Raw genomic sequence first — 56,100 nt, 5'->3', positions numbered from 1 at the left:
TGGGCGAAGGTTTTGGTCGCGGCATCACCGCGATCGAGTGCCAACCTGCTGGATTCGATCTCGAACATGTCGCTGGTGGCGGCCTCCTGTACGAAGTCCTCTGTCTTCGGCGCAACGCCAATCAGCGAGTTGACGCCGGACTTTTCCGCGGCGGATTGGGCCAGGACAGGTCCAGCAAGCGAAATGGCAAGAGAGGCGATAATGATCTTCTTCATGGTTTGGTCTCCTGGTTGGTGGCTCGATTCGGCCGCTAAACAAGCCCAAGGCGGATTTGTTCCCTGCAAATGGATCCCTCCCGCTTTCCGATGGAACAACTCCTTCCGATCACGGTTTGGCTGTCTTGAGCTTGAAGACCAGAGACGGAAAAATCGTTTCCAAAAACCGAAAGGGTTGCAGGGCGGCGCGTCCGCTCTGCGCTCGGGATCGAAAGGCGGACGACGACATGAAAGCACTTACTTGGCATGGCAAACACGACATTCGATGCGAGAGCGTTCCAGATCCTCAAGTCGAGGAAGGGCGCGATGCCATCATCAAGGTGACGGCCTGCGCGATCTGCGGGTCTGATCTTCACCTCTTCAACGGTGTGATGCCGGACATGCATAACGGCGACATCATGGGCCACGAGACGATGGGCGAGGTCGTCGAAGTCGGCAAGGACAACAAAAAGCTCAAGGTCGGCGACCGTGTCGTGGTGCCGTTCACCATCTCCTGCGGCGAATGCTTCTTCTGCCAGCGCGGCTTTTATTCCGGATGCGAACGCAGCAACCCCGACCCGGCGAAGGTCAAGAAGATGTGGGGGAATTCACCCGCGGGCCTGTTCGGCTACACACATCTTCTTGGCGGCTACAGTGGAGGTCAGGCTGAGTACCTGCGCGTGCCTTACGCGGACGTCGGCCCGATCAAGGTGCCGGACGGACTGACGGATGAGCAGGTGCTGTTTCTCTCCGACATCTTTCCGACGGGGTACATGGCCGCGGACTTCTGCGATATCCAGCCCGGCGACACGATCGCGATCTGGGGCTGCGGCCCCGTCGGACAGATGGCGATCAAGTCGGCCTTCATCCTCGGCGCCGAGCGCGTCATCGCGATCGATACCGTGCCGGAGCGGCTTGCTCTTGCCGAAGCGTCGGGAGCCACCACCCTCGATTTCATGGACGAAGACATCTACGACAAGCTCATGGAGCTGACCAACGGGCGCGGCGCCGACGCGTGCATCGATGCGGTCGGCACCGAAGCCGATCCGTCGGCGAGCTGGGACTCGCGCCTTGACCGCATCAAGGTCGCCACGTTCATGGGAACCGATCGCCCCCACGTACTTCGCCAGGCAATCCATTGCTGCCGCAACTTCGGTACGGTGTCGATCGTCGGCGTCTATGGTGGTTTCCTCGACAAGATCCCTATGGGTTCGGCTATCAATCGCGGCCTGACGTTCCGAATGGCGCAGACCCCGGTGCAGCACTACCTGCCGCTGCTCATGGAACGCATTCAAAACGGCGAAATCGATCCGTCGTTCATTATCACGCATCGTGCGACCCTCGACGAAGGTCCCGAGCTCTACAAGACATTCCGCGACAAGAAGGATGGCTGCATAAAGGTTGTTCTTAAGCCGTAACGAACGTCGCGGACGCCCTGGATCCTAGCCGGCATCGAAGAAAGGTCCGATCATGCAGAAGAAATCAAACGACCCTATCGAAGACCGGAATAAGCTTCGCCCACCGGAGATGGAGCTCGAGCCGATCCGGTCCGAACGTGAAGACCCTGGCGCAGCTGTCGGCAAGCGCGGTATAGCTCGAACCGGCCGTCATGCGGAAAGATCGCCCGCGCCGCGCCGCGCCCAGGTGGACAATGAAAGGGTAGAAGGATTGCCCGAAACAGACGCGGCAGAAAACTTGGCGACGGCGCCACCTCAGATGAAGCGTGACTGAGCGTGGTCCTCCCCTGCCGGATGGAGACACAGGAGACCACGGTCGCTCCAACTTGCGAGGGATTGGCCGATAACCATGGGGCTCGCCCGCATGACACGGAACCTATTCGTTTTTGGAACTTTGAAGAAAGGCTTTCCTCTCCATGAGCAAGGACTTTCCCGCGCCAGCTTTCTCGGAATTTTCCAGACCCGACAATGTTATCCGATGCTGATTGCCGGCCCTTGGTTCGCGCCGATGATGTTCAATGAACCGGGCATTGGCCATCGGGTCATCGGTGAACTTTACCAGCCTGACGATGATACGATAGCAAGCTTGGATCGGCTGGAATCGATAGGCATGCCCGGCAACCTGCGAGTGGTGCTAGACGTGGAACCGGTCGCCGGCGGGCCAATATGTTCAGCACTGGCATACATGAAATCGCGTCGGCTCGCCCACCCTGTTCATTCGACTTATATGCGAGTCTACGAAGACAGGCGGTTTATTCCCTTCGATCGGCGAGGTTTAGACGTCCCCGGCCTGGCATCAAATACCCGTCGCCAAAAGTGTGGCGGCGAGGCAGACGGCTAGGGGTGCGGACAGCCGTTCGGCAGATTGCGGAACCTAGTCCGCCTCCGAAGTGCGCATCTATCGTACGGCTGAGAACGACCGACGACCCTTGGTTCATCAGGCAGTCCACACCGACGTCGCATGATAGCGGACCAGCTTGATTCTTGAAAATCAAGCCGGAGGAATGGATATGCTGGCGCTAGAGGAAATGAAGCCAGCACGTGTCAGGATCGCCGCACCGGTTTTTGCGATTGCTGTCTGGATTTGTTATCGCGATGGCTGCGGTGTTGCCGACATGGAAACGCCCGCGTCACTTCGAGCGCCCTACAAATAGCCCGGCCGCCTGAAGATCCTGTTTGTGGAATTCATGATCCTTCCCGGCCCGGAGGTTTCCTGGATCGCGCATGGGAGGGCTTCTTGCGCAACGCGCGCGGGGATAGCCGTTTACGATACCGGCAAGCAATGTTGGTCCATGCGCCTCTCGCGCTTCCAAGGCCAATCGAACCAGCCGCATGCGGGCGACGTCTCTGGGTTTCCCCAATGCGGGCTTAGCGTTTCAACTACGCCTCGGCGTCGGAATAGTTCTTGTATTGCAGCTTCTGGAGCGATGAATCGAGCTTCAGGACAAACCCTGTCGGCGCATAGTCAAGTGCGATCTCTCCGAAGGCGGACAGGCTGGAACTGACGAGGCGTGTGCCGAACCCCTTCTTGCTCGGAGCTGCAACCGCCGGGCCTCCAACCTCCTGCCAAGTGAAGGTCAGGCGTTGGTCGCCCGCCTCATCGCGTACCGACCATTCGATTTCGACCGTCCCTGTATCCACCGACAGCGCACCATACTTGCTGGCGTTGGTGACGAGTTCGTGCAGCACCAGGGAGAAGCAAAGGGCCGCCTGTGGACCCAATTCAACCGCGGGACCGCTTGCCTTGAAACGTCCTGACGTCTCAAGTCCGAGATTAATCGCGGTCGCCTCGACGATTGTCGCGATACTCGTACCCAGCCAGTTCTGCTGAAGCAAAATGTCGTGCGCCTTTGAATAAGCATTGATGCGTGCCGTGATCGAATGCTCCGCATCCTCGAGAGAACTGGCGTTTCGGAAGGATTGGCTGGTGATGGCCTGAACGACGGCCAGCGTGTTTTTCATGCGGTGAGAGAGTTCGTGCATCAGGATGCGCTGTCGTTCCTCATTCTCTCTCTGCTCGGTGCGATCCCTCAGAATTTTCACGTATCCCTCGACTTTGCCATCGTCCGACGACAACGCCATCATCTGACCGGACGCCCAGAACAACGAGCCGTCCTTGCGAACGTGCCAGCGCTCATCATTGCCATGACCTTCGGTCAAAGCGGCAGTCATTTCCAGCTGGAGAATCCCGGCCTGCCTGTCTTCCTCGGTGAAGATGACCGCCGCAGGCTGGCCGACAATCTCATCCGCATCCCATCCGAGAATCCGGCGCGCGCCCTCATTCCACGTGGTCACCAGGCCATCGAGATCCGTGGAGATGATCGCATACTCGATCGCACTCTGCAGGATGGCTTCGAGAAAGCGCTCTCGAGAACGGCTGGAATTGGAAAAGAGTTTCATGATCATGTGGTGCGCGCGATCCTTGCGGGGCCTGCGGGCTGAAAGGCCCCATCCCGATTTTATACCGGATGCCGTCGCTTTGGCAAAGGCCGCAGCCATCCTGCAAGTCCCGGAGGAGCGATCGCTAAAGGCACGCAACCTTCGTGGAAACAAAGATACGCGAGCGACGTTATCAAGCGACGTCTTAGTGAGCGTGGAAGCATGACTGGCCATTCGAGAGAAAAACTGCACGGGGATTTACCTTCCGCATCTTCAAAAGCAGCTTCCGCCGATCGGAAAGAGCTGGCAGCGATCGCATTTGAACGGACCAGAATGCCAATGGTCGTCACCGACGCGCGTAAGTCCGATCAGCCGATCGTGCTTGCAAACAAGGCATTCCTCGAGCTGACAGGTTACGAGGCCGAAGAAGTGTTAGGACACAACTGTCGTTTCCTGCAGGGCCCCGCGACGTCTCCGATCGCCGCCGCTGAAATTCGTGCCGCAATCGCCGGGGAGCGTGAGATCAGCATCGAGATCCTCAATTATAAGAAGAGCGGAGAGCAGTTCTGGAACCGCTTGCATCTCAGTCCCGTCCATGGGGATGACGGAAGGATCCTGTATTTCTTTGGATCTCAAATCGACATGACGGAATACCGGCGGATCGAGGCACTGGAGGCCTCCGAACATCGCCTGCTGATGGAAGTCGACCACCGATCCAAGAATGTCCTGGCGATCGTCGACAGCATCGTTCGCCTGAGCAACGCCGATGACCCCGCCCTTTACGCCGCCGCCATTCAACACCGCGTGCAGGCGCTCGCCCGTGCCCATACCTTGCTTGCCGCACGAAGATGGACAAGCATTTCTCTTGAAGAACTCATTCGCCAACAGGTATCGCCGTTCGCGGCCACCCGCACCTTTTTTAGCGGACCGGATATCGACATGCCTGCGCCGGTCGTCCAGCCCCTTGCGCTCGTGCTCCACGAGCTCGCTGTCAACGCAGCCCATCACGGTGCGCTTGCCGCTGCGCAAGGTAGGCTTTCGATCAGTTGGAAGCCAGGACCGTCCGGAGCCGGCTTCAGGATCCGGTGGCAGGAGGTGGGCGTCGACACTCCGCCTAGATCAGCAAAGCGGGGTTTTGGCACGGTGATTGTCGGCGCAATGGTTGAAAAACAGCTTAACGGACGTCTTGAGAAAACCTGGTCGGACGAAGGGCTGCTTATCGACATTGAGGTCCCGTCCGCGGGTTCGTGATTTCAGGGACGGCCATTGAAATTAGGGAATGCCCGGTGATTAGGAACCAATGATTGGTCACCCTTGAACAGCCGGGGTCCTGCCCCAATATAATTTTCATTAGGACCATTGGTGGCATGAAAGGAGGAAAAGATGCCGCTTAACGATGTTCCGTGGACCCTGCCGGTGAGGATCCGGTTGCAGTGCGGTTTGGAGCGCACCTTCACAGGCGCATACGACGCCTTGGATTTTCTCGAGAACGAATGGCCGCTGCGTCATGGGGAGCGCCATGAACGCGCAGTGAAGACGTGTCGTGGCGTCCTCAACGGGATCGTTCCTGGCACCGTCGCGCGCGAAGCCTTCGTTGCGGCCTGCCTCGAAGCGGGCATGCCGTCCGTGCTTGCCCCGTGGAAGGGAAAGCCGACGACGCATCCGGCTCGGCCAGCACGCCTCGTCGCCCATTAATGCAGAATGCCAGACCTCGCCTCGGACGAGGCGAGGTCTGGCATCAGCGCACTTTTCCCCCGACAGAGTTCGTCTCCGAATTGGTTCCGCGCAGCGAACGAGGTCGACAAGCGGACGTCGATCTTCTAGCCGGCATCACCGCGAAACACACCGGGAAAAGGCAGTGCAAAGGGCTTGCCGGATCAGTCATGGTGCGACGTTCGCACGCCACCCAGGCTCGGTCGCGGAAAAAGACGATCTGGACTGCAACAAACCTAATGCAGCACAGCAAGCTTCGCCTGCCTCTCCAAAAGACCTTCGACGGTACCAACAAGCCTCGCGGCCCGCCGCAAGAGGTCCGCGCCGGTTTCGCTCATCGCGATGTCGTTGGACATCCTTTCCATACAGCCCGCTACCTCCATCATTGCGGTGCCGAGCTCGCTGCGGCCGAGACGGTCCGCCAGCCGTGCAAGGCGGCGGATGTTCTCCACATAGCGGGAAATCACCAACAGCCGCTCTAGCATCGGATCATGGGTAGTGGTGACATTCCCAGGTTGGGTTTGCCGGACTTTCATGTCGGCCTCCGCTTACTAAAGCAAAACCAGACGGCGCGTGGGCTGCGTTTGCGAGCCCTCGCCTCGCCACTCCTCGAGCTTCTTCAGTGCGTCGAGTATGTCCCTGTATCGAACTGGATGGTGGACGCCCGGCGGATGGCGCAGTTCCGGCAAGGATTCGACCGCGTGAAGGTCAGAAGCCCACCAAGCGAGAATTTCTCGTTTCTCGTCTGTCGAAAGCCGCGCTGAGACGACCTCCTCCGGGTGGTCAAAGTGTCGGTGCGTGTGAAGAATGTGCGACGCGGATATCGCGTCGACGGCGTTGTGCGGATTAGTGTGGTCAGAGCCTTTCGTTATCATCTTGCGTCTCCTAAAAACTTCCAGCTAACGGAGCGAAAATCTCCAGGTGAAAAAGAGATTGTTTCAACGAAAACAGCATTCAAGTGGTTTGAAGCGCGACGCTCAAATTTTTTTGATGCGCCTCTTGAATCAAAAAACGCTCGAGACCAGATCATTTTTCGTCGGTCGCCGGATGGGGCCGACAGCAACCAGGAGACGCCAGATTTCGCGTCTCCATTCCATCTCGCTTTACGGAGGATTTGGTATGAGAAACGACTTCGACTTCGCGCCGCTTTATCGGTCCAGCATCGGTTTCGACCGTGTCTTCAATCTCTTGAACAACGCGCAGCAGCGCCTACAGGCCATCGACACCTGGCCGCCCTATGACATCGTCAAGACGGGCGAGGACGGCTATCGCATTCAGATGGCGCTCGCCGGCTTCGCAGACGCCGATCTCGAGATCACGCAAGAGCGCAATGTGCTGGTGGTGAAGGGTCAGAAGGCCGACGAGAAGGATGGTGAATATTTACACCGGGGTATCGCCGGCCGCGCCTTCGAGCGCCGCTTCGAGCTCGCCGACCACGTCAAGGTGGAAAACGCCTCCTTGACGAACGGCCTTCTCAGCATCGAGCTCAAGCGGGAGATCCCGGAAGCGATGAAGCCCCGTAGGATTGCGATCGGCGGCAACGCCGAAACACAAGCCCCTCTGCAGATCGAGGGCGAAAAGCACGAAGCCGCCTAATTTGAAGGAGGAGTGGGGGCGCTGTATTTGACGGCGCCCCCGTCCGTATTTGACCCCCACCCCGTCGATGTAAGGGAGCCGGCGGCCTTTTGACGGGCGTGGTTGCTGCGGTTGGCGCCGATCGCTGCCACAACACAATGCATCACAAGCAGGCGCCGCCACGACGCCTGGTCGCCGATCGAAGCGTCCGTCCGCGCTGCCGCGAGCTCGTACTACAAACGACGTTGTGCCCCATCGGTCGTAAAACTATATTTTGTGTCCAGGTTCCTTAGGCGGCGGTCATGGTGGCAACCGTCATTGCCTTTCCGGCAGACCGATCCGGCCCCATGATTCAGAGGCGCCTGCGTGAAAACCCAGGCAGATGGGAGAGAGCGATGCGGAACTGTTTAGGCCTGTTAACGGCGGGAGTTTTTCTCCTCCAGCCATGCTCCTTCGCCAAAGCACAGGCGCCGAACGCGTTGGAGAGAGCCATTGGAGATGTGCAGCCATGCAGGTCGTTGAAGACCAAGGTATCGAGCTTCGGCATCAGTGTCGAGGTAGGCGTCGACAAGCTCGATTCCGTCAAGATCGAAAACCTGCAATTGTCGGTGAATGGCGACACGGCGGAGGCGAGCGCCCGCGGCACGCTTGCTTGCAAAACCTCGGACGAAGCGCTGGTCGAAGGAGGGTTTTCAGCTACCGCTGAAGTTCGGCTGAAGATCGACCTGTCGACCTGCAAGACGACCGATACCTCCATCGAGATCGTCAAGACTGGTGGCCGGTTCGGCGATGTCGTCAAGGGACTGGAGACCCAGATCTCCAGCGCCCTCCGGCAAAGCCTTGAGAAGAATTTAGCCAAGCTTTGCCAGAAGTGATCAGCGGATCGACGTCGCTGCCAAAAGTCCCATGACCCGTGAGCGATCGCCGAACCTTGGAAATAGAAATGCCTCAGCTTATCCAGGTCGTCATCGGGTGGATAGTGATCACCCGTCGATCTACCCCGCTTCCAATTCGCGTTTTCGCCCGACGACGTTCCGGCGTGGAGACGTGGCACGGCTCCGAAGCCGCTGTTCGTCGTCGGGCAGAACCTTCATATGGGCGGTTGGCTCGGGCTGCGCACACGAAAGCTTGCCTCGCGCTAGTGGGCCGCGTTCGCCTTGAAGCGAACGTAGACACGAGGCAAGCGCGTGCTACCATCTCGGATCATGTAGCTGCCTTGGCCATCTCTCCGACATCAAGACGCCCATCAGGCCCTATATCGTGGATGCCGTTGCGAACTGCTGGCGATCCGGCAAAGACACGGCAATTCAAGGTTCGGTATCCTGCTCGGGTCGTGCATGGGGTCACCGGGCCTTGCTCGACTCAGCTCCCTTCGTCGACGCCGCTGGCCGGGATCAGGCAGCGTTTGATCTTGAACGTGTCCCAGGCATTTCGAGCTCGCCGTGGAACATATGCGCCGCCCGACCGTTGCTCCGCTCAGTTTGAAAGGTTGTCTGAAATGCCAAATCAGCGTGCCAACGATGATGAGCTTCGCGACATTATCGATCAGAAACTGACTGCACTCATCCAGGAAATGGAGGATGCGGATTGGAGCGCCAAGGACGTCGCTTTTGCGATTAACGATGTCCTCAAAAGCAAGTGGCTTGATCGGATGATGGCGCTACAAGACGCACGCGACGCGGTTCCAAAAGGATTCCTGTCAGACGGGAACGAAGGCTAGCGGTCGGTTATCCACGGCGTGAAAAAGGAAAAACTTTCATGACTGCGACATTCCTGGTCATCGCCATCAGTTCGCTCGATCCGGATGGTAGCGACACCCGTAACGAGCCGATGCTCGTTTACCCCGATGCGCTAAAGACTGCACGGCAACTAAAATCTGAAGGCAAAGCGTTCAGGGTGATCGCTGACGGCGACCAGACGGAGGAACAGCTGCAGTCGTTCCTGGCGCTCGGTGCGCTCGTATAGTCGGATGATGGCGGTCGAGTTTGTGGCAGGCTGAGTTCGAAGCCGTCGAGGCAGGAAACGCCGATCAGGTAGCGGCTGCCGAGAGGGATCGGGCTGAGGACCTGACGCTCTATCTCGACATTCAGGCGCATGGTGCGCGTGTCGTTCGAGACCTATGCCGGCTCGGTCGAAGATCAGTCTTTTGTTGGCTTGCGGGAAACGTGTCCGCGCATCGAGACTCATCTTGGCCATTTCAAGATGCTGACCGTCAGACGGTAAACCGGCAACGGGTGCTGACGTTGCAAATGAAGTCGAGGCCGGGACGAGGAGGATCGATTGGTGCAGCGCACTGCTGAAGATAACGCGGCCCGCCGCGCGCGCCGCGCTGAGCGCCGGCAAAAGCAGCGCGACGCCAATGTCGATCGGGCGGCCAAAATGCGTCAGGTACGCCTTGCCGATCCGCAGGCCAACAACCCGACCGAGGATCGACAGGCCGGTCGCACCCATATCGGATGTTCGGGGTGGTACTACTGGCATTGGAAGGGGGCGTTCTATCCCGCGGATGTTCCGTCGAGTCAATATTTCGCAATTTATCAGGGATCCTTCAAGACGGTCGAGCTCAACGCCCCGTTTTATTCGTGGCCGACAATCGGAGCCGTGAAGGCCTGGATCCGCCAGGCCGCGCCCGGTTTCGTCTACACCATCAAGGTCTGCGAGCTGATCACCCATATCAAGCGGTTCGAGCACGCGGAAAGTCTGATCCAGGATTTCGGCTATATCGCCGACCTTCTCGGCCCGCATATGGGCTGCTTTCTCTTCCAGCTGCCGCCGAGCGTTCGCTACACTCCGGAAATGCTTCAATCCATTTTATCGCAGCTCGACTGCCGCCGCAGGAACGTCGTCGAGTTTCGCCATAAGAGCTGGTGGAATGATGAGGTATTCGAAGCCTTCAACGCTGCCGGGGTGATTTTCTGCTCCTGCAGCGGCCCCCGGTTACCGGATGAACTGGTGCGGACCGCCGATGACATCTACGTTCGGTTTCACGGGATCAGGCAATGGTATCGCCACGATTACAGTGACGCGGAATTGCTCGTGTGGGTCGAGCGCATTAGGCAAAGCCGGGCGAAGACCGTATGGGCCTACTTCAACAACGATCGCGACGGACATTCGATCAAGAATGCCAATCGGCTGTCGGAGTTAATGAATGTTTCGGCCACGTAGGACAGCTGCGCGGGACGAGGCTGCGATGGGGCACAGAAATCGCTTCGCGGGATCTTCGCGGTCTCCCGATACTGAACGCGGGGACGGTCGGGTCTGCGTCCTGAAGTGCGGCGCATTTGTATCTGTTGCAACAAAATAGCGGTGAACCCCACTGTTCAAGCGGGCGAATGAGGCACATCCCAGCTAGGTGATAGAAGGTCACAACTAGACTTGGTCGCGGTTGCGACCGAACAGCTCGCTCAAAAGCTCGTGTTCCAAGCGTTCTAGCCAATCTCGACGCGCCTCTACAGCCAAATCCCTTTGAAAAGCAACGCCGCTGGCTGACGTGATCGTTTTTGCTCATCATGGTTCGAATTACGCCTTGGGCTTATATCTCAACCGTTGAAAATCCCTGCAGCCCAGTGGTTGTCAAATCGCTGTCACGGCGGTGAGTGGCCTGTCATCCTGATCGCGAAGGCTATGAGCAGTGCTGACTGCGGCGATAACCGGAAACTTCGCCTCAACCTTTTTCGGGCAGACGAGACCGAATTCGGACGTTCCTTGTTCGATACTCGGAATTAACGCGGGGCTGGAAAAGCAAGAGACGACAAGCTTGGCTCTTCGGTGGGCTACAAGCCTTTCGCACTGTCCTCCATTGAACCGGATGAGGCTGGACTTTGCCGCTTTAGGACGCGCCGATCCCAAGTTTTGTGCCGAAGCCTGGAGCCTTTCCAGCAATCATCGCGCGATTGTGGCCGCCATCCCACGCCCCGCCATTCGCAATTCGACCTGCTGGCGGGCCGCACGAATGCCGCGTTCGCATCTCGCACGATGAAGCAGCGCGGCCGGCTCGGAAACAATTCGTAAAACACGGAAATGTTCAGAGCATGATCGTGCCACGAACCGGTGAGTTACTAGCGGGACGTCCTTCGAAGATTCACCGCCGATTGAAAAAGAGCAAAGGCGCTAACTCGTGGCTGACATCAATATACCGTCTTCTCCGATCCGAAAAAGTGACAGTGCCTATCAAATCGAATGCAAATTCGCGCTGGAGCCCTCACTTACCAGGCTTTTCGAAAAGGCACGCTCCGCCGGCTGGGACCCACAGCACATAGCCCTCGCAGTCGCCGCGCTCAGTTGGGAGCTGCTGGTTGATCAGCGCGATAGTATGCAACGCGATGGATGCGGCATTGAACATTAGGGTTCATCCGCTCCGCAAGACGGATTTAGGGAAGTCCTCGGTCCATGCCGGCTGGATTGCGCATACAGTTCTCCTGCTCACGCTGCTGTCGTCGGCCACATATTGCCGTGCCGAGAATGTCATCAGCGTTACAGAGACCGGTGTGAATGTCACGCGGCATGTCAGCATCGGTCTAAATAAGACGCTCATCGTTGAACTTCCTCAGGACGCTCATGACATTGTTGTTTCAGATCCAGGCGTGTCTGACGCGATAGTGCGAGCGACACGCACCATCTTTCTCTTTGGCAAAAAGGTCGGGCAAACGAATATCTTCATCCTCGATGCGAACAAGCGACCAATCGTCAATATCGATATCGCGGTTGAGAGAGACATTGCCGGGCTGGAGACGGATTTGCGTCGTTTGATACCAGATGCGGCCATCAAGGTTGAGATTATTTCCGATAATATTGTCCTCACCGGCACCGTAAGGTCGGCACAGGACTCGGCACAAGCCGCCGATCTTGCATCCGCTTTCGTCAAAGGCGGGGAGGCGACGACCCGCACCCAAAGTGCGTCGAGCGGGGGTAGTCAAGGATCCGTGGCCCTTGTTGCGGAAGATCGGCAGGAATCCAAAATCATCAACCTTCTTCGCATCGCAGCCGACGATCAGGTGATGCTCAAAATGACGATAGCGGAGGTAAAGCGAGAGATCCTGAAGCAACTGGGCTTTGACAATGAGCTAAAAAACGCTGGTGGCTCAACAATTGCCCAGCTGGGAACGGCATCGACGGATGCGACGACCGCGACCTCCGGCGGCGGCCTATCAGCCCTATTCAGCGGATCCTTCGGCAAGTATGGCCTCTCAACGACATTGAATGCGCTTGAACAAGCGAAAGTGGTTCGAACCTTGGCCGAGCCGACATTGACGGCCGTCTCGGGTCAATCGGCATCGTTTCAAGCAGGTGGCGAGGTCCTCTATTCAAACACCGACAGCGATGGCAATACGACCCAAACCCCGTACAGCTACGGCATCAGCCTCTCATTCAAGCCCATCGTCCTAACGTCCGGTCGGATCAGCCTGCAGATCTCAACCGAGGTGTCCGAACCGGTTACCTCTATATCCGGTTCATCCCCGACCTACGGCAAGCGTTCGACCAGCACCACCGTTGAACTGCCATCGGGTGGTTCGATCGCTCTGGCGGGGCTAATCCGAGATAACTTCAACAGGACCTCCAATGGGACGCCGGTCTTGAACAAGATTCCAGGGTTTGGCGCTTTGTTTCGCCAGACAAGCTTCGAGAGAAACGAGACTGAACTCGTAATTATCGCCACACCCTATTTGGTTCGCCCTGTCGCGGCAAAAGATCTGAATCGGCCTGATGACAATCTTAGCCCAGCTGATGATGCCTCTCAGGGGTTACTCGACCGGATCAACAAGCTCTACGGCAACGGCAAAACCTTGGAGCCGACAGCGCAATATCACGGCACCGTCGGCTTCATATACAAGTGATCGTTGCTGATAGTCTGACGTCCGGAGAGGCCCGGCCTGTCATTCAACCGACCTGCCTCTTCGGTCAGTGCCTTGGCGTGCCAGCAGGTGAGCCCGACAAGAACACGGCTAACAAATATCGCCATTGAAGGGGTTTCCCAACGTTAAAAGCTCAGCTCCGAGGTTGGCATGACTTGGACAAGCGGGACGCTCACCATCCTTTCCAAACCATCGATCTTGCTCGCGCGCCGGGCGTCCGGGGTCGCACCAGCGGGCACCATCCGTGGTCGGACGTGGCACCCCGGAGCGGTCGCACTCGTCTGCTTTTACTCAATTTTACGCAGCCTTTACGCTGCTTAACGTTGAACCCGCTACCAAGGATGGCGACGTAGTCAGGAACCCGTCCATGGACATCGAAATGAACGACGGTAAATCGCGACAGTCCCTCCTGCCGTGGCGCGGCGTAGACCATCCGCTCAGGACACGGTTGCTTTGCCTGATCGCGGGCCTGGTCGCCTCCGGCTTGTCGACGTCCACATTTGCCGAAGACAGCGCAACCGGCAGTACGTCGCTGTTTCAGGTCGGGTCCAGCATCGCCGACACAGGAACCGGATACTCGCTGTTTCGCGGACCGCAGCACGGCTCCAACGACTATTGGATTGAATGCTCTTGTTCGAACGGCGCATTGGCGGTCAGATCGTGTCCTTCCTTGAGATACAAATGCTATTGCGCAGATAAGCCCTCGATATCTTGCAGCCAATGATCTGTGCGCCCCGCAACCCAGCCGTGCTCGGTTCTGAGCGCTTCGGCTCAACGGTGTCCGCCAGGATGCCGGCGCCTTGCGACCTAAATCGCGTCGCTCCTTTCCCCGATGCCGGCAACGACTGCCTTCCCGCGACGTCTGTCCCCACCGGTTCCTTTCATTCGGCGTCTGGACGATTTTCGTTCGCGTATATCCACCATGCCGATCCTGTCGGCAGCCTGTTTGGCGGGCAGAGGTCTCGGGTCGTGGACGGCGACGCCCTTTGCTTCTCCCTCCGCCCCGCCCGAGATCAAGCCGGCCTTTGGCCGATCTATTCATGCGGTGTTTCCGGCCCTGCTGCACTGCGAGGACGGAGGCGAAATCACCCACGATGGGCTCTGCGTTTGGGGATGGGGTTGCTGCAGGTCGCGAGCGAGCGCCGTCGGGAGGTTTGGGTTTGGGGCTGAGACTGGCGAGCGTTTTGGCACTGCTCCTGTCGGGTTTGGTTGGGCCAGAAGCGGCCCAACGAAAAAATTCCGATAAGGCCTCATGGAGAATGGAAAGTGGATTCAACCGCGCCGGATCGTTGGCCCTGGGCGCCGCTGCGCCGAGCGAACAGCTCCTCGTCGCCGCCGACGGCATAAAGGAGAAATACGATGACTGGGGCGTTGAATGCGCGGTCGTCGACGTCGGAAAGCAATGTGCCGCGGGTCAGTTTCATGAAGATCCAAAGAGCGGTTTGGTTGCGTTCGCAATTCAGGTCTACCCTTCTGAAGAGCTGGGCACGAGGGTCCTGATCAGGATGCCGCTCGGCTTGAAGTTGTCGGACGGCGTGCGCCTCGAGCTTGATACGCAACCCTCAAAACAACATGCGGATGTTGCGACGTGCCTGCCCGATGGTTGCGTCGTTCTTCTCATCATGTCCGACGCCACCATAGACATTTTGAAGGCCGCGCAGGTGCTCACGGTGAGCGCCACTTCGTTTGCTTCAGGTGGTAAGTTGACCTTTCGCGTCTCTCTGAAGGGGTTTCCTCGTTCGCTCGAACGGCTGGATGAACTGCGATGATCGCGACGCTCCCATGGCGGATGCCGTTCCTTACTCCCAACGGCTGACGGACTTGGGCGCATCGAACCATGGCAAATGATAGCGCCGATCTCATGAGATATAGGGCCGCGGCGACAGCACACCATTATTCGGCAATCAAACGCTGCTTGTGACGTTTTCGAATGCAGCGGTTCCAGCAGCTTAACGTTTCTCGGCGATCTCGGGATGTTTCTGGAGGTTTCCCGCAGACGACAACGAGAATTGAAAGCCGGCAGTGGAAGAAGAAATCAATCATCGAGGTGGGCGATATGGACCATATATTAGTCGTTGATGGCGATCTGGAAATCCGCCGGCTACTGACACGTTATCTTGTCGATCAAGGTTTTCGTGTCACCGCTGTTGCATGTCGGCAGGACTGTGAGAGGTGGATCGATACCAGCACGCCTGACCTGATCGTGCTCGACGTCCTGCTTCCGGATGGTTCGGGCCTTGATATCTGCAGGAACCTGCGCGCTAGCCAGTCTCGAATCCCTGTTATTCTGCTGACCGCATTGAAGGAGGAGGTGGACCGTATCATTGGCCTGGAATTCGGAGCGGACGATTATCTTGGCAAGCCGTTCAATCCGCGAGAACTCGTGGCAAGGATCAGGGCAGTCTTGCGACGAGCCGGCGACGCTGAGGACAGTGACACCGACGTCAAGGTCTTCACTTTCGCAGAATTCATCGCTGACACAAGCACCCGGCGGGTATGCAAGTTGCGTGGCCCAGAAATTGAGTTGACCGGAGCGGAATTCGACCTGTTGGTGGTCTTTCTTGAACGACCGGGCCGACTCTTGTCACGAGACCGGCTGCTTGATCTGACACAAGGGCGCAAGAGCGAGCCTATGGACCGATCAATAGACGTCTTGATGAGCAGGCTGCGACGTAAGCTTGGTCAAACCCAAAGCGGCCCCCTTTTCCGGACGATCCGAAATGGCGGTTACCAGTTCACGCTTCCAGTCAAGGCAGGCGTGCCTGACGTGGCAGCTAGCATTGCGGTTCTCACCGGGAACGACAACGTTCGCTCCCTATGAGCGCGCTGGAGTCTTTTTTCGTCTCAGCTTGCCAACGAACTGGCCGGTGGCGACCGCATCTGTCAACGGTCGAGATCGCAGGCGCTAACCGCCGGGATGACCGATTTGATGAGCGGTCCAAAAGGAGAGAAGCGGCGAGCGTTAAACGCAGTTGAGGACATTCTCACTGTTATGATGTCACGTTTCGCTGCGCTGCATCGTCATCACTTACGAGAGCCTTGATTGTTGGAGAAGCGGCAATGGCTGACAGCGATGCCTCGAGCTAGCCGAGGCATTCTTGACCGCCTCGCGCGACGGCGACCTGGCGAAATTGCGGCGATACTCGCGGCCGACGTGGCGGTGTACGCCGATGGCGGGGGCGAAGCCGCGACAGTCACGAACGAAGTTGTTGGAATAAGGCGGTTATGCGCCTGCATGCCGGGCTCGCGCGGCTGTTCGATCGCAGCCGTTCGCGCCTGCTGCCATGAGTTTTATGACGCCAGTCTGCGCTCCCGCGCCAATAGCCGCAAGTTCCAGTAGAAGGTCGCGCCATACACCGTGCCCCGGGGAGATCGACAAGGCTAAGGCAGCCGGGGAGGTTTTGCGCTCACGGACAATAGGCGGCGGAGCGCGGTTTGACCAGCGCTGAACGCGCGCGTGGCCGTGGTATCAGCCAGGGTATGGACCGCCGGCGCAATAGTCGCTATTTGCAGGACATGCTGCGATGTTGAAAACGTCGCTGAAACATCACCGCAGATACCCAAGGCTTTCTTAAATTGAAAAAAGTGCAGCGCAGCTTTGCCGTCGAGTACAAATCAGGTCGGCGAAAACTCAACTCCAAACCGAGTTCGATCTGGGCAGACACGGATCTCAAGTCCGTTGCGCAAGATATGCAGGACGAGGCAATGCCATTTATGTCATTGGCTCCTCAGGCAAGAAGCACCGGAATGCTTGTATCCGAAGAAGAACAGGCCGGGCCGTTATTGACACTGCCGATCGAGCAAGAGACAAATGCATCGGCTTTACAGGAGACCATAATGGCCGACGAAAAAGATACGACAACCAATGCTGACACGCCGGCCGCCGCGGCGCCCGATGGACTGAAGAAGGTGCGCAAACCTCGCGCCAAGAAGGTGGTGCCTGCAACCGCCTCAGCCGCCGTTTCTTTGCAACCGGCAGCGGCTTCGGATGCCAAAGCTGGAAAGCAGACGAGAGGACGCAAAGCAAAGCCTGACGAAGGGACGACGAGTGCCAAGCGTGTACCTGTCAAACGTGCTCCGAAGGCTGTGTCGATAGCGGCTGCACCGTCGGTGGCGGCAGTTGATGAGATTTCGGATCTTCTGCAGCTGGAAGAGGAAAACCAGAAACTGCGCAAGCTGCTGGCGGAGAAGCTCCGCGCTGAAAATGCCGATCTGCGAAAGCGCCTCAACCTCGGTTGATCGGCAGCAGACGGTCAAGCGCTGGCCGCATTCTCATGCTTATTGAAGTGAAGATTTTGGCGGCGGTTCGTTCTGCCGCCAACGTTTTTGCTCGCAGTTTGCATACGCAGTAGAATTCGAGGTCAAATAAAATGGCGTCTCCATGGAAACTTCTTGCTGGGCTGGTGTCACGGCAACGCCAGCAGAAGCAAGAACACGGCTCGACCGATGATGTGAAGCCGGACGTATCAGCCATCGCCGAGCCGACTGAAGCGGCGGCCAACAACCGGTCGAAGGCCGCAGACCGTGCGGCCAACGAAAAGCCGGTCACCCACGAACAACACGAGGCGGTGTCGGTAGACCCGCGTCGTCATGCCGAAGAGGCGGCAAGCAGTGCTGATCACACGACAGATGTCGAAAGCGCCACGCTCGAGATAGCGGCTGATCCGGCCTCATCCGATGTGGTGGACATAGCTGCACACGCCGCGCCCAAGCCCTCGCGGATTGACGATGGTGCAGCGCGAAAGCGCAGCAGACAGGCCAGGAAAGCGGACGTCGTCGATGTCGTTTCGCGACCATCTCCACGACTTGCCATCGTTTCCGACGATGCAATCGGCCTTGAGGGAGAAATCAGGATGCTCCGGGATCAGTTGGCGAGGAAGCTTCGGCTGCAAAACGCACAACTGAGGAGGATGCTGGATCGGTTCGAGCGCTGAATTGTCAATTCCCGTTGTACCCAATGGGTCCAATGCGCCTTGGCCCGGAACGGCTATGAGCTGCGTTGCTGGCGCATTGCATAAGGTCTATCGGCCCGGCCATCGAAGATCGAGCTAGCAACTGGCGTTTGATATGGCGCTCAATCCGGGTTCTGTCTGCCTTTGCCTAAAACGACTTGGTGGTCCCTCCCGTCTTTACCAGTAGCCCGCCGGACTGGGTTGGCATTGACATGCGTGAAGTCATGCTGGCCAGTCCGCCCGACCACCTTCCCACGAACATTGCCCGGCGTGGCAATAATTGCAAAAAGCCACCTCCCGTCGTCGACGACAAGTTGCCGGCCGGCAGTCGATCCCATTCTCGCGCCCATGCCCGGATGTTCGGGACGAGTATCTCGATTGGCGCGTGATGTCGTATCGCGCGCGCTTCATCCGCGAAGCTGGCGACGGGATCCGGATCGCGGATCAGCCATGTCCGCCTGCGTCTAAACCTCCCACTTGGATTGCGGCCATCGCGTCCTGTCCGGCTTTGGTCCTGCCAGGCTCGCGCCGCCGGCAACGGCCTTGCCGTCCTCCACTGCGTTGCGGCCCTGCGGGTGCAGGCAGCGCTTGCAGCCCGGCTTTCGAACCGCCGTAGCAGGTCGCGATGGCCGCGACCTCGAAATGGAGGTTCCAACATGAGCAGGCAACAATCCAATCAACGAACCGATATCTACAGCCGCATCACCGCCACGATCATCGCCGATCTCGAAGGCGGCGTGCGGCCATGGACCAAACCCTGGACGACAGGACATGCGACAGCCGAGGTCAGCCGGCCACTGCGCCACAATGGCCAACCCTATTCCGGGATCAACGTTCTGCTGCTGTGGTCGCAAGCCATCGCCCGCGGCTTTGCCTCATCTCGCTGGATGACGTTTCGCCAGGCAATCGAACTCGGCGGCGCCGTTCGCAAGGGCGAAACCGGCACAACCGTCGTCTTTGCCAGTTCGTTCGTCCGCACCGAGACGACCGACACGGGCAGCGAGATCGAACAGGATGTTCCATTCCTCAAAGCCTACACGGTGTTCAACACCGATCAGATCGCCGGTCTTAACCGGCGCTTTCACGACGTCGCACCTCTCCAGGATCCGATGAGCCGCATCGGCAATGCCGGCCGCTTCTTTGCCAATACCGGCGCGCTGATCCGCCACGGAGGATCGGCTGCCTATTATGCCGCTCAGCGTGATTACATCCAGATGCCATGCCTGGATGCCTTCAGGGACGATGCTTCCTATGTCGCCGTCCTCAGCCACGAGATGACGCACTGGACCGCCGCACCGCGACGGCTTGATCGCGATCTCAGCCGCTACGCGAAAGACCGGAGCGAACGCGCCCGCGAGGAGCTGATTGCCGAACTCGGCAGCGCGTTTCTCTGCGCCGATCTCGGCATCGTCCCCGAACTCGAACCACGCCCCGACCACGCCAGCTATCTCGATGGCTGGCTGAAGGTTCTCCACCACGACAAGCGCGCCATCTTCTCGGCGGCGGCCCATGCGCAGCGCGCCGTCGACTATCTGCATTCCCTGCAGCCCGAACTCGACGAGGAGGAGGCGGCGTGAGCCGTCTCTTCTTCAACTGATGAAATGCTCGGATGATCAGGCCGCCCCGCGGGCCTTCCAAGCCTGCATGGTGAAAACCGACGCGCCGCTCCGTAGCCTGATCGCGCCGCCGCCGAGGCCTTGCCCAGACCGAACGGTGAAGTGGCACCAATTGCCTGCTGCACGTTCTCGCATTTTGTTCATGAGCCCCAGACCACTGACTGCTCATGCCGCTTAATCAGGTGCTTGAGGTTATCGAAGCTGGTGCGGATGTGGCGGGCGAAGTTGTCGGCGGCGGGTGTGCGTGGTGCGTCCGAACGCTTCAGCAAGCCGAGCGCGCGTTCCGAATGGGGGATGGGAACGGGCAGGGCGGTGATGGACTTTTCGTTGCGCAATGCGAAGACGACGCTGTGCGGCATGATGGTCAGCGCATCCGCCGCCTTCATGTACTGGACGACGCTCATGAGGGAGCCGCCCGAATAGCGGATCTTGACTTCGGTTGCGCCGAAGGACAGCAGCATGCTGCGCAGATCGGTGAGTAGCGGGCTGCCTGGCGGAGGCGCCACCCAAGGGAAATCGAGCAGGTGCGCCGGCTGAGGGCGCCGCTTCAACAGCAAAGGATGGGTGACCCGGCAGGCGACGACGTTGCGGCCGGGCAGGATTTGCTGAAATTCGAGGCCGGAGCCCTCGTCGAGAATATCGATCGGGCAGATGGCAAGGTCGACCTGGTCGGCATTGAGCGCGGCACGGAGGTCTGGGAAGTAACCATAGCTCTGGTCGATGCGCACGTCTGGATGCAGGTTCTGGAACTCGGCGATCATGCCGGCGATCAACGCATCCATGAAAAAAGGCGTGCCACCGACACGCACTACGCCGCTTCTGCCGGCCCGAAAGCTTTCGACGACATCGGAGGCCTTGCGCGATGCCGACAGCATCGTCTGGCCGTGATCGGCCAGCGCCCGACCCAATGACGTTGGCTGCAACGGCCGCCGCCCCTTGACGAACAGTGGCTCGCCGATGCGAGCCTCGAGCATTGCGAGCGTACGCGAAACAGCCGGCTGCGATAGGCCGAGCAGGGCAGCTCCCTCGGTGACCCCGCCGGTCTTAACGACTGCCGCAAGCTGGACAAGGTGACGTTCGTCTATCTTCATAACGATATGATATATTAATCGCGAATAAAATCATTACCGGCACATAGCGTTTGGACTAAATTTGTCTCCACCAGCCATTGCCTTGGAGGAGACGCATGACGCCGGGTCCGATGGCGCTGAATTTCAGCGAGGCCACCTCGCATGACATCTTTGCGCAACGACTTCAGCCATCAAAGGACAACATCCTGCCGCAGGTTCTCGCGGCGGCGGTGACGCATCTTCATACCCTGATCCGCGAAGTGCGGCCCACCCAGGCGGAATGGCGCCAAGTCATCGAATTCTTGACCGACGTTGGCCATGCAAGCGACGAGCGGCGCCAGGAGTGGGTGCTCCTGTCGGATCTGCTCGGCGCTTCGACACTGGTCGAGGAGATCAATTCGCGCCGTCCGAAGACGGCCACCCCCAACACCGTGCGCGGACCGTTCTTCCGCGCCGACGTTCCGCAATTGCCGCTCGGCGGCAATATTTCGCTTGATGGTATCGGCGAGCCGCTGGAAGTTTCCGGCCGCGTGCAGGATCTCGATGGCGATCCCATCGCAAATGCCGAGATCATCACCTGGCAGGCCAATGCTCAAGGCCTCTACGAAAACCAGCAGCCGGACCTGCAGCCGGAATTCAACCTGCGCGGCGGCTTCCGCACGGATCCCGACGGACGTTTCCACTATCGGACCATCAAGCCATGCGGCTATGGCGTGCCTGACGATGGTCCCGTCGGAAAGCTTTTGCGGCGGGCGGGCTATCCGCTGCGCCGCCCCGCGCATCTTCATTTCATCATCAAGGCGCCGGACTTCGAGACGATCACCACGCATATCTATGACGGCAGCGATCCGCATCTGGCCGAAGACGCGATCTTCGCCGTCAAGCCCGAGTTGGTGCGAACCTTCGAGCAGCAGGGCAAGCGGTGGTTGTTGAAACTGACGTTCGTCATGGTCCGCGCCAGGCAGGGAGCCGATACATGAGCCGGATTTTCACCTATAGCGGCAGCCCCGCCCATATCGTCTTCGGCGAAGGCAAGAGCGCCGCCGCCGGCGAGTGGGTGGAAAAGCTCGGATGCACCAAGGCCCTCGTTCTCTCGACGCCGCAACAGAAGGCCGACGCCGAAGCGCTTGCCACGCGGCTGGGCTCTCTCGCTGTCGGCGTCTTTGCCGGCGCCACTATGCACACGCCAGTCGATGTCACCGAAGAGGCGATGGAGGTGGTTTTCCAAACGCAGGCCGATTGCGTCGTTTCGCTCGGCGGCGGCTCGACCACCGGGCTTGGCAAGGCGATCGCCTATCGCACGGATCTGCATCAGATTGTCATTCCGACGACCTATGCCGGATCGGAAGTGACGCCGATCCTCGGCCAGACCGAGGCCGGGCGCAAGACGACCGTGCGCCATGCGAGCATCCTGCCAGAGGTGGTGATATACGACCCGGCGCTGACGCTTGGCCTGCCGGTCGGCATGAGCGTCACCTCGGGCCTGAATGCCATGGCCCATGCGGTCGAGGCGCTCTACGCGCAAGACCGCAACCCGATTTCGACGCTGATGGCGGTCGAGGGGCTGCGGGCCTTCAAGACCAGCCTGCCTGATATCATCGCTAATCCCCACGAGCCCGATGCCCGTGCCGATGCACTCTACGGCGCCTGGCTTTGCGGCACCGTGCTCGGCACGGTCGGTATGGCGCTGCACCACAAGATCTGCCACACGCTGGGCGGCACTTTCGATACGCCGCACGCCGACACGCATGCGATCATGCTGCCGCACACCGCCGCCTACAATGCCGCGGCGGTGCCGGAACTTCTGGCGCCGGTCGCCGATATTTTCGGCGCCTCGGTCGGCGGCGGGCTTTGGGATTTCGCGAGACAAATCGGTTCACCGCTGGCGCTGAAGGGTCTGGGCCTGAGCGTTGCCGATCTCGATCGCGCAGCCGAGATCGCCACCGAAAATCCCTACTGGAATCCAAGGCCGATCGACCGGAAGTCCATTCGTGCCCTGCTGCAGGATGCCTGGGAGGGCAAGCGGCCGGCATAAGCTGACGACAGACATCACGCTCTCTGGGAGGAGAGGAAAATGGGAGGAGGAAACATGTTTACCCGACGCGATTTTCTGAAGACGACGGCCGCCACCGGTGCATTGGCGGCGACATCCGGGCTCGCCGCCCCCGCGATCGCGCAGGACGCCGCGATCAAGCTCGGCTATGTCAGCCCGCAGACGGGACCGCTTGCCGCCTTCGGTGAGGCCGACAAGTTCGTCATCGACAGTTTTCTGGCAGTCACCAAGTCGAAGGGTCTCAACTACGAGGTTGTCGTCAAGGACAGCCAATCCAATCCGAACCGGGCGGCGGAGGTCGCCAAGGAACTGATCGTCACCGACGAGGTGAACCTGATCCTCGTCGCCTCGACGCCGGAGACCACCAATCCGGTGGCGACCACCTGCGAGGCTGAGGAAATGCCCTGTATTTCGACGGTGGCTCCCTGGCAGCCGTGGTTCATCGGCCAGCAGGGCAATCCCGGCGACCCGACCTCCTGGAAACCATTCAACTACGCCTATCACTTCTTCTGGGGTCTCGAGGACGTCATCTCGGTCTTCACCAACATGTGGGCGCAGATCGAGACCAACAAGAAGGTTGGCGGCCTCTTCCCAAATGACGGCGACGGCAATGCCTGGGGCGACAAGGTCGTCGGCTTCCCGCCGGTGCTGGAAAAGATGGGCTACGGGCTGATCGACCCCGGCCGCTATCAGAACATGACGGATGATTTCTCGGCGCAGATCAACGCCTTCAAATCGGGCCAGTGCGAAATCATCACCGGCGTGGTGCTCCCGCCTGACTTCACCACCTTCTGGAACCAGGCCAAGCAGCAGGGTTTCGCCCCGAAGATCGCCTCGATCGGCAAGGCACTGCTGTTCCCGCAGACGGTGGAGGCGCTCGGCAATGCCGGGCATAATCTGTCGTCGGAAGTCTGGTGGACGCCGAGCCATCCGTTCAAATCGTCCTTGACGGGCGAAAGTACAGCAGAGGTGGCGGCCGCCTTTACCAAGGCGACTAGCAGGCCGTGGACGCAGCCGATCGGTTTTGCCCATGCGCTGTTCGAGCTGGCGGTGGATGCGATGAAGCGGGCCGGAGATCCGACAGACGGGGATGCCGTCGCGCAGGCGATTGCCGCCACCAAGCTCGATACGCTGGTCGGGCCGATTGCTTGGGACGGCAAGGGCCTGCCGCCTTTCGCGGCCAAGAACATTGCCAAAACGCCGCTCGTCGGCGGCCAGTGGCGGTTGAAGGACGGCGGCGGCTACGATCTCGTCATCACCGACAACAAGACGGCGCCGAACATTCCGGTCGGCGGCAAGATGGAAGCAATCGACTGATTTTTTTGCGCGGGGCCCGTTCGGCCCCGCCTGTTCTCGGAGGAATGGGTTTGGCAATTCTCGAACTCGATGGGGTCTCGAAGAAATTCGGCGCATTGACGGTCGCCGAGCAGATTTCCTTTACCGTCGGCGAAGGCGAGGCGCTTGGCATTATCGGGCCGAACGGCGCCGGCAAGTCGACGCTGTTCAATTTGATAACCGGCAATATCCCCGCCGACAGCGGAAGCATCCGCTTTCTCGGCGGCGACGTGACGCGCACGCCGCCGATGGCGCGCTGCCTGGCGGGCATCGGCCGCACCTTCCAGATCCCGCAGCCGTTCGAGAAGCTGACGGTCTTTGAAAACCTCCTGGTCGCAGGCGCTTTCGGCTCGCGGCGGCGCGAGGCCGAGGTGTCGGACCGCTGCGCCGAAATCCTGGTGGACACCGGGCTGATCGACAAGGCGAATGTTTTGGCCGGAAGCCTGTCGTTGCTGCTGCGCAAACGGCTGGAGCTCGCCCGAGCGCTGGCGACGGAACCGAAGCTGCTGCTGCTCGATGAAATCGCCGGCGGGCTGACGGAGGGCGAATGCCGGTCGCTGGTGGCCACCATCCGCGCCATTCATGCGCGTGGCGTTGCCGTCATCTGGATCGAGCACGTGCTGCATGCGCTGAATTCCGTCGTCGAGCGGCTGCTGGTGCTGCATTTCGGCAAGGTCATCGGCATCGGCAAGCCCGACGACATCATGGCATCGCGCGACGTGCGTGAAATCTATCTGGGGATCGAGATCTGATGGCGCTGCTCGAAACCAGAGGCCTGACCGCCTCCTACGGCGATTTCCAGGCGCTGTTCGGCGTCGATATTGTGGTCGGCGCCGGCGAGACCATCGCCATCATTGGCGCCAACGGCGCCGGCAAGACGACGCTGATGCGTTCGATCTCAGGCGTGCTCACCAATGCGCCGTCATCGATCCTTTATCGCGACGAGCCGATCGGCGCGCTGTCGGCGCCTGACATTCTGGCGCGCGGCATCGCCATGGTGCCGGAAGGGCGAAAACTCTTTCCGTCGCTGAGCGTCGAGGAAAACCTGCTGGTCGGCAATTATGGCCGCAAGGTCGATGGCCCGTGGACGCTCGAAAGCATCTTCGCGCTATTCCCAATCCTGAAGGAGCGGCGCGACAATCCGGCCACGGCGCTTTCCGGCGGGCAGCAGCAGATGGTGGCGATCGGCCGCGGGCTGATGTCCAATCCGGCGATGCTGCTCTGTGACGAGATCAGCCTTGGCCTTGCGCCCGTCGTGGTCCGCGATATCTACGCCGCCTTCCCGCGCATCCGCGAGACCGGCGCTTCGATCGTCATCGTCGAGCAGGATATCGCCCAGGCGCTGAAGGTGGCCGACCGCGTCTACTGCATGATGGAAGGGCGGGTAACGCTTTCCGGCCGCGCCGCCGACCTCAGCCGCGACGACATCCACAAGGCTTATTTCGGGACGGATCACCATGAACTGGCTTGATACCATTCTCCAGGGCGTGCTGCTCGGCGGGCTCTACGCGCTGTTTGCGGCGGGGCTCAGTCTCGTCTTCGGCATCATGCGGCTGGTCAACCTCGCCCATGGCGATCTGATCGTGCTTGCCGCCTTCCTGATCCTGGTCCTGGTGACGACGCTCGGGCTCAATCCGTTCGTTGCCGCCGCGATCGCGATGCCGTTGATGTTCGCCATCGGCTGGGGACTGCAATATTTCCTGCTCAACCGCACGCTCGGCAAGGATATCCTGCCGCCGCTGCTTGTCACTTTCGGCCTGTCGATCGTCATCCAGAACGGCCTGCTCGAAGGATTTTCGGCCGATAGCCGCCGTGTCTTTGCCGGGAGCCTAGAAAGCGCCTCCGTCAATCTCGGCCCGGTCACCGCCGGCATCATGCCGCTGATGACCTTCTTTTCCGCCGTCGCCGTCATCGTCTGTCTCAACCAGCTCATCTACCGCACCTCCGTCGGCCGCGCCTTCCGGGCGACCTCGGACGATCCGGTGACGGCAGGGCTGATGGGCATCCGGCCGCAACGTATCTTCGCCATGGCGACAGGGCTTGCCATGGTCGTGGTGACGATCGCTGCCCTCTATCTCGGGACCCGCGCCAATTTCGATCCGACGTCGGGACCGGCGCGGCTGATCTATGCCTTCGAAGCGGTGATCATCGGCGGGCTCGGCTCGCTCTGGGGCACGCTCGCCGGCGGCATCATCCTTGGCGTTGCCCAGACGGTGGGTGCCGCGATCAATCCGGAGTGGCAGATCCTTGCCGGCCACCTGGCATTCCTCGCCGTTCTCCTGTTCAAGCCGCGCGGCCTTTTCCCGCGCGCGGTGGATTGAGGTGCATCGATGACCATGGCCATTCCCTCCTTCACCGTCGAGACGCGTACCAGGGCATCGACATTGTCGGCTGTCGCGGTCGTTGCCCTTCTGCTGCTTGCCTTCGCCGCACCCTTCATCGTCTCGCGCGGCGTCATCCAGGACCTTTTCTTCATCCTCACCATGCTGGTGCTGGCGCAGAACTGGAACCTGCTTGCCGGTTATGCCGGGCTGATCTCGGTCGGCCAGCAGGTCTTCGTCGGCTTTGGCGCCTATACGATGTTCGGCTGCGTCATCCTGTTCGGCGTCGACCCGGTCGTGGCCATACTGATTGCCGGCGTATTATCCGCCGCCCTCGCCATTCCCACGGCCTTCTTCACCTTCCGCCTCTACGGTCCTTATTTCGCCATCGGCACCTGGGTGGTGGCCGAGGTCGTGCGGTTGCTGCTGGCCCAGTGGAAGGCGCTCGGCGGTGGCACCGGCACCTCGTTGCCGCGGGAGGCGACCCGCGACATGATGGGCGTCGGCGCGATGCGCGACCTCTTCGGCATGAAGGCTTCCGAGGCGGGCGACACGCTGACTTATTGGCTGGCGCTGATCCTCGCCGTCGCCACAATCGGCTTCATCTATGGTCTTCTGCGCAGCAAGCAGGGTCTCGGCCTAGCCGCCGTCCGCGACAACGAGCAGGCCGCCCGCGCCGTCGGCGTCGATGCGCGGCGGATGAAGACGCTGGTCTATCTGGCGACCGCCTTCATGACAGGCATCGCCGGGGCGCTGATCTACGTGCAGAAGGCGCGCATCTCGCCGGACGCCGCCTTCTCGGTCACCGACTGGACGGCCTATGTCATCTTTATCGTCGTGATCGGCGGCATCGGCACGATCGAGGGACCGATCCTCGGCGTCATCATCTTCTTTCTCTTACAGAACCTCTTGGCCGACTACGGCTCCTGGTACCTGCTGATGCTCGGTCTTCTCGGCATCGCCATCATGCTTCTTGCGCCGCGCGGCCTCTGGGGATTGTTCTCCGAGCGCACCGGCATCCAGCTTTTCCCGGTTCGCCGCGTCCTGAAGGGCGGGCCGCTCAATCTCACGCATAGGGGAGGGCCTCATGGCTGACATTACCACCGACGTACTCATCATCGGCACCGGCCCGGCCGGCTCCGCCACCGCCGCACTGCTCTCCTCCCACGGGGTCGAGAACCTAGTGATCAACCGCTACCGCTGGCTCGCCAGCACACCGCGCGCCCACATCACCAACCAGCGCACCATGGAAGTGCTGCGCGATCTCGGTCGAGACGTGGAGGACGAGGCCTACATGTTCGCGGCCGAGCAAGACCTGATGGGCGAGAACGTGTTCTGTACCTCGCTCACCGGCGAGGAGATTGGCCGGATGAAGAGCTGGGGTAAACATCCGCTATCGCGCGCCGAGCACCAGCTGTCGTCGCCGGCTCATATGAACGATCTGCCGCAGACCTTCATGGAGCCGCTGCTGTTCAAGACGGCCTGTTCGCGCGGTAGCCAATCGCGCATGTCGACGGAATATCTGGGCCATGCGCAGGACGAGGACGGCGTCACGACAACCTGTCTCGACCGGCTGACCGGCAAGGAATTCACCGTCCGCTCGAAATATCTGGTCGGCGCCGATGGCGGCAATTCCAAGGTCGCGGAACACGCGGGGCTCACCTTCGAAGGCAAGATGGGGGTCGCCGGTTCGATGAACATCCTGTTCGAGGCCGATCTGTCGCGACTGGTCGCCCATCGTCCCTCGGTGCTCTATTGGGTGCTGCAGCCGGGTGCTGACGTTGGCGGCATCGGCATGGGGCTGGTGCGTATGGTAAGGCCCTGGAACGAATGGCTGATCGTCTGGGGTTACGATATCAACCAGCCGCCTCCTTCGGTGGATGAAGCGCATGCGAAGAAGGTCGTGCGCGACCTGGTCGGCGATCCGGATCTCGAGATGACCATCAAGTCGGTCTCGACCTGGACCGTCAACAACATGTACGCCACGTCAATGTCCAATGGCCGCGTCTTTTGCATGGGCGACGCCACCCACCGCCATCCGCCGTCAAACGGGCTCGGCTCGAACACCTCGATCCAGGATGCATTCAACCTCGCCTGGAAGCTCGCCTTCGTCCTGAAGGGGGCCGCAGGCCCGAAACTTCTCGATAGTTATCAGGCCGAGCGGGCGCCCGTCGCCAAGCAGATCGTCACCCGGGCCAACAAGTCGATCGAGGAGTTCGGGCCGATCTTCAAGGCGCTGGGGCTGCTCGATTCCATCGACCCGGTGAAGATGCAGGAGAACATGGACGCCCGCTGCAACAACACTGTCGCGGCCGAGGAGCAACGGGCCGCGATCCGCAAGGCGATCGCCGACAAGGTCTACGAGTTCGATTGCCATGGCGTCGAGATGAACCAGCGCTACCGATCGGGCGCGATCGTAACGGATGAGCAGGCGGAACCGGCCTTCGCCCGGGATCCGGAACTGCACTGCCAGCAGACGAGCTGGCCCGGCGCAAGGCTGCCGCATGCCTGGGTGTATTCTGCGACAGGCGAAAAGCTGTCGACGCTCGACCTTGCCGGACATGGGAAGTTTACCGTGCTGACCGGCATTGGCGGACAGGGTTGGATCGAGGCCGCCCGAACCCTTGGAAAGGAATTGGGCATCGATATCGCCGCACATCTGATCGGTCCACGTCAGCCCTGGCAGGACTTTGCCGGCGACTGGGCGAACATGCGCGAAATCCGAGACAGCGGCGTCCTCCTCGTGCGTCCCGACCATCATGTCGCCTGGCGAAGTGAAGCGATCGTCGACGATCCGTCAGCCGAACTGCGGCGCGTGCTGACCAGCGTTTTGGGGAGATAGGGCGATGATTGATGCACACGAAAAGGGTTTCTTCACGGAAGAGAACTCCGTTGAGGTGGTCACGAGCCGCAACGCCATCACCAAGGACCAGCGCCTGAAGCGCGTGATGGAGGTCGTGACACGCAAGCTGCATGAGGCGGTGAAGGAGCTTGAGCCGACGCAGGACGAATGGATGGAGGCAATTCTCTTTCTGACCCGCACAGGACATACATGCAACGAATGGCGACAGGAATTTATCCTGCTGTCGGACGTGCTCGGCGTGTCGATGCTGGTCGACGCCATTAATAACCGCAAGCCCTCAGGCGCCTCCGAAAGCACTGTTCTTGGCCCGTTTCACGTTGCCGACGCGCCGGAACTGCCGATGGGCACCAATATCTGCCTCGATCAGAAGGGCGAGGACATGGTGATCGGCGGCAGCATCCGTAGCACGGATGGCAGACCGATTGCCGGCGCTGTCATCGACGTCTGGCAGGCCAACGACGAAGGCTTCTACGACGTGCAGCAGAAGGGGATCCAACCAGACTTCAACCTTCGCGGCATCTTTCGCACCGGCGCGGATGGCCGCTATTGGTTTCGCGCAGTCAAGCCCAAGTATTACCCGATCCCGGACGATGGACCGGTCGGCAAGCTGCTCGGCGCGCTCGGTCGTCACCCCTACAGGCCCGCTCACTTGCACTACATCATCAAGGCCGACGGCTTCGAGACGCTCACGACGCACATCTTTGATCCGGACGATCCGTACATCCACTCCGACGCCGTCTTTGGCGTGAAGGAGAGCTTGCTTGCCAAGTTCCAGCACGTCGAGGATTCGGTACGCGCTGACGAGCTTGGTTTCTCTGGCAAGTTCTGGCAGATAGAGCACGATTTCGTGCTGGCTCGGCCCGAGGAGTAGCATGCTCGCCAGCCGGCGTTCTGACGAAGAAGGCCGTGATAGCCGATGCAATGGAGATGATCTCCCCGGATGGGAAGGCGGCTCGAATTCCGCCGGTCATAGCCGCAGGGGACGCCAGCCAACGCGGCATTTGAGCCGGTCTTTTCGGTGGCATGCGCCCAAACAAAATGCAAGCCGATATGACGCATATAGTTCCATAACGTTGATTACGCCACAAACTATTTAGCCGGCTACTTAAATTGAGATGCGCCTTGTCGGTTTACGTCGATGACGCCATGCATTCGGGGTTCGCCTTGGGTCCAAGAGCAACCTTTGACTAGCTGACCGCGACGAAGGCGTTCAGCGATGGGCAGCCTCCTGGCATCGACGGCCGTCATCCGTGCCTCGGCCGTTTTGCGTGCGAGCAAGTGGACTGGGTAAGCGGCGCGGCGGTCGAACGCTTCCCCGGTTGGGCCGATCGGTGGCCACTGCTTTGGGGCTGCCTGACTTCGACGATAGACGGCTTGGCGTGACGCATGGATTCTCCGGGCGGCGAACCAGGCTCGGCAAGTCACGTCGATAACAAGGGCAACTGCCCGGTCGGCCGAACTCGTCGCAACCGAATTCGACGCCATGACTTGAGGACAGAGCGCAGGCTTGCCGCTGCAGCTGTTTCGGTACGGAATGCCCTGACGCGGGCCCCCATGCTCAAGTACCTCCCATTGCTGTCGTAGGCCGCTCCTCCGCGGGCTCGATGAGGCATGTCTGACCGGAGACCGGCTGCGCCTCGATCGTCTTCCCGCAACGGCAATTTGCAGATTTCTTACCCCGGACGTCACGTCCTCCTCTCCCGCTAACAAATCTGCGTCTTGCCGCCCTCCATTTCATTTTGGCCTTATCAGGTGCGGTCCGATCGTCACCGGTCTTTGCGACAGCCATCGAGGCCGCGATGGGCGCGGCCCGATACACACGAAAGGAACATGAACATGGCTACCATCGGCATCTTCACCGCAAACGAAAACGGCTTCACCGGCTCGATCCGCACTCTCGCTCTCAACGTCAAGGCCCGCATCGCCCGCGTCGAAAATCCGTCCGACAAGGGTCCGCACTTCCGTATCTACGCTGGCAACGTCGAGCTTGGTGCGGCCTGGCAGAAGCGTTCCAGCGAGAGCGACCGCGACTACCTCTCGGTCAAGCTGGACGACCCGAGCTTCCCGGCCCCGATCTACGCGACGCTTTCGGAGGTCGAAGGCGAGGACGGCTACCAGTTGATCTGGTCCCGCCAAAACCGAGACTGAGATCCCGCTGGCCCCGCCGCTTGAGGCGGGGCCAGCGGCCCGCTTTGAGAAAGCCGACAATAGGCCTCGAGGCCGCCCACGACCTTTAGGTCGGATATCAGTGATGCGCGCGTTTGAAAGGAAAACATCATGCAGCAATTCGCCAACTCCCTACCGCGACTGGCCGATATCGTTCCTCATCTAGATCGGCGCGGCATTCTCGAGACCAACGCGCCATCAGGGGCCCGTTTCGGCGGTCGTCGTGAAGCTGAAGGACCGAGGAGATCGGATCATCGCTGCAAATACCGGAGAGTTGATCTTGGCCGATAGCCCCGGGCACGTTTTTGTTTCACCAGGGAGAGGAACAGGCGAACCGCTTCCTCCTCCCGCTCGAAGACGTGCTGTTTTTCCTGCCCATGCTGGCCGATGCGTCCCCATCGCCGGATCAGGCAGACCTCTCCAAACATTGTCTGCCCGACTTCCATGGCGTAGTAGCGCGCCATGTTCTTTGCCGGATCCGCGCGTTCGATATAGAGATGGTAGGGCTGCGCAATCATGCTGCCATGATCGCCAAACAGTATCGCGACGTCCAACGACACATTTGAATCAGTCACATGCGACCGATTCAATTTCGTGATGGATGGCAACCGGGCCAGGCGCCAATCGTACCGCGACCGAAGCCCGCAGGCGGTCTTCGCCGATTCCGGTCGCGATCCTCTCGCAACGTAATACAGACGGCGCACGAAGAGGTCGCGTCGAGCTTACCGAACCGTCTTGTGGCCAGCAAAGCTGGCAGGCGGTCGCGTCCATTCAGGACGCGGTTCTATCTCTCTGACCGCCCATTGTGCACCCGCCGCTCCGGCGTCAAGGACATCACGGCCCCGCCAATTTTCCGCACCGCAGGCGGCACAGAAAATCGGTTCCTCCGCTCGCCGCCTGGCGGCCGCGTACGCGGTCCCTGACCCCTCGCGAGCTACGGTGCAGGCCCCTTTCGTCAGAAAACGAAAAGGAGACTTTGATGACAAGGCGTGAAATCAATCCCATGGATGGAGGAGCCCCCAAGCTGCGGCCTCAACAGTCGGACTTGCTTGAAAATTTGCGTCATAATTTCGATGCGGAAGTCCATCTTCCCTTCGATATCCCACGCGAGTTTCTGTCGGCGGCGCTACTCTTTGCGATCGACAACAAGGTGGATTTCGGCTTGTTCCATGAGGACCACCGGATCATCATCGCATATTTCGGCGGCGACGAAATTTATCTTCCGTCCCGGTGGTCCGATAGGCGCTGGCATATCGGTGTCGAGGACAGAGAGACGTTCTTCGATCCCGCGGATTGAGACCCAGACCAGAGGCGGCAGCCGCCTCTGGTCTTTAGCTTGCCTTATGACCCGGTCCGGCCGGATCGACCGACCGGCCCGGCTGTGAAAGGGGGGCTGCGCCGCCCCTCTCAATCTCACCCCATGAAGGAAGTGCAAGCCCCTCCTTCAAACTTCCTCCCATGAGGAAAGAGGACGGTTCCCTCCTCCCTTTCCCCAAACCCCTATTCCTCTCCCGTCGGATGGAGGTACTGCCAACTGGCGACGCCGATCACCGCCTCCCAGATGACGAGTGTCGGAATGCCGCGCCGCAAGCGGCCGGACGACCACGGTCTCACCGTTTTCCTGAACGGCGTTACGGTGTTCGTCGCCAGTCGATTTCCCCTAGATCCCGGTAGACGCTACATCCGACGTAGCTTCATCGGTGTTTGCGAGATTTATCGCATTCGAACGCTCCTTCCTGCCGCTGTCCGGTGAATGAAACCGGTTCTCGCCGACGCAAGCCTTCATATCGTCACGACGGAACCAGATCGCACGACCGCATCGAAGCGGCGCATTGCCTGCCGTGAAGACGATCTGCTCGTCGGCCCGCATGCGCAGAACTTCGTGCGGCTGGATGAGCGGTCTGGCGGCAAGCTGTTTCGAGCGCGTGCGCGATGAACCCTTCGACTGGACACTGCGACTGACCTGATCGATCTCGACCGTCGTCATGCCGCAGCGCCGCGAGATGTAGTCGGCCGTTTCCGGATCGTTGATGGCAGCAAACGAGATCCAGCTCGCACTCTCAAACCATTTGCTCGCCGCGTCGCGGCCGCCATAGGTTTCTCGCATCTGGCCGATCGACTGGTAAATCATTGTCAGCGTGATGCCGTATTTTCGGCCGGCGTCACGAGCCGTCTCCAGAATCCGCATGTAGCCCAGGCGTGCCACCTCGTCCAAAAGGAACAGCGCCCTGCCCTTCAATGCTCCATCACGATTGTAGATCGCGTTCAGGAAGGACCCGATGATGACGCGAGCAAGACCCGAATGCGTCTCCAGCGTCTTCAGGTCGATGTTGATGAAGACATCCGTGTTTCCCGCGGAAATGTCGTTGGTCGAAAAATTCGACTCCGAGACAAGCGCCGCATAATTCGGATAGGACAGCCAGTGCGTCTCCTTCACCGCATTCGCGTAAACCCCGCTAAACGTTTCTGGCGTCATGTTGACGAAGGCGGCGACGTTCTCCTTTACGAAGTCGGATCTCGAATTGTCGTAGATCGACTGCAGTCGCGCGCGCAGCTTCGGTTCGGGCTCGGACAGATTCTTGCGGACCCGGCGAAGTGTCTGGTCGTTCTCTTCGGTGCGGCCGGATAGACAGACGTCGGCGATCAATGCGGTCAACAGCTGCAGCGCCGATGCGCGAAAGAAATCGTCGCGCACGCCGCGAGCACCGCCGCTGTCGCTCATGATCCATGAGGCAACGGCGGCAATATCCTCTTCCTTCGTGCGGCCATGAAGCCCGATCCAGTCCAGCGCATTGAAGCCCGTGTCGGCGGTTCTTGGATCGAGGATGCGGACGTCGCGTCCGGCGTTTGTCCGATGCCCGATCACCATGGGCGCGACTTCGTTTGACGGATCCAACAAGACCAATGTACCGCCCCATTTAAGCGCGGTCGGGATCGTCACCGACGTCGTCTTGAAACCGCCTGAGCCGGCAAAGACGATGCCGTGCGAGGATCCGAACGAGCCGTCGAAGCAGAGAAGCGGCGACTTGCCGCCGGCGCCCCACGTCTCCACGCAATCCGCCCTGAACGACCGCATCGCCGTTATGTCCTGGTCGACGCGGTAGCGCTCGCCGACGACGATGCCGCCGGTATCCGGAAAGAGCTTTCCGGCCTCCGTCGATTTCATCCACTCGGCTTCGCCATGCAGTGCGCGCCTTCCTCGAATACGGCGCGGCTCGGAGCGCGCGAACGCCGCGTTGCCGACAAGTGCTACGCGAAGTGCAAAGCCGGCCGACGTCAGCGCCGCCCCTGCCCCGATCATCGTTGCCGGGTCTGCATAGGAGAGCGCCGATCGAACTGCCGGAAAATGGTCGAAAATTGCGGCAAGTCGCACGGTCTCACGCAGCGCGGCGATCACGATCGTCGCACTGCTACCGCCGACAACACCCCATCCGGCGAGCTTGATGTTCGTTGAGCCGGCGCTCGCAAACAGAAAGATGATGCCGGCGGCGGCTGACGCGATATAGGGCAAGGCGATTCCCATCCGACCGAGGGTCAGCCGAGCTGTCTCGGTTTTCCCGAATTCGGAAAACCATTGTTCGATACCCGTCATGCCGATGGTGACGAGCATCATCAGTGCTATGGGCACGCTGACCAGCGCGATCTTATTCGCCGTCATTGCCAAAGGCCTCCGATCCGATCGCCGTGAGCCGAGATCGCTCATCCTCATCGCTCCTGATGCGTCGTGCTGTTTCGATCAGCGCCCCGAGCAGCAGCGCGCGCTTTTCGTATCGTAGGCCCGCCTTGACGATCAGCCCGCCAAGTTCGATCTTCTCGCGTGTGTCCTTCCTGCGGGCGTCGAATGTCTTCGTCCTCGCCATCCGTTCAAGCCTCGCTATCGCCGCCCGCAGCCGTGCCAGACGCGACCGGTGTGGCTTGTGCACCTTTGCGACCATGCTCGTTTGCCCCTTTTCCTTCGGCGGGAACGACTTCGCCCCTGCGAAACCGTTCGGCCAGGTGCTCAAACGCCGCCTGCAGCTCGTTTTCGTCAGTCTCGATCTCGCCAAGGCCAGCCTTGAGCGCGATCCGCCCGATCCGCTCCGCTTCGCGGGTCTCGGCGGTTTTAAGTTGCTCTTGCAGTTTGGCAATTTCGTCGCGGATTTTCGAGGAGTGTTTCTTCATTCCAGATGGTCCCGTGTCTGCCGTTTCGTCTTCGAACGTTTGTGAGGTTCCTCCAGACCGACCTGCCAATCTACCGACACTAATGCGGGTAGGCGCAACCTGCACTTCCGGTCATGATCCCGGCCGTTCCGGAGGAGCGGCTTCCAAGGGCGCAATTATACGTCGCTGACGCGACGCCCTTGCTGGAGGCCGATTTGGCCCGCCGCTCTCGACGAACGCGATGAACTCGTTCGCAACCGGGAAGGAACTGCGCCGTGGCCGTCCCTCATTTCTCCGTCAGCATCGTCGCCCGTGTCTCCGGCCGCAGCGCCGTGCTGTCGGCGGCCTACCGGCACTGCGCGAAGATGGACTATGAGCGGGAAGCCCGGACGATCGACTACACCCGCAAGCGTGGTCTCCTGTATGAGGAGTTCGTCATTCCGGCAGGGGCTCCCACATGGCTGCGTGCCATGATCGCGGACAGGTCGGTGTCCGGAGCGTCCGAAGCCTTCTGGAACAAGGTCGAGGCGTTCGAAAAGCGATCGGACGCGCAGCTCGCCAAGGACGTCACCATTGCCCTTCCGATCGAGCTCTCTGCCGAGCAGAGCATTGCTCTCGTCCGGGATTTCGTGGAGCGGCACATCACGTCGAAGGGCATGGTCGCCGACTGGGTCTATCACGACGCACCGGGCAATCCGCATGTCCATCTGATGACGACGCTCAGGCCGCTGACAGAGCGCGGGTTCGGCGCAAAGAAGATTGCGGTGACCAGTCCGGACGGTAACCCGATGCGCAACGATGCCGGCAAGATCGTCTATGAACTCTGGGCGGGAAGCGCAGACGATTTTAATACGATTCGCGATGGTTGGTTCGCCTGTCAGAATAGGCATCTTGCCCTTGCCGGTCTCGACATCCGCGTCGACGGGCGGTCCTTTGAAAAGCAGGGCATCGAACTGACCCCGACCATCCATCTCGGTGTCGGCACCAAAGCGATCGACCGCAAGGCGGAACAAGCCAACGCAAGGTCGTCGGCAAGGTCGTCGGCATGGTCGCCAAAGCTCGAACGCATTGAACTGCAGGAAGACCGCCGCACGGAAAATGCCCGACGCATACAGCACCGTCCGGAAATCGTTCTCGACCTCATCACGCGGGAGAAGAGCGTCTTCGATGAACGCGATGTGGCGAAGATCCTGCACCGCTATATCGACGATGCCGCTCTGTTCCAGAACCTGATGGTGAGGATCCTGCAGAGCCCGGAGGCGCTGCGGCTCGAACGTGACCGGATCGACTTTGCGACTGGTATCCAGACACCTGCTAAGTACACGACGCGGGAGATGATCCGGCTTGAAGCCGAGATGGTCAACCGGGCTATCTGGCTGTCCGGGCGCGCCTCTCATGGCGTACGCGAGGCGGTGCTGGAGGCGACGTTTGCGCGCCATGCCCGTCTGTCGGATGAACAGCGGACTGCGATCGAACGTGTGGCTGGCGGCGAACGGATCGCCGCCGTCATCGGCCGCGCCGGCGCCGGTAAGACGACGATGATGAAGGCGGCGCGCGAAGCCTGGGAAGCGTCCGGCTATCGTGTCGTCGGTGGTGCGCTTGCCGGCAAAGCAGCCGAGGGCCTGGAGAAGGAAGCCGGTATTCAGTCCCGCACGCTGTCGTCGTGGGAGCTGCGCTGGAACCAGAGCCGCGACCAGATCGACACGAGAACCGTTTTCGTGCTGGATGAGGCCGGCATGGTGTCGTCGCGGCAGATGGCGCTCTTCGTCGAGGCCGTGAGCAAGGCCGGCGCAAAGCTCGTGCTCGTCGGTGACCCCGAACAGTTGCAGCCGATCGAGGCGGGAGCTGCCTTCCGGGCGATTGCCGACCGGATCGGCTATGCCGAGCTCGAAACGATCTATCGTCAGCGCCAGCAATGGATGCGCGACGCCTCGCTCGATCTGGGGCGCGGCAATGTCGGCCAAGCGGTTGATGCCTATCGTGCCCATGGGCATGTCAGGGGGTTGGACCTCAAGGCGCAGGCCGTCGAAAGCCTGATCGCCGATTGGGATCGCGACTACGATCCTTCGAAGAGCAGCCTGATCCTCGCACACCTTCGGCGCGACGTTCGGATGTTGAACGATATGGCTCGAGCCAAGCTGGTCGAGCGCGGCATCCTCGCGGACGGCTTTGCCTTCAAGACCGAGGACGGAACCCGCATGTTCGCGGCCGGCGACCAGATCGTGTTCCTGAAGAACGAGGGTAGCCTTGGCGTCAAGAACGGTATGTTGGCCAAGGTGATCGACGCTGCAGCTGGGCGGCTCGTGGTGGCACTTGGCGAAGGGGAACATCGCCGTCTGGTCACGATCGAGCAGCGCTTCTACAACAAGCTCGACCACGGCTATGCGACGACGATCCACAAGAGCCAAGGGGCGACCGTCGACCGCGTCAAGGTGCTTGCTTCCCTTTCGCTGGACCGTCATCTCACCTATGTGGCGATGACGCGCCATCGCGAGGATCTCGCCATCTATTACGGCCGACGTTCTTTCGCGAAGTCCGGTGGCCTTATCCCGATCCTGTCGCGCCGGAACGCCAAGGAGACGACGCTCGACTACGAAAAGAGCTCTTTGTACGGCCAAGCCTTGCGCTTTGCCGAGGCGCGAGGCCTGCATCTCATGAACGTCGCCCGCACGATCGCCCACGATCGCCTCCAATGGGTCGTACGGCAGAAACAAAAGCTCGCCGATCTCGGCGCCCGCCTGGCGGCAATTGGCGTGATACTCGGGCGCGCCGCCAGCGCCAAAACATCACCCAAATCGAACGCCAAGGAGTCGAAGCCCATGGTATCTGGCATTTCCACTTTCCCGAAATCCATCGACCAGTCCGTGGAGGACAAGCTCGCAGCAGATCCCGGTCTCAACAAACAATGGGAGGATGTCTCCACTCGCTTCCATCTCGTCTACGCCCAGCCGGAAAGCGCCTTCAAGGCGGTGAATGTCGACGCGATGCTCAAGGATCAGGCGATCGCCAAAACCACGCTGGCAAAGATCGCCGGCGAACCGGAGCGCTTCGGTGCATTGAGGGGTAAGACGGGCGTGTTCGCCAACCGGGGCGACAAGCAGGACCGCGAACGGGCGATCGCCAACGTGCCGGCTCTGGCCCGTAATCTCGAACGCTATCTTCGCCAGCGGGCCGAGATCGAACGCAAGCATGAAACGGAGGAACGCGCGGTTCGCCGGCAAGTCTCGGTCGACATCCCCGCGCTCTCTGCTCCCGCAAAGCAAACGCTCGAGCGCGTGCGTGATGCGATCGACCGCGATGATCTTCCCGCCGGTCTCGAATATGCGCTTGCCGTCAAAATGGTGAAGGCCGAACTCGATCGGTTCGCCAAAGCCGTCTCGCAACGGTTCGGCGAACGCACCTTCCTCGGCATCGCGTCGAAGGATCCGAGCGGAGAGACCTTCAAGTCCGTCACGGCAGGGATGAACCCTGCGCAAAAGGCGGAGGTACAAGCCGCCTGGAATTCGATGCGGACCATCCAGCAGCTCTCCGCTCATGAGAGAACGACCGAGGCGCTGAAGCAGGCCGAGACCTTGCGACAGACCAGGAGCCAGGGACTTTCGCTGAAATGATCCCGACAATCAGGCGCCAGTGCCCGACACACGAACAAATTCGGCCCGCCGCGACGCTATTATTGGCCGCGGCCTTGCTGGCGTTTGTCTTGTCCGTCGCCGCCGCCGCCGGCGGGTTCCGCATCAATATGACACCAAGCGAACCGCTCGGCCTCTGGCGGGTCGCAGCACTCGATCGGTCCCCCGCCGTCGGCGATGTCGTCTTTATCTGCCCGCCGGAAAACGACAGGATGCGCGAGGCCCGACAGCGCGGCTATCTGCGCTCTGGTTCGTGCCCGGGCGGTTTTGCCCCGCTGATCAAAACGGTGATCGCCACCGAGGGCCAAAGGGTGGAGATCAGGTCAGCCATGTTCGTCGATGGCATCACCGTGGCAAATTCGACAGTCGCCAAAGCAGATGGAAAAGGTCGAGCTCTTTCGGCTTTTGCAAGTGGCACCGTGCCAGCTGGACACGCCGTTCTGCATTCCGGTTTCGCGGGCTCCTACGATTCCCGCTATTTCGGTCCTTTACCCGTGTCCGGCATCCTCGGTCTGGCGCAAAAGGTGCTCACCTATGCGCCGTGACCACGTGGGTACCGCAGCGCTGATCGGCCTTGCCCTCGCCGCCGCCTCGATCGGATGGAGCGGCCAGGTGCTTCTCCTACCAGTCGCCCTCGCCTTCCCTGTATTATGGGCTCATGCACCCAATCGGATGGCGGCGGGGCTGGTCTCTGCGGCATATTTCCTCGCAGCCTCACGAGGGTTGCCGCAAGGCGTCGCCACCTTCTATTCGTCCGACCTTTGGCCAGGACTGCTGCTCTGGCTCGCGGCATCGGTCAGCTTTTTCGGGGTCTACACGGTGCTTTGGACATCGGTTCGCACCAAGAGACCCCATCGGTACGTGGCCGCTGGCATCCTGATGGCCCTACCCCCTTTCGGAATTACCGGTTGGGCGCATCCGATCACTGCGGCGGGCGTTCTGTTTCCGGGATGGGGGTGGTGGGGACTGGCTGCCACGACAGCCGGTCTGATCGGCCTCGTAACCCGGCTTTGGCCGGCTGTCGCGATCGCTTTGGCAGGCGCGTGGGTTTGGTCCGGGCTAACCTGGACCGATCCAGAAGTACCTCAGTCATGGCGCGGCGTCGATTGGCAAATGGGTTCTTCGCTCGGACGCGAGGCCGGTCTTCAGCGACAGCGTGACCTGATCGCAACGGTGCAAAAGGTGGCTAGCGATGGTGTCGGCTACATCGTCCTGCCGGAAAGTGCGCTGGGCTTCTGGACGCCCACCATCGAGCGGCTATGGACCAGGGCTCTGGCCGGCAGTCCCGTGACGGTGGTCGCCGGCGCATCCGTTGTCGGCGCCGATGGCTATGACAATGTTTTGGTGGCGGTGTCGGCCGGAGGCGGCCGCGTCCTGTATCGTCAGCGCATGCCTGTTCCCGGCTCGATGTGGCAGCCCTGGTGGGGCGATAGCAAAGGCGCGCGCGCGGACTTTTTTGCAAACCCGGTTGTCGTCCTTAACGGCTACAAGGTCGCGCCGCTGATGTGCTACGAACAGCTCGTTGCCTGGCCCGCCCTGCAATCCATGTTGCACGATCCCGATGTCATCGTCGCCGTCGGCAATGGCTGGTGGACCGCGAATACCTCGATCGTCGCCATCCAGCGGGCCAGTGCCAGGGCCTTTGCGCGTCTCTTCGCCAAACCGCTCGTCCTTTCATTCAACACCTGAGCTGAGGAGGTAGTCATGCTCGATGCCGCGATGATAGAAAAATGCGCCGATCCCTCACTGACGCCTGCCATTGTCGAGCAATTCGTCCAGGCGGCCGGCTCCTCGGACCCGTTAGCGGTTGCCGTCAAAGCCGGTGGCCGGCTGATCCTCGTCCCGAAGCCGAGAACACCGGACGAGGCGATGGACCTCATCCGTAAATATGTTGGCCAGGCAGTGGTTCGCGTCGGGATCACGCAGGTCCCCGCCGGCATCGGCGTCAAGGATGTCTCTGAGCTCAAGCCTGATCTTGTAGAGGCTTGTGAAAATCTGCGCCTCGGCACGGGGTTGTTCGCCAAGGTGGTGAGGATTGTCGCCAAGTGGTACGGCAATCCCACCGACAGGCAAGTCTTTCCGCAGATATTCGAAGATGCCGTCTATGCCTGGAAGACCGGCGAGTTCGAGGGCGTGAGCGTGTTTCGAGCCAAGGACCCTGACGTATCTGTGAAACTGACCGTCCCGCCCGTTGCCGAACAAGACGCCGACACCGACAGCGCGCCGGCCTCTTCGAAGCTCAAGGGCAGCGAGAATGGCGGTCCTGTCGGAACAGCGGAAATGCGGATCGATCTGTCCCGGATCGGCGCTAAATGAGCTTTTGGAAAACGCCTAGGTTTCCGGCAGCAGATAGCGCGTCAGAACGGCGGTATCGTCGTCGATGGTCACTTCCAGCACCTCGTTGACGAGATATTGCACCCCTACCAGTTCCCGCAGAATAAGAACAAATAGTTCCCGTTGAAGCGCAGGTAGCACTTGCGGCACGATAATCACGAGACCCGCGTGGAGCCGTTCCTTGGCGTAGAGCTTGCGAAAGTCGCGAGCGTTGTTCGTCACGAAGGTGAAATCTTCCGCGACGATCCGAGGCAGCATCAGGTCCCAGTCCGTCTCGCCGCTTAACCCCAACCAGTTGACGTGAAAACAATCGTGGCCGTGATCTTGAGCCACGGCCACGAGTGATGTGTGGAGGCATTCGTCGATCAGAAATTTCAAGAGGGCTTATCCGACGACTGTGGAACGCGCTCATTTGCTAGCCGAAGACGCTTTTCCGACTTCACCGTCAAGCCCAGCTCCGAAAGTTTGCGTGGCCGTCCTCGAACGGGATGGGCTGCAGTCCAGATGTCAGCAAGCTCCACCATTCGCCCCGTCAGCGAAGGATAGCCTTCGACGATTTCCTCGGTGCTCGCGCCTTGGGCTTTCATCGCGGCAATTGTTCGCACCGGAACGCGAGTTCCCTTAAAAACCGGTTCGCCGCCGACAACTCCTTTGACGCTCTGGATCAATTTTTCAGCCTCTCGAAGCGCCTCTGCGCGCGCGGCCAATTGCTTCCTTGCCCGCGCGACGTCGATGATAAGGTAATCGTCGGCCCTTACGGTATCGGCGCCCGGGTTCTCATCGATTGTGTCGAACATTCGTTTACGGCGCTCGGCAGATAGGATCGATCCAACGCCGTACCAGAGCTTCAAGCGAAGCAGATCCTCTTCAGTAAGAGCTCGGCCCTCGGTGCTGGACGGACGATTGGCGACGATCCGCTTGTCGATCGCGTTGTGCACCGACTTTATCGCAATCTCGCTCACAGCGGCGGCCTCGGCAGGCGTGTAGATGTGTGAGACAGGGACCATAATCATTCTCCTTGAGAAGAATATATAAGGCGGCTGATGCGCGCCGTGAAGCGATGATGTTGCGAGGCAACGATCGAAGCTTCGCGATTGTTGGTGCTGGCCAAGAATTGCGGCATCGACATCGCGCCGGAGCGTTTTGCGAGCTTCATCGAGATGGTGGCGCTCGGTTCCGCCTCAGGGTACCGGCGACGATCGCCGTTCCGAAGCCCGTCCGTCCTCGTCTCGCTCACACCAGGCAAAGCAACTCGCGCGGCGAAAGCTGGGCTTTGGGCGGGCAGCGATCATTTCCATTGCACGGATATTCGACGGATAGCGATCCGCGGGAAGACAACGCTGAACGGGATGCGCCGCCAAGCTTCGAGAAAACCACCTTGTGAATGCGAAATCGTCATCGCTGCCATTGTCGGGAGAAAATCGCGATGGCCCCCGATTGATAGCTGCGGGGCAACAATCTTCGACGATCGTTATTGGACCCCCGGCCGCCGGCTGTCCACCATCCCCACGGCAACAACACAAAAAAAGCGAGACGAGCCATGGGAACAAAGCAAAGCCGGATTCTGCTCTCGGCGATCATGACAGCAATCCTGTCCACCCCCCTGCGAGCAGAAACGCTTGTGGTCAACAGCTACGGCGGCCCCTACGAGGAGATCATAGAAAAAGCGATCATCGAACCGTTCGAGGCCAAGTTCGGTATCGATGTCATTTATGATCCGGTCGGCTCGGCCTCGCAGGACTATGCGAAAATCAAGGCGACCGGGGGCCGACCGGGGTTCGATGTCGTCGTCATGACCGCTTCGCAGTCGGTGCAGGGCTGCCGTGACGGCGTGCTGGAGAAACTTGACGCGGCCACGATCCCGAACCTTGCCAAGCTCATGCCGAGATTGGCGGCCGCGGCCGGTCCCTGCGGTGCCGTGCACGAAGTCCAGTACCTGTCGCTCCTCTACCGGAAGGACAAGCTTGCCACGCCGTCCTCCTGGACGGCGCTCCTCGCCCCAGAGCTGAAGGGCAGGATCGTGCTGCCGACGTTTCAAAACATCATGGCCATCTACCTCGTCGAGATGATGTCCGTGATCAATGGTGGCGACCTTGTCGACAATCTCGATCCGGGTTTCAAGGCCATGGAAGCTGTCGCCAGGCAGTCCATTGGATTCGAACAATCGTCTGCCATTCTTGAAAGCTACATCAAGGACGGCACGGTCTGGGCCATGCCTTTCTGGAACGGTCGCGCTCAACTCCTCGTCGATGCCGGCTTGCCCGTTGACTACATCCGTCCCAAGGAAGGCACCATTCCTCTCATCGCCACGCTAAACGTGCCCGCGGGTGCACAAAACAAGCAATCGGCCATGAAGTTCATCGATTTCTTCCTGGAAAAGACAAGTCAGGAAGCGTGGATCGGTGGCTACAAGGTCGGGAGCGCGCGAACCGACGTAGAGGTCCCCGAGGCGATTCGCACGCGGCAGATCACCTCGGAAGCTGACCTCAAGACCCTGCTTCTTCCGGACCTGTCGCTCGTCGCCGAGCGCCTGCCGCGCTGGGCCGAGCAGTGGGACCGCGATGTCGTTCCCCAGGCAGACTGAGAGGTCGCGATGAACACCATCACACTTGCGGTTCCGGCGGCGTCTCTATCTCCAATCAGGAGATCCTACAGTTACATGGCTTTGTCGCCAGCTGCCGTATTCCTGAGCGTCTTTTTCGCGCTTCCGATGGGACTGATGATCGGCATCAGCTTTTCACAAGAGGAAGTCGGTGGATTTTCCGTCGAGAGCTACCGACGGTTTTTCACCGACGGACTTTCGGTTGCTGGATTCTGTCGCACGGCCATCATGTCCGGACTCGTTGCGATCGCGGTTACTGTGCTGGGGTATCCGGTCGCCTATTTTCTGGCTCGTTCCAGGAGCCGGTGGCGCGCGGTCGTCTTTGCCCTTGCGCTGGCACCGGAACTTGCGGGCGTGGTGCTGCGGACCTACGGCTGGCTCATCATTCTGGAAGATCGCGGCTTCATCAACGATGTTCTCCTTGACCTCGGTCTTATTTCGTCGCCGCTCCCGCTTTCGAAGAATCTCTTTGCCGTCGTCGTCGGCCTGACCCACGTCGTGTTGCCGTTCGGCATTCTCTCGCTGATGACCAGCATTCAGGGCATCGACGAAAGTCTCGAGCGCGCGGCGCAGATGCTCGGTGCCTCGCGCGTCTCCGTCGTCCGCCACGTCATCGTTCCGCTTTCCGTTCCGGGAATTGTCAGCTCGCTGCTGCTTTCGTTCACCATGGCCGCGAGCGCCTACGCGACACCAGCACTTCTCGGCGGCGCCGGTTTCAAAGTCCTGGCGACGATGATCTCCGAGCAGGTCCTCTTCTACGTCGACTGGCCCTTTGCCGCCGTCATGGCCAATGCGCTTCTCCTTCTGATGCTGGTGATCTCGTTCGTTGGCGTGCGGTTTGAAACGCGGCACCGTACCAAGCGAAGCGGCGCCGGGAGGGCCACGGCATGAACTGGTTCCTCTCGGTCCTCTTCCGGCTCATGCTGGCCGGTGTGCTCACCTTCATCACGCTGCCACTTGCCGTCGTCATAGCGGCCTCGTTCAGCCCGACCTCCGCGGTGACGTTCCGGCCGTGGGAGTGGACGGCGCGGTGGTACGGCGACCTCGTCTCGCAGCGCTGGCTCCTGCCCTTTCTGCTCAGCGTCAAGGTCGCGGTGATCGTCTCTATCGTCAGCGGCATCATCGGCGTCATGGCAGCCTATGCCATCGTCTATGAAAAGATTCGCGGCAGTGAAGCGGTGATGTCGGTGCTTCTCTCGCCGCTGTCGGTGCCGCAGATCGTCAAGGGCGTAGCGATCGTCCTGTTCCTGTCGCTGGTCGGGCTGCAGTCCTTCCTTGGCACGCCTGCGCTGATCGCCGCCCACATCGTCCTCGCCCTGCCATTCGTCGTGAGAATGGTGGCGACGTCTATTGCGAACTTCGACCGCAATCTGGATCGGGCGGGTCAAATCCTGGGGGCGAGCAAGCGGCAGCGGGTGCAGCACATTCTTTTGCCAGCGATCAGGCCTGGTGTGCTGTCAGGCATGACCTTCGCCTTCATCATCTCCTTCAACAACATTCCGCTGTCGGTGTTCCTGGTTCGACCAGGCGATACGACGCTGCCGATCACCGTCATCAATTACCTCGAATACAGCCTCGATCCGGTGATGGCGGCGGTCAATGTCGCGTCGATGATTTTCATCCTCGCGGTGATCTTCCTTTTTGAAAAGATCGGCGGCTTTTCCGTCAAACTCCATGGTGGCAGCAAATGAGCAGCATCGATATTGAACTCGTCTCCGTCAGCAAGTCCTTCGGGGCGATCTCCGTCGTGAAGGACATCAGCTTGCAGATCCCGCAGGGTGAGTTCGTCAGTATTCTCGGACCCTCCGGCTGCGGGAAGACGACAACGCTCAACATGATCGCCGGCTTCAACCAGCCGTCGTTCGGCGATATCAGGATCCGCGGGAGGAGCCAGGGCCGCGTTCCACCAGAACGGCGAAATATCGGACTGGTGTTCCAGAACTACGCGCTTTTTCCGCACATGACGGTCGCCGACAACGTCGGTTTTGGCCTCAAGATGAAGAGCGTGGCGCGATCGGAGATCGAAAGCGGCGTGGCGTCGGCGCTGCGAAGTGTTCATCTTGAAGACTACGGCGCGCGCTATCCGAGGGAATTGTCGGGTGGACAGCAGCAACGCGTGGCTCTGGCGCGTGCCATTGCGCCACGCCCATCCGTCCTGCTCCTCGACGAGCCGCTCTCGAATCTCGATCTGAAGCTTCGAGAGGCCATGCGGCTCGAACTGAAGGAACTCCAGCAGCAGCTGGGCATGACGTTCGTCTACGTGACGCACGACCAGGAAGAAGCGATGGCGATGTCCGACCGGATCGTGGTGATGTGGCAGGGGGTCATTGCCCAAACGGGCGGGCCTGCTTCGATCTACCGTCATCCGGCGAGCTCATTCGTGGCGGATTTCATCGGGAAATCGAACATCCTCACCATCGAAGGGACGAGTGAGCAGGAAGCCACCCTCAACCTTCACCTGTCCGGGAGCGCGATCAGCTTGCGGGCGAAGCGCCCGCCGAACCGTCAGCAAGCCCGCTTCTGCTGCATCCGGCCCGAAGACATCGCGGTGCTGAACAACACCGGCGACGCCGGCGGGTGCGGCGTCAATCGTCTGTCCGGAACCGTCCGCCGGGTCATCAACCTCGGTCCGTCGCTGGAGCTCGCGGTCGAGATCGATCCGCAGGTCGTCTTGACGGTGCTCACACGCTCATCGCTGTCGGCCTCACTTCCAGTTATCGGCGACGTCGTTGCGCTTTCCATCGATCCAGACGACATCCAGGTCCTGCCGGAATAGCCGATGGCGATCGATACGCTACGCCTATCAATCCGATCCAATCGATATTGGTGATGCGTCGCTCGCCTGCCCTACGATCATCGCGACCTTAGAGGAAGGTCAGCAACAGGAGTTTTAGGAATGCTCACCAAAATAAGGCTTCGCGCCGTTCAGCATGCCAGCAATGTCTGCGGCGATATCGAGGGTTTCGACTTCAATGACTATGACGCCGACGACGTCGCGGCGGTGCGAAAGTTCTGGCTGCAATACGGCGTCGTCCGTTTCAAGAAGGCCGGCATCACCGACGCCCAGCAGGTGCAGTTCTCGCGTCACTTCGGCGAGTTCGTCATCCATCCCAAGCAATTGCAGGAAGGCGGTCATCCGACCCACCCGGAAATCCTCGTCATCAGCAATGCGATGAAGGATGGCAAGCCAAGCGGTGCGATGGGCAATAGCGAGGCGACGTGGCACACCGATACGTGGTTCTACGAACGCCCGCCGGCGGGCGCGATCCTGCGTGCCGTCGCTGTTCCGCCTTCAGGCGGCGACACTTATTTCCTCTCGACCTATATCGCTTATGACACGCTGCCGGCTCCTCTAAAGAACGCCGTCGATGGGCGCCAGATCTTCTTCCAGAACGTCTACGACAAGACGGGCAAGCTCAGGCTTGGCAAGTCCACGCCGAAAAGCCAGGACTTCCGCGAATGGAGCGGCATCGTGCATCCGTTGGTGCGCACACATGGTGAGACCGGCCGCAAGGCGCTTTACCTCGGCGGAACGACTGAAGGCGCGTGGATCGTGGGCATGAGCCGCGATGAGAGCGACGCGCTGCTCGCCGAACTGTGGGATCACACGACGAACACGAAGCACATCTTCGTGCAGCAATGGGATGAGGGCGACATCATGATGTGGGACAATCGTTGCACCATGCACCGCCGCGACTCCTTCGATCCCGCGTCCATCCGGATCATGCATCGCACCACCACTTCCGGCGAACGGCCGGTCTGAGCCGATCCAGGCCTACCGACCGAACAGCGAGAAAGCCCAATCGATGACAGCGTTCTATCAGATGATCGACAGAAGCCCTCCCCTGCCCGCTGACCTGATCGAGCGACTGTCATCGGTTGACACGGCGACCATCGGCCATGTCGAGCACCTGGGATTTGTCGGCGGTGATATCCGACCCGTATTTCCTGCCCGCGTGGCCGGTGCCGCCTTCACCGTCGCGGCTCCAGGCCGTGACGGCGTCATCATCTACAAGGCGATCGATCTACTGTTGCCCGGCGACATCCTGGTGATCTCGCGCGTCGATCGCGACGACATCGCCTGTGTCGGTGGTGGTGTCGCTGCCGCCGCAAAGGCCAAGGGGGCTGCGGGCATCGTTATCGACGGTCCGTGCACGGATGTCGATGAAATCATCGCCACCGGCGTTCCCGTCTGGTGTCGCGGCGTCTCCGCCAAAACCACGAACCGCCAGTTTCAGATTGGTGGCTCGCTCAACGTGCCAATCGCCTGCGGCGCGGTCGCGGTTCTGCCTGGCTATGGGGTGCTTGCGGACAATGAAGGTGTGTTCGTGGCCGATCGCAACCGCTTGAGGATCCTTGCTGACGCGGCATTGGAGCGCCAGAAGCGCTCGGTGGCTGTCCGGTCTCATTTGGCCTCCGGCCGGTCGATCTTCGACTTTGACGAGGAGCCGAGGTCTTGAAAATCGCCCTCGTTCAACTGAGTTCGCAGCCCGATCGGGCCTATAATCTTGCCGAAGCCGCGCGGCTGATGCGCGAGGCTATGATCGGCAGACCCGACCTGATCGTGCTGCCGGAACATTTCGACTGGCTTGGCGGGACGGTCGCCGACAAGAGGCGCGCGGCGGACCGCATACCAGGTGGCGAAGCATATGTCCTCGTTCAGCGGTTCGCAAAGGACAACGCGGTCTGGGTCCATGCCGGTAGCCTGATGGAGCGCCGCGGCCAGGATCACCGTGTCTACAACACCACCGTCGTGTTCAACGCCAAGGGCGAGGAGGTCGGCCTCTACCGAAAAATTCACCTCTTCGACATCACCGCGCCCGATGGAAAGACCTATTCCGAGTCTGCTGCCGTGGCGCCGGGGCGCGATCTGTTCATCTATGAACTCGACGGCCATCGGATCGGCTGTGCAATCTGCTACGACCTGCGTTTTTCGCGCCTGTTCGATCGCCTCGCCGAGGAAAAGGTCGATATCTTCGTCCTGCCCGCTGCTTTCACTTACCAGACCGGGCAGGCTCATTGGGAGGTGCTGTGTCGGGCACGCGCGATCGAATTCCAAGCTTATTTCGCGGCCTGCGGACAGTGCGGAAGCTATGCGATGCCGGACGGGGAACTCCGCCGGACCTTCGGTCATTCCATGGTGTGCGATCCGTGGGGGCAGATTGTGGCGCGGGCCGAAAACGACGTCTGCGTCCTTGTGGTCGAAATCGACCCCGCTCGACTGCCTGAGGTTCGGCGCCTGATCCCGATGGCCGAGCACCGCGTTTTGCTCGCGGATAGGCAGGTTCGCCTGTCCCCCGGCACCAAGTCAAGACGTTGAGATATCAACGCCGCGGCTCGTCGATGCGGCCAAGTTCGACGTGACCGACCTCGAGCGCCCGGTCGAGTTCGTGGAGCGTCACGATCATTGGATTGGGGCTTTCCTCTCTCCAGATCGCTCAAAGACCGCTAGCTGAAGCCACGCCGCGATTCGACCTCCTCCGCGTCAGTCCCTTTTTGCGGCGCTGGCGCGCAAAATTCCGGCCGACCGGTTCCGGCGGACGTGCCTCCAACGTCGCCGAAACTTTGCCTTCTCTTTATCGACGATGCTGAAGCTTCATCAAAGCTTGATCTAGCGGTTCGCAGGCAGGTGCTAGGTTCCGCCTCGAGGAACGACGTCTTGTCGTTGGAGGAGACCATGTTCGACAATGCCACGGACTGCAATGTCCGCTTTCTGACCCGCCAGGACCTGCAGTCGGCCGGCGCGGAACTCACGATCGCGGAAATCCATGCAGCCACGGATGCCGCCTGGGCGGATATCAAAAGCGGGAGGACTGTCGGAGGAAAGGCCGTCCTCTCGCTTCCAGAGGAGGAGTTCTGGCAGCGGCAGAGCGTCGCCCCGTTCAGGCGTGACTTCGTCGACGAGCGCCTCGGCTGGAAATTGTCGGCTCTCTATTGCGTCAATCCGACCCATGGCGGCGTCAAGATCATCGGCGCAAACGCCTTCAATCGGCATCTTGGCCTGCCTCGCTCGACGTCGACCTTCGTCCTTTTGGAAAAACGGACGCTTCGGCCCTTGGCGATACTCGACGGGACGGGGATTTCCGCTCTGAGAACCGGCACCTATGCGTCGAAAGTGGCTGAGCTGTTTGTTCGCTGCCGGGTACCTGTGTCGGGCTTCATTTTCGGATCGGGACCCGTCGCCCGAAGTGTGGTCGAGTGCCTTGATTTCGCCTGTTCCGACCTGATCGGAGACATCTTCATCCGCAGCCGATCGATTGAAGGCGTGGAAAGACTGCTGTCGGACTTCGCTGACCGGACGTCGTTTGGGCTTCATGCCGTAACCGACAACCAAAGACTGAAGGAATGCGCCCTGCTGATCACCGCCACGAATGCCCGCCAGCCGCTGTTTGAGGACGAGGAGTTAAACAGGGGGGCTGTGACGCTTCATCTTGGCGGAGACGAAGTGCCTGAAGCCTATCTGCAGCGAGCCTTGAAAAGCGGGACCGTCGTCTGTGACGACATCAAGACGGTCTCGCGCAGGAACTCGCAAAGCATTGCCCTCCTCTTCTCCCGAAAAGGGCTTTCTCTGGAGGAGATCGGTCCGTTGCTTGGCGTGAGGGAGCTCTCCGCGCCGAACGACTGGGTCCGGGAGGCGGACACGCCGGTTTGCGTAACCTGCGTCGGCCTGCCGATGCTCGACCTTTATGCCGTGCAAGCGACCTATGAAAAATATCTCGCTCGCACGCAGGAAAACACCTGAAGGGCTGTCTGAGCTTATGAAGACGCCGACAGATCCCATGTACACCACGCACCTCCTCGCCGAGCACGTCCATTCGCTCTCCTCAGCTCCGCCCCCGGTCAGCACCCGTGATACCGCCTTGCGTTGCATTCTCGATCTTATCGGGGCGGCGGTTGCTGGTGCTGCGCTTCAGTGCAGTCGTGCGGCCCGTAATAGCGCTACCGCCCTCTTCGGCAAAGGCGAGGCGGCCATTTGGATGACGGATCGGACCGTGATGCCCATCGCAGCCGTGATCGCCAACGCGACCGCGGCCTCTGCGCTCGACCTGGACGACGGACATCGCGCAGCGCGCGGACATCCGGGCGCCTGTGTCGTTCCCACCGTCTTGACCTTGGCGCCGTTTGCCGGCGTCTCAGCCGATGATGTCCTGTCGGCAATCGTTTCGGGTTATGATGTCGGCGTCAGAGTGGCCGCGGCCCAAAATGCCGAAGGGATTCAGACCCGGCAGTCGGGACGGTGGGCCGCATTGGCCGCGGTTGCGGCAGCGGCGTCACTCTTCAAGGTCGAGCCGGCCTTGATCGCGCAGGCGCTTTCGATCGCCGGCGTGCTTGCCCCCAATCAACAGGCCAATGGAAGTTCAGGCTACTCCCGGCTCACGGGCAATGACGTCAAGGAAGGGATTCCCTGGAGTGCCGCCACCGGTCTTATGGCGCTCGACCTCGCCCGCAACGGCTATACCGGGCCGGAAGATCTCCTCGATCATCCCGGCTATTACGACCGGCAGAGGATACTGGAAGGACTGGGGCAGCGTTTTGAAATTTGCGGCACTTATTTCAAGCCCTATGCCTGTTGCCGCTATATACACCCGGCGCTCGATCGCCTCTTCGATCTTGTGAAGGCTCACGAACTGAGGGCCGCGGACATTGTCTCGGTGGAGGTAGAGACTTTCGGCTGGGCGCTCAAGCTCGGCAACCTGCTTTCGCCCGCGAACCTTGTCGACATTCAATATAGTCTTCCCTATTGCGTCGCCATTGCCGCGATCGAGGGCCGCGGCGCCCTTGCTCCCGTCAGCGAGAGCCTTCTCAATCGGCCGGACCTCACTCACCTCGCGCGTCAGGTGAGGATCACCGTCAATCTTGAGATCGACGCGCTCTTTCCCGCCGAGACTCTGGCGAAGGTGACTGTCGAGACACGGCGGCACAAATACGTCTCGGCACTGGATGGCCCGTCCGGCGATCCCCAGCGTCCGATGGACTGGCGGGCGATCGAAGAAAAGTTTTTGCGCGTCACGCGGCATGTCCTGTCGCCTTCCAAGCAGGGGGCGATCATCGATGGCGTCCTCGGCCTCGCGGCTGGAGAGCTGGACCCACTTCTGCGGCATCTGCGTTCGCCAGGCTAGGACACGGCATCGAGCCGATGCCGACCACTATCCTTGTCGTCAGATGAAACTGACGCAATGACGGGCATTGCCCTCGGCGGTTGACACCCAATTGCGCAAGCGGTCAAAGGCGCCGAGGTCGGCGTCCAACGCCCCGTTAACGGCCCGCTGCCATGGCGTAAGCGTGCAAATCCCCAACCCCCATCGCCGCGTTGAACACCACCAGCTCTCCGTTTGCCACGACATGGCGGACTCGACCGAGATTGTGGTTCTCAACGATGACCACGTCGGCGCGTTTACCCGTTTCCAGCAAGCCACGATCGGCTGCAAGCTCCGGGAGTGTTTTCGAGACGTTGCCGGTCGCAAGCGCGATTGCGGCCGGCAGCAAAAGCTGGCTCTTGCGCACCATTCGCTGGATGGCCGACAGAATACTATCCCAGTCTCCGCCGGCAAAGTCTGTCGATAGGGTATCGACGAGCCCCGCTTCGACCAGAGCATCGATATTTGCGGTGTCATTGCGCCAGCGGGTTTCGATGCAATCGAGCGTCGAGACGTCGATGGCGACGCCGCGCTCCCTCAGTTGCAGCCCGAAACGCACTGCCTCTTCGGGAAGGAACATCGGGTGGTTCGAATGCCCAGCGATGATGCGGGCCTTCGGATATGTCTCCGCAAGCTTCAGCAGCGTCGCCGCGGTGGGTGCCGCATTGTGAAAGATCGCCGGAAAATTGAGTCGTTCAGACGCTGCCGCGATCTCGTCAAAACCCTTCAGTGACAGCGCCACGGGCGGCATCACCGTGTCGCGGATCAGCTTTGTGAGGTCGGACGTACAAATTTTAGCGGCGAGACCGCACTCGATCAGAAGAGCATTGAGTCGCGGAAGATCGGGCAAGCCACGATCGAGATAGCGGCCGAGCACGGCTTCCTTGAGTGCGCGCGCCTCCTTCGGATGGATTGATGTTCCCGTAGCGGCCTCTATAGCCGCAGGTATAAAGCGATAGTCCTGCGCCCCGCCACCAAGCGTCTGCCCGCCGCCTGCTTCTCCGAGTGCCTTTGCGCCTTTGGCGACCATGTCATCGATGCGGGCGATCTTGTGCCGCTCCGATAATCCGCCACCATCAATCGCGATCGCCGCGGCCAGATTGCTCGTGGTATGCGCCGTCGTCAGATGGATATCCATCGCATGGCGCTGGTTCGAGGGGCCATCGATCTCATCCGGCAGCGCTAAGCCGCAGACGTTGAGCAGGGTGGTTGTTCCGGACAGGAGATGTCTGTTTCTGAAGTAGTCGACATCCGTGGGCCGGACGGGCACCGACCCGCTCGGCATGGACGGGCCGTGGATGCACCCATGAGCATGCGCATTGACGATACCGGGAATGACCGTGCATCCGGCGGCGTTGAGGACGACAGCCTCGCTTCGGGCATCGGCCTCACCTGGCGCGACGTCGATGATCCTTGTCCCACGGATGCGCACGACCCCCCGCTCGTGGAGCGTGGTTCCATCGCCGGTGACGATTCGTCCGCCGACGATGACGATTTGAGTCTCAGGGGGCATTTGACGGGGCCTCCGTTTCCGACCAGCCGGTTGCCACGAGCCCATAGCCGACACCGCGAACCGTCCTGATCGGGTCGGTGGGCGCGACCGCCGTCAGTGTCTCACGCAGCCGACCAATGTGAACGTTGATGGTTTTTGGATCGACGAAGACACCTGCCGGCCAGGCTGCCGACGCGAGCTCATGCCTCAGATAGATGCGCCCGGGGTCCTTGAGCAGATGCAGCAGAATGGCGAACTCGAGACGCGGGAGGTGCAACTCGACGCCCCGCCTCCAGACCCGCCGCGCCAGCACATGCATTTCGATGTCGCCGCATGACAATAGCTCCTGCGAAGCGCCTAACTGTGACGAAAGCGGGTGCAATGCGCGCAGGAGGTGGTCCGGTGAAACAGGCCGCACGAAGCTTTCGTCGGCGCCGGCATTGATGAAATCGGCATATTGCCTGGCGGAGTTGGCGCCGACCAGCGCGATGACCTTCAGTCCAGCCGTCGTCGCATCGCCTTTCAAGCTTCCGCAGGCGGAAACCGAATTCGCCACCCTGCCATCGATCACGACGCCCCGCACTCCAGCGGTCCTTGCCGCTGCGATCGCCTCATTCGCGCTGGTCGTCAGGAGCGTCTCAAAGCCGGTCTGCCGAAGTATATGGCGGGCAAACAGGCTGAAATCTGCGTCCGTTGAACCGATGACAATAATCGGCTTCACAGGGCATTCACCGGGGGCTGAGCGGAGTGTGAGGCCGTACGATCCCACGGTGTCTGAGGAAATTCAAATGCTGTGTGCGCCTTGCGTATTAAGAATTATGTCCCGCCTTCCGCGCTGCTTCGCCGATTGATCGTGATTTAGCATGGATGCCCTTCGAGCAGAATTGGAAAGCCCAGGCGAACCCGCGCATCTTCGTTCCATCAGCGACAATCGGAGACGAAAATGAGTGTGGCACGATCGCTCAGCATGAAGAGCTTGGATGATGCTTCGCCTTCACCGTCGAATGGCCCGTCCTCCCCGCAGGCAGGCGTCAGCGGATCTGCCTGTCTCGACTGCGTTGCCTGCCGGCGGCGTCTGTCGGGAAATTGTCCACTGCTTGAACTTCCTGAGCGGCGGCAACAGTCCCGGGCGGGCTCCGGCTGCCGATTGACGAGGTCAGATCGCGTCATTGACGTCTGAAGCACGCCTGTTGCCATCCCCGGTCTATGAGGCGAGGCTGTCAATGCCCGCAAAATTGCAGGTTGGCATCGCCAACCCAACCTGCGATTTCTTCAGCATCGGCGACGTCAATGCACATGCCGATAGCGCGCCAGGAAACTGTGGACGGCGGGAGTGGGATCGGGCACCGGAAAACCGCATCGAGAGAAGAAAACGGAGATCGTGATCGCGGCTGGAGGCGGGGACGTCGGGCAGATGCTATCGGAAGCGATTATCCACAAGGGCATGGTGGCTACGACTGTCACCTTTGCGCGGGCGCGTGCCCTCATCAGCCGGCACCTCTTTGATTTGATGATCCTCGACGCCGTCGTCCGGGCCGAAGATGCGCTTCGTCTGTGCCGGCAAATCCGCGCCGTCAGCACGATCCCGATCATCGCAGTCGTTGCGCAAGGGCGTGAGGACATCATCCTTGCCGCTTTCGAAAGCGGAGCCGATGATTGCATTTCCAGTCCCTTCGGGACCAGGGAAATGATTGCCCGGATCCGCAGCGTGTTGCGACGGGCATCACGTGATCGCGTGATACATAGCCTGTCAAAGCCCTTCCGATTCAATGGGTGGCGCCTCGACTCATGGCAACGCGCATTGCGACGACCGGATGGGACAGTGGTTGACGTGACGGCGGCCGAGTTCGACCTGCTCGTCGTCTTTTGTCAAAACCCCGGCAGGATACTCAGCCGGGAAGAATTGCTTGCCTCCACTCACGCAGGCCTGGCCGGCCCGATTGAACGGAGCATCGACGTCCACATCAGTCGCTTGCGCCACAAGATCGAGGACAATCCCCACAACCCCATCCTCATCAAGACCGTGCGGATGGGTGGCTATTTCTTTGCCGCGGTTGTTGAAGCCGATGGATAGCGAATTTGCCGGGGTAAGTGCTCTTCGGTTAGGGGGCGATGTCACGTTGTTTCATCAACGCCCGGACAAGGCTTTTATCTGGCCTCAGACTGTTGCACCGGCGGCCGATTTTACGCCTCGGTTAGAGAGGGCGACGGCAAGGATG

The 56,100-nt window shown here is 60.4% G+C and carries 55 protein-coding genes (1 of these 55 running past the window's edge); 42 read left to right on the top strand and 13 right to left on the bottom strand.

Going from position 1 to position 56,100, the window contains the following annotated elements:
- Positions 1 to 215: the 5' end (the start) of a DUF4142 domain-containing protein gene (locus tag ACM5SV_RS12340; protein WP_012760316.1), read on the bottom strand. 313 nt of this gene lie to the left of the window's left edge; 215 of the gene's 528 nt are visible here — the first part of the coding sequence; it begins with the start codon at positions 213 to 215; the stop codon falls past the left edge of the window.
- A gap of 227 nt (positions 216 to 442) precedes the next feature.
- Between ACM5SV_RS12340 and ACM5SV_RS12335 the strand changes: the two genes are divergently transcribed.
- Entirely contained in the window at positions 443 to 1,612 is a 1,170-nt protein-coding gene (locus ACM5SV_RS12335) for a zinc-dependent alcohol dehydrogenase (protein ID WP_012760315.1), read from the top strand.
- A 403-nt stretch (positions 1,613 to 2,015) separates the two neighbouring features.
- The gene (locus ACM5SV_RS12330; RefSeq protein ID WP_260693323.1) at positions 2,016 to 2,492 is read left to right on the top strand and encodes a gamma-glutamylcyclotransferase family protein; all 477 of its coding nucleotides are present in this window, start codon (positions 2,016 to 2,018) and stop codon (positions 2,490 to 2,492) included.
- Positions 2,493 to 3,031: 539 nt separating this feature from the next.
- Here ACM5SV_RS12330 and ACM5SV_RS12325 read toward each other — a convergent pair.
- Positions 3,032 to 4,057, bottom strand: a complete 1,026-nt coding sequence (locus ACM5SV_RS12325; RefSeq protein ID WP_222005534.1) for a sensor histidine kinase — start codon at positions 4,055 to 4,057, stop codon at positions 3,032 to 3,034.
- A 195-nt stretch (positions 4,058 to 4,252) separates the two neighbouring features.
- Here ACM5SV_RS12325 and ACM5SV_RS12320 point away from each other — a divergent pair, with 195 nt between their 5' ends.
- Together ACM5SV_RS12320 and ACM5SV_RS12315 are read left to right on the top strand one after the other, a co-directional pair.
- Positions 4,253 to 5,281, top strand: a complete 1,029-nt coding sequence (locus ACM5SV_RS12320; RefSeq protein ID WP_017997493.1) for a PAS domain-containing protein — start codon at positions 4,253 to 4,255, stop codon at positions 5,279 to 5,281.
- Positions 5,282 to 5,413: 132 nt separating this feature from the next.
- Positions 5,414 to 5,725 (top strand): DUF982 domain-containing protein, encoded by a 312-nt coding sequence (locus ACM5SV_RS12315; protein ID WP_222005518.1) that lies wholly within the window; start codon positions 5,414 to 5,416, stop codon positions 5,723 to 5,725.
- A gap of 254 nt (positions 5,726 to 5,979) precedes the next feature.
- Here ACM5SV_RS12315 and ACM5SV_RS12310 read toward each other — a convergent pair whose 3' ends face one another.
- Together ACM5SV_RS12310 and ACM5SV_RS12305 are read right to left on the bottom strand one after the other, a co-directional pair.
- On the bottom strand, positions 5,980 to 6,279 hold the full coding sequence (locus tag ACM5SV_RS12310) for a hypothetical protein (protein WP_419425259.1): 300 nt from the start codon (positions 6,277 to 6,279) through the stop codon (positions 5,980 to 5,982).
- Between the two features lie 15 nt (positions 6,280 to 6,294).
- Positions 6,295 to 6,618, bottom strand: a complete 324-nt coding sequence (locus tag ACM5SV_RS12305) for a hypothetical protein (RefSeq protein ID WP_260693322.1) — start codon at positions 6,616 to 6,618, stop codon at positions 6,295 to 6,297.
- Positions 6,619 to 6,862: 244 nt separating this feature from the next.
- On the opposite strand from ACM5SV_RS12305, the gene ACM5SV_RS12300 reads away from it, so the two are divergent.
- The 12 genes from ACM5SV_RS12300 to ACM5SV_RS12245 all read left to right on the top strand — a co-directional run bounded on the left by ACM5SV_RS12300 (position 6,863) and on the right by ACM5SV_RS12245 (position 19,699).
- On the top strand, positions 6,863 to 7,339 hold the full coding sequence (locus ACM5SV_RS12300) for an Hsp20 family protein (protein WP_222005533.1): 477 nt from the start codon (positions 6,863 to 6,865) through the stop codon (positions 7,337 to 7,339).
- Between the two features lie 374 nt (positions 7,340 to 7,713).
- Positions 7,714 to 8,193 carry a hypothetical protein gene (locus tag ACM5SV_RS12295; protein WP_003554618.1) on the top strand — a complete coding sequence of 160 codons (480 nt, stop codon included), beginning with the start codon at positions 7,714 to 7,716 and terminating at the stop codon, positions 8,191 to 8,193.
- 623 nt (positions 8,194 to 8,816) lie between these two features.
- Positions 8,817 to 9,038, top strand: coding sequence for a hypothetical protein (locus tag ACM5SV_RS12290; RefSeq protein WP_128439425.1), 222 nt, complete (start codon positions 8,817 to 8,819; stop codon positions 9,036 to 9,038).
- 38 nt (positions 9,039 to 9,076) lie between these two features.
- On the top strand, positions 9,077 to 9,283 hold the full coding sequence (locus ACM5SV_RS12285; RefSeq protein WP_003554614.1) for a hypothetical protein: 207 nt from the start codon (positions 9,077 to 9,079) through the stop codon (positions 9,281 to 9,283).
- A gap of 315 nt (positions 9,284 to 9,598) precedes the next feature.
- On the top strand, positions 9,599 to 10,483 hold the full coding sequence (locus ACM5SV_RS12280; RefSeq protein ID WP_419425258.1) for a DUF72 domain-containing protein: 885 nt from the start codon (positions 9,599 to 9,601) through the stop codon (positions 10,481 to 10,483).
- A gap of 1,157 nt (positions 10,484 to 11,640) precedes the next feature.
- Complete coding sequence (locus tag ACM5SV_RS12275; protein WP_020487177.1) at positions 11,641 to 13,152, top strand: type II and III secretion system protein family protein; 1,512 nt, start codon at positions 11,641 to 11,643, stop codon at positions 13,150 to 13,152.
- Between the two features lie 385 nt (positions 13,153 to 13,537).
- Positions 13,538 to 13,894, top strand: coding sequence for a hypothetical protein (locus tag ACM5SV_RS12270; RefSeq protein WP_080635507.1), 357 nt, complete (start codon positions 13,538 to 13,540; stop codon positions 13,892 to 13,894).
- Positions 13,895 to 14,354: 460 nt separating this feature from the next.
- Positions 14,355 to 14,939: an invasion associated locus B family protein gene (locus tag ACM5SV_RS12265; protein WP_419425257.1), complete on the top strand. Its 585-nt coding sequence runs from the start codon at positions 14,355 to 14,357 to the stop codon at positions 14,937 to 14,939.
- A gap of 287 nt (positions 14,940 to 15,226) precedes the next feature.
- Positions 15,227 to 15,991, top strand: coding sequence for a response regulator (locus tag ACM5SV_RS12260; RefSeq protein ID WP_003554601.1), 765 nt, complete (start codon positions 15,227 to 15,229; stop codon positions 15,989 to 15,991).
- Between the two features lie 755 nt (positions 15,992 to 16,746).
- Entirely contained in the window at positions 16,747 to 17,409 is a 663-nt protein-coding gene (locus ACM5SV_RS12255; RefSeq protein WP_128450121.1) for a transcriptional regulator, read from the top strand.
- Between the two features lie 131 nt (positions 17,410 to 17,540).
- Positions 17,541 to 18,104: a hypothetical protein gene (locus tag ACM5SV_RS12250; RefSeq protein WP_003554597.1), complete on the top strand. Its 564-nt coding sequence runs from the start codon at positions 17,541 to 17,543 to the stop codon at positions 18,102 to 18,104.
- A gap of 674 nt (positions 18,105 to 18,778) precedes the next feature.
- The gene (locus tag ACM5SV_RS12245; RefSeq protein ID WP_419425256.1) at positions 18,779 to 19,699 is read left to right on the top strand and encodes an ArdC family protein; all 921 of its coding nucleotides are present in this window, start codon (positions 18,779 to 18,781) and stop codon (positions 19,697 to 19,699) included.
- Positions 19,700 to 19,878: 179 nt separating this feature from the next.
- Here ACM5SV_RS12245 and ACM5SV_RS12240 read toward each other — a convergent pair whose 3' ends face one another.
- Positions 19,879 to 20,829: a LysR family transcriptional regulator gene (locus ACM5SV_RS12240; protein WP_222027394.1), complete on the bottom strand. Its 951-nt coding sequence runs from the start codon at positions 20,827 to 20,829 to the stop codon at positions 19,879 to 19,881.
- Positions 20,830 to 20,924: 95 nt separating this feature from the next.
- On the opposite strand from ACM5SV_RS12240, the gene ACM5SV_RS12235 reads away from it, so the two are divergent.
- The 10 genes from ACM5SV_RS12235 (at position 20,925) to ACM5SV_RS12190 (ending at position 31,528) form a co-directional block, all read left to right on the top strand.
- Positions 20,925 to 21,788 carry a dioxygenase gene (locus tag ACM5SV_RS12235; RefSeq protein WP_017997480.1) on the top strand — a complete coding sequence of 288 codons (864 nt, stop codon included), beginning with the start codon at positions 20,925 to 20,927 and terminating at the stop codon, positions 21,786 to 21,788.
- Complete coding sequence (locus ACM5SV_RS12230; protein ID WP_012760295.1) at positions 21,785 to 22,843, top strand: maleylacetate reductase; 1,059 nt, start codon at positions 21,785 to 21,787, stop codon at positions 22,841 to 22,843. The genes ACM5SV_RS12235 and ACM5SV_RS12230 overlap by 4 nt, the downstream gene beginning before the upstream one ends.
- Positions 22,844 to 22,897: 54 nt before the next feature.
- Entirely contained in the window at positions 22,898 to 24,178 is a 1,281-nt protein-coding gene (locus tag ACM5SV_RS12225) for an ABC transporter substrate-binding protein (protein ID WP_222017853.1), read from the top strand.
- A 50-nt stretch (positions 24,179 to 24,228) separates the two neighbouring features.
- A complete protein-coding gene (locus tag ACM5SV_RS12220) occupies positions 24,229 to 24,948 on the top strand; it encodes an ABC transporter ATP-binding protein (protein WP_003554585.1) in 720 nt (239 codons plus the stop codon).
- A complete protein-coding gene (locus ACM5SV_RS12215) occupies positions 24,948 to 25,667 on the top strand; it encodes an ABC transporter ATP-binding protein (protein WP_419425255.1) in 720 nt (239 codons plus the stop codon). The genes ACM5SV_RS12220 and ACM5SV_RS12215 overlap by 1 nt, the downstream gene beginning before the upstream one ends.
- Entirely contained in the window at positions 25,654 to 26,517 is an 864-nt protein-coding gene (locus ACM5SV_RS12210) for a branched-chain amino acid ABC transporter permease (protein ID WP_003554581.1), read from the top strand. The genes ACM5SV_RS12215 and ACM5SV_RS12210 overlap by 14 nt, the downstream gene beginning before the upstream one ends.
- 9 nt (positions 26,518 to 26,526) lie before the next feature.
- Positions 26,527 to 27,612 (top strand): branched-chain amino acid ABC transporter permease, encoded by a 1,086-nt coding sequence (locus ACM5SV_RS12205; protein ID WP_128439434.1) that lies wholly within the window; start codon positions 26,527 to 26,529, stop codon positions 27,610 to 27,612.
- The gene (locus ACM5SV_RS12200) at positions 27,605 to 29,359 is read left to right on the top strand and encodes an FAD-dependent oxidoreductase (protein WP_012760289.1); all 1,755 of its coding nucleotides are present in this window, start codon (positions 27,605 to 27,607) and stop codon (positions 29,357 to 29,359) included. The genes ACM5SV_RS12205 and ACM5SV_RS12200 overlap by 8 nt, the downstream gene beginning before the upstream one ends.
- A 7-nt stretch (positions 29,360 to 29,366) precedes the next feature.
- A complete protein-coding gene (locus ACM5SV_RS12195) occupies positions 29,367 to 30,251 on the top strand; it encodes an intradiol ring-cleavage dioxygenase (protein ID WP_419425319.1) in 885 nt (294 codons plus the stop codon).
- 965 nt (positions 30,252 to 31,216) lie between these two features.
- Complete coding sequence (locus ACM5SV_RS12190; protein WP_012760275.1) at positions 31,217 to 31,528, top strand: DUF736 domain-containing protein; 312 nt, start codon at positions 31,217 to 31,219, stop codon at positions 31,526 to 31,528.
- A gap of 269 nt (positions 31,529 to 31,797) precedes the next feature.
- Here ACM5SV_RS12190 and ACM5SV_RS12185 read toward each other — a convergent pair whose 3' ends face one another.
- A complete protein-coding gene (locus ACM5SV_RS12185; RefSeq protein WP_206641098.1) occupies positions 31,798 to 32,064 on the bottom strand; it encodes a WGR domain-containing protein in 267 nt (88 codons plus the stop codon).
- Between the two features lie 461 nt (positions 32,065 to 32,525).
- Here ACM5SV_RS12185 and ACM5SV_RS12180 point away from each other — a divergent pair, with 461 nt between their 5' ends.
- Positions 32,526 to 32,843: a hypothetical protein gene (locus ACM5SV_RS12180; RefSeq protein WP_221965904.1), complete on the top strand. Its 318-nt coding sequence runs from the start codon at positions 32,526 to 32,528 to the stop codon at positions 32,841 to 32,843.
- A 363-nt stretch (positions 32,844 to 33,206) separates the two neighbouring features.
- Here the strand turns inward: ACM5SV_RS12180 and traG are convergent, their stop codons facing one another.
- Genes traG through traC form a run of 3 tightly spaced genes read right to left on the bottom strand, consistent with a single transcriptional unit; the run spans position 33,207 to position 35,707 of the window.
- The gene (gene traG, locus ACM5SV_RS12175) at positions 33,207 to 35,204 is read right to left on the bottom strand and encodes a Ti-type conjugative transfer system protein TraG (RefSeq protein WP_017997470.1); all 1,998 of its coding nucleotides are present in this window, start codon (positions 35,202 to 35,204) and stop codon (positions 33,207 to 33,209) included.
- Positions 35,191 to 35,406 carry a type IV conjugative transfer system coupling protein TraD gene (gene traD / locus ACM5SV_RS12170; protein WP_012760271.1) on the bottom strand — a complete coding sequence of 72 codons (216 nt, stop codon included), beginning with the start codon at positions 35,404 to 35,406 and terminating at the stop codon, positions 35,191 to 35,193. The genes traG and traD overlap by 14 nt, the downstream gene beginning before the upstream one ends.
- Before the next feature lie 4 nt (positions 35,407 to 35,410).
- Positions 35,411 to 35,707, bottom strand: a complete 297-nt coding sequence (gene traC, locus ACM5SV_RS12165; RefSeq protein WP_012760270.1) for a conjugal transfer protein TraC — start codon at positions 35,705 to 35,707, stop codon at positions 35,411 to 35,413.
- A gap of 254 nt (positions 35,708 to 35,961) precedes the next feature.
- Here traC and traA point away from each other — a divergent pair, with 254 nt between their 5' ends.
- The 4 genes from traA to ACM5SV_RS12145 are packed head-to-tail and all read left to right on the top strand — an operon-like array spanning position 35,962 to position 41,631.
- Entirely contained in the window at positions 35,962 to 39,297 is a 3,336-nt protein-coding gene (traA, locus tag ACM5SV_RS12160) for a Ti-type conjugative transfer relaxase TraA (protein ID WP_419425254.1), read from the top strand.
- Positions 39,294 to 39,860, top strand: a complete 567-nt coding sequence (gene traF / locus ACM5SV_RS12155; protein ID WP_419425253.1) for a conjugative transfer signal peptidase TraF — start codon at positions 39,294 to 39,296, stop codon at positions 39,858 to 39,860. The genes traA and traF overlap by 4 nt, the downstream gene beginning before the upstream one ends.
- The gene (locus ACM5SV_RS12150) at positions 39,850 to 41,004 is read left to right on the top strand and encodes a conjugal transfer protein TraB (protein ID WP_419425252.1); all 1,155 of its coding nucleotides are present in this window, start codon (positions 39,850 to 39,852) and stop codon (positions 41,002 to 41,004) included. Before traF ends, ACM5SV_RS12150 begins: the two co-directional genes overlap by 11 nt.
- A gap of 15 nt (positions 41,005 to 41,019) precedes the next feature.
- The gene (locus tag ACM5SV_RS12145; protein ID WP_128407127.1) at positions 41,020 to 41,631 is read left to right on the top strand and encodes a TraH family protein; all 612 of its coding nucleotides are present in this window, start codon (positions 41,020 to 41,022) and stop codon (positions 41,629 to 41,631) included.
- A 15-nt stretch (positions 41,632 to 41,646) separates the two neighbouring features.
- Here ACM5SV_RS12145 and ACM5SV_RS12140 read toward each other — a convergent pair whose 3' ends face one another.
- Both ACM5SV_RS12140 and ACM5SV_RS12135 read right to left on the bottom strand, forming a co-directional pair.
- Positions 41,647 to 42,027: a DUF5615 family PIN-like protein gene (locus ACM5SV_RS12140; protein WP_419425251.1), complete on the bottom strand. Its 381-nt coding sequence runs from the start codon at positions 42,025 to 42,027 to the stop codon at positions 41,647 to 41,649.
- Positions 42,024 to 42,656 (bottom strand): DUF433 domain-containing protein, encoded by a 633-nt coding sequence (locus tag ACM5SV_RS12135; protein ID WP_222005419.1) that lies wholly within the window; start codon positions 42,654 to 42,656, stop codon positions 42,024 to 42,026. The genes ACM5SV_RS12140 and ACM5SV_RS12135 overlap by 4 nt, the downstream gene beginning before the upstream one ends.
- An 87-nt stretch (positions 42,657 to 42,743) precedes the next feature.
- Between ACM5SV_RS12135 and ACM5SV_RS12130 the strand changes: the two genes are divergently transcribed.
- From ACM5SV_RS12130 to ACM5SV_RS12085, 10 genes are all read left to right on the top strand, one after another.
- On the top strand, positions 42,744 to 43,232 hold the full coding sequence (locus tag ACM5SV_RS12130; RefSeq protein ID WP_419425326.1) for a hypothetical protein: 489 nt from the start codon (positions 42,744 to 42,746) through the stop codon (positions 43,230 to 43,232).
- On the top strand, positions 43,190 to 44,233 hold the full coding sequence (locus tag ACM5SV_RS12125) for an ABC transporter substrate-binding protein (protein WP_012760263.1): 1,044 nt from the start codon (positions 43,190 to 43,192) through the stop codon (positions 44,231 to 44,233). Before ACM5SV_RS12130 ends, ACM5SV_RS12125 begins: the two co-directional genes overlap by 43 nt.
- A 9-nt stretch (positions 44,234 to 44,242) precedes the next feature.
- Positions 44,243 to 45,142, top strand: a complete 900-nt coding sequence (locus tag ACM5SV_RS12120) for an ABC transporter permease (protein ID WP_012760262.1) — start codon at positions 44,243 to 44,245, stop codon at positions 45,140 to 45,142.
- Positions 45,139 to 45,942, top strand: a complete 804-nt coding sequence (locus ACM5SV_RS12115) for an ABC transporter permease (protein WP_012760261.1) — start codon at positions 45,139 to 45,141, stop codon at positions 45,940 to 45,942. Before ACM5SV_RS12120 ends, ACM5SV_RS12115 begins: the two co-directional genes overlap by 4 nt.
- A complete protein-coding gene (locus ACM5SV_RS12110; protein ID WP_419425250.1) occupies positions 45,939 to 47,027 on the top strand; it encodes an ABC transporter ATP-binding protein in 1,089 nt (362 codons plus the stop codon). Before ACM5SV_RS12115 ends, ACM5SV_RS12110 begins: the two co-directional genes overlap by 4 nt.
- Before the next feature lie 120 nt (positions 47,028 to 47,147).
- Positions 47,148 to 48,014, top strand: a complete 867-nt coding sequence (locus ACM5SV_RS12105; RefSeq protein WP_012760259.1) for a TauD/TfdA dioxygenase family protein — start codon at positions 47,148 to 47,150, stop codon at positions 48,012 to 48,014.
- 43 nt (positions 48,015 to 48,057) lie between these two features.
- Complete coding sequence (locus ACM5SV_RS12100; RefSeq protein WP_012760258.1) at positions 48,058 to 48,711, top strand: RraA family protein; 654 nt, start codon at positions 48,058 to 48,060, stop codon at positions 48,709 to 48,711.
- The gene (locus ACM5SV_RS12095) at positions 48,708 to 49,571 is read left to right on the top strand and encodes a carbon-nitrogen hydrolase family protein (protein ID WP_419425249.1); all 864 of its coding nucleotides are present in this window, start codon (positions 48,708 to 48,710) and stop codon (positions 49,569 to 49,571) included. The genes ACM5SV_RS12100 and ACM5SV_RS12095 overlap by 4 nt, the downstream gene beginning before the upstream one ends.
- Before the next feature lie 357 nt (positions 49,572 to 49,928).
- Positions 49,929 to 50,993 carry an ornithine cyclodeaminase gene (locus ACM5SV_RS12090; RefSeq protein ID WP_419425248.1) on the top strand — a complete coding sequence of 355 codons (1,065 nt, stop codon included), beginning with the start codon at positions 49,929 to 49,931 and terminating at the stop codon, positions 50,991 to 50,993.
- 16 nt (positions 50,994 to 51,009) lie between these two features.
- Positions 51,010 to 52,371, top strand: coding sequence for an MmgE/PrpD family protein (locus ACM5SV_RS12085; protein WP_012760255.1), 1,362 nt, complete (start codon positions 51,010 to 51,012; stop codon positions 52,369 to 52,371).
- A 136-nt stretch (positions 52,372 to 52,507) separates the two neighbouring features.
- On the opposite strand, the gene ACM5SV_RS12080 is transcribed toward ACM5SV_RS12085, so the two are convergent.
- Both ACM5SV_RS12080 and ACM5SV_RS12075 read right to left on the bottom strand, forming a co-directional pair.
- Positions 52,508 to 53,902: an amidohydrolase family protein gene (locus ACM5SV_RS12080; RefSeq protein ID WP_012760254.1), complete on the bottom strand. Its 1,395-nt coding sequence runs from the start codon at positions 53,900 to 53,902 to the stop codon at positions 52,508 to 52,510.
- Entirely contained in the window at positions 53,892 to 54,602 is a 711-nt protein-coding gene (locus tag ACM5SV_RS12075; RefSeq protein WP_041935850.1) for a winged helix-turn-helix transcriptional regulator, read from the bottom strand. Before ACM5SV_RS12075 ends, ACM5SV_RS12080 begins: the two co-directional genes overlap by 11 nt.
- Before the next feature lie 612 nt (positions 54,603 to 55,214).
- Here ACM5SV_RS12075 and ACM5SV_RS12070 point away from each other — a divergent pair.
- Positions 55,215 to 55,955 (top strand): response regulator transcription factor, encoded by a 741-nt coding sequence (locus ACM5SV_RS12070; RefSeq protein WP_041935849.1) that lies wholly within the window; start codon positions 55,215 to 55,217, stop codon positions 55,953 to 55,955.
- The last annotated feature ends 145 nt before the right edge of the window (positions 55,956 to 56,100 follow it).

It is taken from the genome of Rhizobium sp. CRRU65 (genome assembly GCF_048551595.1).
Lineage (GTDB): Bacteria > Pseudomonadota > Alphaproteobacteria > Rhizobiales > Rhizobiaceae > Rhizobium > Rhizobium leguminosarum_J.
This window is presented reverse-complemented; position numbering and strand designations above follow the sequence as displayed.

What these genes read in the sequence shown, in the direction of transcription:
- ACM5SV_RS12190 (WP_012760275.1), top strand. Translation starts at nt 31,217, where the DNA reads ATGGCTACCATCGGCATCTTCACCGCAAACGAAAACGGCTTCACCGGC.
- ACM5SV_RS12245 (WP_419425256.1), top strand. Translation starts at nt 18,779, where the DNA reads ATGAGCAGGCAACAATCCAATCAACGAACCGATATCTACAGCCGCATC.
- ACM5SV_RS12105 (WP_012760259.1), top strand. Translation starts at nt 47,148, where the DNA reads ATGCTCACCAAAATAAGGCTTCGCGCCGTTCAGCATGCCAGCAATGTC.
- ACM5SV_RS12310 (WP_419425259.1), bottom strand. Translation starts at nt 6,279, where the DNA reads ATGAAAGTCCGGCAAACCCAACCTGGGAATGTCACCACTACCCATGAT.
- ACM5SV_RS12315 (WP_222005518.1), top strand. Translation starts at nt 5,414, where the DNA reads ATGCCGCTTAACGATGTTCCGTGGACCCTGCCGGTGAGGATCCGGTTG.
- ACM5SV_RS12210 (WP_003554581.1), top strand. Translation starts at nt 25,654, where the DNA reads ATGAACTGGCTTGATACCATTCTCCAGGGCGTGCTGCTCGGCGGGCTC.
- ACM5SV_RS12100 (WP_012760258.1), top strand. Translation starts at nt 48,058, where the DNA reads ATGACAGCGTTCTATCAGATGATCGACAGAAGCCCTCCCCTGCCCGCT.
- ACM5SV_RS12230 (WP_012760295.1), top strand. Translation starts at nt 21,785, where the DNA reads ATGAGCCGGATTTTCACCTATAGCGGCAGCCCCGCCCATATCGTCTTC.
- ACM5SV_RS12200 (WP_012760289.1), top strand. Translation starts at nt 27,605, where the DNA reads ATGGCTGACATTACCACCGACGTACTCATCATCGGCACCGGCCCGGCC.
- ACM5SV_RS12295 (WP_003554618.1), top strand. Translation starts at nt 7,714, where the DNA reads ATGCGGAACTGTTTAGGCCTGTTAACGGCGGGAGTTTTTCTCCTCCAG.
- traG (WP_017997470.1), bottom strand. Translation starts at nt 35,204, where the DNA reads ATGACGGCGAATAAGATCGCGCTGGTCAGCGTGCCCATAGCACTGATG.
- ACM5SV_RS12150 (WP_419425252.1), top strand. Translation starts at nt 39,850, where the DNA reads ATGCGCCGTGACCACGTGGGTACCGCAGCGCTGATCGGCCTTGCCCTC.
- ACM5SV_RS12090 (WP_419425248.1), top strand. Translation starts at nt 49,929, where the DNA reads ATGTTCGACAATGCCACGGACTGCAATGTCCGCTTTCTGACCCGCCAG.
- ACM5SV_RS12320 (WP_017997493.1), top strand. Translation starts at nt 4,253, where the DNA reads ATGACTGGCCATTCGAGAGAAAAACTGCACGGGGATTTACCTTCCGCA.
- ACM5SV_RS12285 (WP_003554614.1), top strand. Translation starts at nt 9,077, where the DNA reads ATGACTGCGACATTCCTGGTCATCGCCATCAGTTCGCTCGATCCGGAT.
- traF (WP_419425253.1), top strand. Translation starts at nt 39,294, where the DNA reads ATGATCCCGACAATCAGGCGCCAGTGCCCGACACACGAACAAATTCGG.
- ACM5SV_RS12290 (WP_128439425.1), top strand. Translation starts at nt 8,817, where the DNA reads ATGCCAAATCAGCGTGCCAACGATGATGAGCTTCGCGACATTATCGAT.
- ACM5SV_RS12215 (WP_419425255.1), top strand. Translation starts at nt 24,948, where the DNA reads ATGGCGCTGCTCGAAACCAGAGGCCTGACCGCCTCCTACGGCGATTTC.
- ACM5SV_RS12205 (WP_128439434.1), top strand. Translation starts at nt 26,527, where the DNA reads ATGACCATGGCCATTCCCTCCTTCACCGTCGAGACGCGTACCAGGGCA.
- ACM5SV_RS12110 (WP_419425250.1), top strand. Translation starts at nt 45,939, where the DNA reads ATGAGCAGCATCGATATTGAACTCGTCTCCGTCAGCAAGTCCTTCGGG.
- traC (WP_012760270.1), bottom strand. Translation starts at nt 35,707, where the DNA reads ATGAAGAAACACTCCTCGAAAATCCGCGACGAAATTGCCAAACTGCAA.
- ACM5SV_RS12260 (WP_003554601.1), top strand. Translation starts at nt 15,227, where the DNA reads ATGGACCATATATTAGTCGTTGATGGCGATCTGGAAATCCGCCGGCTA.
- ACM5SV_RS12120 (WP_012760262.1), top strand. Translation starts at nt 44,243, where the DNA reads ATGAACACCATCACACTTGCGGTTCCGGCGGCGTCTCTATCTCCAATC.
- ACM5SV_RS12125 (WP_012760263.1), top strand. Translation starts at nt 43,190, where the DNA reads ATGGGAACAAAGCAAAGCCGGATTCTGCTCTCGGCGATCATGACAGCA.
- traD (WP_012760271.1), bottom strand. Translation starts at nt 35,406, where the DNA reads ATGGCGAGGACGAAGACATTCGACGCCCGCAGGAAGGACACACGCGAG.
- ACM5SV_RS12275 (WP_020487177.1), top strand. Translation starts at nt 11,641, where the DNA reads ATGGATGCGGCATTGAACATTAGGGTTCATCCGCTCCGCAAGACGGAT.
- ACM5SV_RS12235 (WP_017997480.1), top strand. Translation starts at nt 20,925, where the DNA reads ATGACGCCGGGTCCGATGGCGCTGAATTTCAGCGAGGCCACCTCGCAT.
- ACM5SV_RS12225 (WP_222017853.1), top strand. Translation starts at nt 22,898, where the DNA reads ATGTTTACCCGACGCGATTTTCTGAAGACGACGGCCGCCACCGGTGCA.
- ACM5SV_RS12250 (WP_003554597.1), top strand. Translation starts at nt 17,541, where the DNA reads ATGGCGTCTCCATGGAAACTTCTTGCTGGGCTGGTGTCACGGCAACGC.
- ACM5SV_RS12325 (WP_222005534.1), bottom strand. Translation starts at nt 4,057, where the DNA reads ATGATCATGAAACTCTTTTCCAATTCCAGCCGTTCTCGAGAGCGCTTT.
- ACM5SV_RS12240 (WP_222027394.1), bottom strand. Translation starts at nt 20,829, where the DNA reads ATGAAGATAGACGAACGTCACCTTGTCCAGCTTGCGGCAGTCGTTAAG.
- ACM5SV_RS12300 (WP_222005533.1), top strand. Translation starts at nt 6,863, where the DNA reads ATGAGAAACGACTTCGACTTCGCGCCGCTTTATCGGTCCAGCATCGGT.
- ACM5SV_RS12330 (WP_260693323.1), top strand. Translation starts at nt 2,016, where the DNA reads ATGACACGGAACCTATTCGTTTTTGGAACTTTGAAGAAAGGCTTTCCT.
- ACM5SV_RS12135 (WP_222005419.1), bottom strand. Translation starts at nt 42,656, where the DNA reads ATGGTCCCTGTCTCACACATCTACACGCCTGCCGAGGCCGCCGCTGTG.
- ACM5SV_RS12080 (WP_012760254.1), bottom strand. Translation starts at nt 53,902, where the DNA reads ATGCCCCCTGAGACTCAAATCGTCATCGTCGGCGGACGAATCGTCACC.
- ACM5SV_RS12185 (WP_206641098.1), bottom strand. Translation starts at nt 32,064, where the DNA reads ATGATTGCGCAGCCCTACCATCTCTATATCGAACGCGCGGATCCGGCA.
- ACM5SV_RS12270 (WP_080635507.1), top strand. Translation starts at nt 13,538, where the DNA reads ATGGACATCGAAATGAACGACGGTAAATCGCGACAGTCCCTCCTGCCG.
- ACM5SV_RS12180 (WP_221965904.1), top strand. Translation starts at nt 32,526, where the DNA reads ATGACAAGGCGTGAAATCAATCCCATGGATGGAGGAGCCCCCAAGCTG.
- ACM5SV_RS12305 (WP_260693322.1), bottom strand. Translation starts at nt 6,618, where the DNA reads ATGATAACGAAAGGCTCTGACCACACTAATCCGCACAACGCCGTCGAC.
- ACM5SV_RS12335 (WP_012760315.1), top strand. Translation starts at nt 443, where the DNA reads ATGAAAGCACTTACTTGGCATGGCAAACACGACATTCGATGCGAGAGC.
- ACM5SV_RS12145 (WP_128407127.1), top strand. Translation starts at nt 41,020, where the DNA reads ATGCTCGATGCCGCGATGATAGAAAAATGCGCCGATCCCTCACTGACG.
- ACM5SV_RS12085 (WP_012760255.1), top strand. Translation starts at nt 51,010, where the DNA reads ATGAAGACGCCGACAGATCCCATGTACACCACGCACCTCCTCGCCGAG.
- ACM5SV_RS12115 (WP_012760261.1), top strand. Translation starts at nt 45,139, where the DNA reads ATGAACTGGTTCCTCTCGGTCCTCTTCCGGCTCATGCTGGCCGGTGTG.